Annotated in this window: 54 protein-coding genes, 1 tRNA gene and 1 pseudogene (2 of these 56 running past the window's edge); 13 read left to right on the forward strand and 43 right to left on the reverse strand. The window is 52.8% G+C overall.

Annotation, left to right across the window (positions count from 1 at the left end; all coding sequences use genetic code 11):
• The 3 genes in view from WCS52_07340 to WCS52_07350 are tightly spaced (at most 38 nt apart) and all read right to left on the reverse strand, a layout consistent with a single transcriptional unit that may run on beyond the window.
• Positions 1-1880, reverse strand: partial view of an AAA family ATPase gene (locus WCS52_07340; protein MEI6166993.1) — the 5' portion only. The gene continues 289 nt to the left of window position 1, outside the view; only the first 1880 of its 2169 coding nucleotides appear in the window; its start codon is at positions 1878-1880; its stop codon lies beyond the left edge, outside the window.
• The gene (locus WCS52_07345; protein MEI6166994.1) at positions 1877-2440 is read right to left on the reverse strand and encodes a hypothetical protein; all 564 of its coding nucleotides are present in this window, start codon (positions 2438-2440) and stop codon (positions 1877-1879) included. The genes WCS52_07340 and WCS52_07345 overlap by 4 nt, the downstream gene beginning before the upstream one ends.
• 38 nt (positions 2441-2478) lie before the next feature.
• Positions 2479-6480 carry a RecQ family ATP-dependent DNA helicase gene (locus WCS52_07350; GenBank protein ID MEI6166995.1) on the reverse strand — a complete coding sequence of 1334 codons (4002 nt, stop codon included), beginning with the start codon at positions 6478-6480 and terminating at the stop codon, positions 2479-2481.
• A gap of 727 nt (positions 6481-7207) precedes the next feature.
• On the opposite strand from WCS52_07350, the gene WCS52_07355 reads away from it, so the two are divergent.
• A complete protein-coding gene (locus WCS52_07355; protein MEI6166996.1) occupies positions 7208-8092 on the forward strand; it encodes a DNA/RNA non-specific endonuclease in 885 nt (294 codons plus the stop codon).
• Between the two features lie 27 nt (positions 8093-8119).
• Positions 8120-8383 (forward strand): hypothetical protein, encoded by a 264-nt coding sequence (locus WCS52_07360; protein MEI6166997.1) that lies wholly within the window; start codon positions 8120-8122, stop codon positions 8381-8383.
• Positions 8384-8755: 372 nt separating this feature from the next.
• Here WCS52_07360 and WCS52_07365 read toward each other — a convergent pair.
• The 11 genes from WCS52_07365 to WCS52_07415 form a co-directional block, all read right to left on the reverse strand.
• A tRNA-Glu gene (locus tag WCS52_07365) sits at positions 8756-8830 on the reverse strand.
• Positions 8831-8939: 109 nt separating this feature from the next.
• Complete coding sequence (locus WCS52_07370; protein ID MEI6166998.1) at positions 8940-9341, reverse strand: YraN family protein; 402 nt, start codon at positions 9339-9341, stop codon at positions 8940-8942.
• Positions 9338-9985, reverse strand: coding sequence for a ribonuclease HII (locus WCS52_07375; GenBank protein ID MEI6166999.1), 648 nt, complete (start codon positions 9983-9985; stop codon positions 9338-9340). The genes WCS52_07370 and WCS52_07375 overlap by 4 nt, the downstream gene beginning before the upstream one ends.
• An 8-nt stretch (positions 9986-9993) precedes the next feature.
• The gene (gene rplS / locus WCS52_07380) at positions 9994-10356 is read right to left on the reverse strand and encodes a 50S ribosomal protein L19 (GenBank protein MEI6167000.1); all 363 of its coding nucleotides are present in this window, start codon (positions 10354-10356) and stop codon (positions 9994-9996) included.
• Positions 10353-11033, reverse strand: a complete 681-nt coding sequence (gene trmD / locus WCS52_07385; GenBank protein MEI6167001.1) for a tRNA (guanosine(37)-N1)-methyltransferase TrmD — start codon at positions 11031-11033, stop codon at positions 10353-10355. The genes rplS and trmD overlap by 4 nt, the downstream gene beginning before the upstream one ends.
• A 14-nt stretch (positions 11034-11047) precedes the next feature.
• Positions 11048-11305: a 30S ribosomal protein S16 gene (gene rpsP, locus WCS52_07390; protein ID MEI6167002.1), complete on the reverse strand. Its 258-nt coding sequence runs from the start codon at positions 11303-11305 to the stop codon at positions 11048-11050.
• Positions 11306-11391: 86 nt separating this feature from the next.
• Positions 11392-12720: a signal recognition particle protein gene (gene ffh, locus WCS52_07395; protein ID MEI6167003.1), complete on the reverse strand. Its 1329-nt coding sequence runs from the start codon at positions 12718-12720 to the stop codon at positions 11392-11394.
• Positions 12721-12752: 32 nt separating this feature from the next.
• Entirely contained in the window at positions 12753-15239 is a 2487-nt protein-coding gene (locus WCS52_07400; GenBank protein MEI6167004.1) for an ATP-dependent Clp protease ATP-binding subunit, read from the reverse strand.
• A gap of 36 nt (positions 15240-15275) precedes the next feature.
• The gene (locus tag WCS52_07405; protein ID MEI6167005.1) at positions 15276-16331 is read right to left on the reverse strand and encodes a protein arginine kinase; all 1056 of its coding nucleotides are present in this window, start codon (positions 16329-16331) and stop codon (positions 15276-15278) included.
• Positions 16318-16815, reverse strand: coding sequence for a UvrB/UvrC motif-containing protein (locus WCS52_07410; GenBank protein ID MEI6167006.1), 498 nt, complete (start codon positions 16813-16815; stop codon positions 16318-16320). Before WCS52_07410 ends, WCS52_07405 begins: the two co-directional genes overlap by 14 nt.
• 9 nt (positions 16816-16824) lie before the next feature.
• On the reverse strand, positions 16825-18081 hold the full coding sequence (locus tag WCS52_07415; protein MEI6167007.1) for an IMP cyclohydrolase: 1257 nt from the start codon (positions 18079-18081) through the stop codon (positions 16825-16827).
• A gap of 151 nt (positions 18082-18232) precedes the next feature.
• Between WCS52_07415 and WCS52_07420 the strand changes: the two genes are divergently transcribed.
• Positions 18233-18976 (forward strand): hypothetical protein, encoded by a 744-nt coding sequence (locus tag WCS52_07420; protein ID MEI6167008.1) that lies wholly within the window; start codon positions 18233-18235, stop codon positions 18974-18976.
• Here the strand turns inward: WCS52_07420 and WCS52_07425 are convergent.
• On the reverse strand, positions 18966-19856 hold the full coding sequence (locus tag WCS52_07425) for a hypothetical protein (protein MEI6167009.1): 891 nt from the start codon (positions 19854-19856) through the stop codon (positions 18966-18968). The two genes, WCS52_07420 and WCS52_07425, sit on opposite strands and share 11 nt — an antisense overlap.
• A gap of 114 nt (positions 19857-19970) precedes the next feature.
• Between WCS52_07425 and WCS52_07430 the strand changes: the two genes are divergently transcribed.
• The 3 genes from WCS52_07430 to WCS52_07440 all read left to right on the forward strand — a co-directional run bounded on the left by WCS52_07430 (position 19971) and on the right by WCS52_07440 (position 22510).
• A complete protein-coding gene (locus tag WCS52_07430) occupies positions 19971-21203 on the forward strand; it encodes a DUF1015 family protein (GenBank protein ID MEI6167010.1) in 1233 nt (410 codons plus the stop codon).
• A 90-nt stretch (positions 21204-21293) separates the two neighbouring features.
• Positions 21294-21680, forward strand: coding sequence for a response regulator (locus WCS52_07435; protein MEI6167011.1), 387 nt, complete (start codon positions 21294-21296; stop codon positions 21678-21680).
• A gap of 26 nt (positions 21681-21706) precedes the next feature.
• Positions 21707-22510, forward strand: coding sequence for an RluA family pseudouridine synthase (locus tag WCS52_07440; GenBank protein ID MEI6167012.1), 804 nt, complete (start codon positions 21707-21709; stop codon positions 22508-22510).
• A 4-nt stretch (positions 22511-22514) separates the two neighbouring features.
• On the opposite strand, the gene WCS52_07445 is transcribed toward WCS52_07440, so the two are convergent.
• Entirely contained in the window at positions 22515-24050 is a 1536-nt protein-coding gene (locus tag WCS52_07445) for a sigma 54-interacting transcriptional regulator (GenBank protein MEI6167013.1), read from the reverse strand.
• A 113-nt stretch (positions 24051-24163) separates the two neighbouring features.
• On the opposite strand from WCS52_07445, the gene WCS52_07450 reads away from it, so the two are divergent.
• Together WCS52_07450 and lipB are read left to right on the forward strand one after the other, a co-directional pair.
• Positions 24164-25048, forward strand: a complete 885-nt coding sequence (locus WCS52_07450; protein ID MEI6167014.1) for a polyprenyl synthetase family protein — start codon at positions 24164-24166, stop codon at positions 25046-25048.
• 6 nt (positions 25049-25054) lie between these two features.
• Positions 25055-25726 (forward strand): lipoyl(octanoyl) transferase LipB, encoded by a 672-nt coding sequence (gene lipB / locus WCS52_07455; protein ID MEI6167015.1) that lies wholly within the window; start codon positions 25055-25057, stop codon positions 25724-25726.
• On the opposite strand, the gene WCS52_07460 is transcribed toward lipB, so the two are convergent.
• The 3 genes from WCS52_07460 to WCS52_07470 all read right to left on the reverse strand — a co-directional run bounded on the left by WCS52_07460 (position 25698) and on the right by WCS52_07470 (position 28518).
• On the reverse strand, positions 25698-26957 hold the full coding sequence (locus WCS52_07460) for a glutamate-5-semialdehyde dehydrogenase (GenBank protein ID MEI6167016.1): 1260 nt from the start codon (positions 26955-26957) through the stop codon (positions 25698-25700). The genes lipB and WCS52_07460 overlap by 29 nt on opposite strands.
• 20 nt (positions 26958-26977) lie before the next feature.
• The gene (gene proB / locus WCS52_07465; GenBank protein ID MEI6167017.1) at positions 26978-27793 is read right to left on the reverse strand and encodes a glutamate 5-kinase; all 816 of its coding nucleotides are present in this window, start codon (positions 27791-27793) and stop codon (positions 26978-26980) included.
• A 62-nt stretch (positions 27794-27855) separates the two neighbouring features.
• Entirely contained in the window at positions 27856-28518 is a 663-nt protein-coding gene (locus WCS52_07470; protein ID MEI6167018.1) for a gamma-glutamyl-gamma-aminobutyrate hydrolase family protein, read from the reverse strand.
• A 44-nt stretch (positions 28519-28562) separates the two neighbouring features.
• Between WCS52_07470 and WCS52_07475 the strand changes: the two genes are divergently transcribed.
• The gene (locus WCS52_07475; protein MEI6167019.1) at positions 28563-29729 is read left to right on the forward strand and encodes a hypothetical protein; all 1167 of its coding nucleotides are present in this window, start codon (positions 28563-28565) and stop codon (positions 29727-29729) included.
• A gap of 2 nt (positions 29730-29731) precedes the next feature.
• On the opposite strand, the gene zwf is transcribed toward WCS52_07475, so the two are convergent.
• The 11 genes and pseudogenes from zwf to WCS52_07530 form a co-directional block, all read right to left on the reverse strand.
• On the reverse strand, positions 29732-31192 hold the full coding sequence (zwf, locus tag WCS52_07480; GenBank protein ID MEI6167020.1) for a glucose-6-phosphate dehydrogenase: 1461 nt from the start codon (positions 31190-31192) through the stop codon (positions 29732-29734).
• A gap of 151 nt (positions 31193-31343) precedes the next feature.
• Positions 31344-32990: a cytochrome c biogenesis protein CcdA gene (locus WCS52_07485; protein MEI6167021.1), complete on the reverse strand. Its 1647-nt coding sequence runs from the start codon at positions 32988-32990 to the stop codon at positions 31344-31346.
• Positions 32991-33003: 13 nt separating this feature from the next.
• Entirely contained in the window at positions 33004-33363 is a 360-nt protein-coding gene (locus WCS52_07490; protein MEI6167022.1) for a hypothetical protein, read from the reverse strand.
• Positions 33364-33449: 86 nt separating this feature from the next.
• Positions 33450-33950 (reverse strand): ferritin, encoded by a 501-nt coding sequence (locus WCS52_07495; protein ID MEI6167023.1) that lies wholly within the window; start codon positions 33948-33950, stop codon positions 33450-33452.
• A 2-nt stretch (positions 33951-33952) separates the two neighbouring features.
• Positions 33953-34330 carry a desulfoferrodoxin gene (locus WCS52_07500; protein MEI6167024.1) on the reverse strand — a complete coding sequence of 126 codons (378 nt, stop codon included), beginning with the start codon at positions 34328-34330 and terminating at the stop codon, positions 33953-33955.
• 27 nt (positions 34331-34357) lie between these two features.
• Complete coding sequence (locus WCS52_07505) at positions 34358-34516, reverse strand: rubredoxin (GenBank protein ID MEI6167025.1); 159 nt, start codon at positions 34514-34516, stop codon at positions 34358-34360.
• Between the two features lie 19 nt (positions 34517-34535).
• Positions 34536-35030, reverse strand: a complete 495-nt coding sequence (locus WCS52_07510; GenBank protein MEI6167026.1) for a thioredoxin family protein — start codon at positions 35028-35030, stop codon at positions 34536-34538.
• A gap of 398 nt (positions 35031-35428) precedes the next feature.
• Positions 35429-37195 (reverse strand): sigma 54-interacting transcriptional regulator, encoded by a 1767-nt coding sequence (locus WCS52_07515; protein ID MEI6167027.1) that lies wholly within the window; start codon positions 37193-37195, stop codon positions 35429-35431.
• A gap of 25 nt (positions 37196-37220) precedes the next feature.
• Entirely contained in the window at positions 37221-37814 is a 594-nt protein-coding gene (locus tag WCS52_07520; protein MEI6167028.1) for an HD domain-containing protein, read from the reverse strand.
• A gap of 150 nt (positions 37815-37964) precedes the next feature.
• Positions 37965-38492, reverse strand: a pseudogene (locus WCS52_07525) (phosphopantothenoylcysteine decarboxylase).
• Between the two features lie 21 nt (positions 38493-38513).
• The gene (locus WCS52_07530) at positions 38514-39398 is read right to left on the reverse strand and encodes a thymidylate synthase (GenBank protein MEI6167029.1); all 885 of its coding nucleotides are present in this window, start codon (positions 39396-39398) and stop codon (positions 38514-38516) included.
• 108 nt (positions 39399-39506) lie between these two features.
• On the opposite strand from WCS52_07530, the gene WCS52_07535 reads away from it, so the two are divergent.
• A complete protein-coding gene (locus WCS52_07535) occupies positions 39507-40166 on the forward strand; it encodes a Crp/Fnr family transcriptional regulator (protein ID MEI6167030.1) in 660 nt (219 codons plus the stop codon).
• Positions 40167-40181: 15 nt separating this feature from the next.
• Here WCS52_07535 and WCS52_07540 read toward each other — a convergent pair whose 3' ends face one another.
• Both WCS52_07540 and WCS52_07545 read right to left on the reverse strand, forming a co-directional pair.
• A complete protein-coding gene (locus WCS52_07540) occupies positions 40182-42644 on the reverse strand; it encodes an FAD-dependent oxidoreductase (protein MEI6167031.1) in 2463 nt (820 codons plus the stop codon).
• Positions 42645-42680: 36 nt separating this feature from the next.
• Complete coding sequence (locus tag WCS52_07545) at positions 42681-43019, reverse strand: metalloregulator ArsR/SmtB family transcription factor (protein ID MEI6167032.1); 339 nt, start codon at positions 43017-43019, stop codon at positions 42681-42683.
• A 101-nt stretch (positions 43020-43120) separates the two neighbouring features.
• On the opposite strand from WCS52_07545, the gene WCS52_07550 reads away from it, so the two are divergent.
• Together WCS52_07550 and WCS52_07555 are read left to right on the forward strand one after the other, a co-directional pair.
• Entirely contained in the window at positions 43121-44515 is a 1395-nt protein-coding gene (locus WCS52_07550) for an O-antigen ligase family protein (GenBank protein ID MEI6167033.1), read from the forward strand.
• Entirely contained in the window at positions 44512-45993 is a 1482-nt protein-coding gene (locus tag WCS52_07555; GenBank protein MEI6167034.1) for an exopolysaccharide biosynthesis polyprenyl glycosylphosphotransferase, read from the forward strand. The genes WCS52_07550 and WCS52_07555 overlap by 4 nt, the downstream gene beginning before the upstream one ends.
• Here the strand turns inward: WCS52_07555 and WCS52_07560 are convergent.
• Positions 45987-46781: an exosortase C-terminal domain/associated protein EpsI gene (locus WCS52_07560; GenBank protein ID MEI6167035.1), complete on the reverse strand. Its 795-nt coding sequence runs from the start codon at positions 46779-46781 to the stop codon at positions 45987-45989. The genes WCS52_07555 and WCS52_07560 overlap by 7 nt on opposite strands.
• Positions 46771-47691: an exosortase/archaeosortase family protein gene (locus WCS52_07565; protein MEI6167036.1), complete on the reverse strand. Its 921-nt coding sequence runs from the start codon at positions 47689-47691 to the stop codon at positions 46771-46773. Before WCS52_07565 ends, WCS52_07560 begins: the two co-directional genes overlap by 11 nt.
• A gap of 103 nt (positions 47692-47794) precedes the next feature.
• Here WCS52_07565 and WCS52_07570 point away from each other — a divergent pair, with 103 nt between their 5' ends.
• The gene (locus WCS52_07570; GenBank protein ID MEI6167037.1) at positions 47795-48988 is read left to right on the forward strand and encodes a hypothetical protein; all 1194 of its coding nucleotides are present in this window, start codon (positions 47795-47797) and stop codon (positions 48986-48988) included.
• Here the strand turns inward: WCS52_07570 and WCS52_07575 are convergent.
• From WCS52_07575 to WCS52_07615, 9 genes are all read right to left on the reverse strand, one after another.
• The gene (locus WCS52_07575) at positions 48985-50148 is read right to left on the reverse strand and encodes a DUF1972 domain-containing protein (protein MEI6167038.1); all 1164 of its coding nucleotides are present in this window, start codon (positions 50146-50148) and stop codon (positions 48985-48987) included. The two genes, WCS52_07570 and WCS52_07575, sit on opposite strands and share 4 nt — an antisense overlap.
• A 1-nt stretch (position 50149) precedes the next feature.
• Complete coding sequence (locus WCS52_07580) at positions 50150-51286, reverse strand: glycosyltransferase family 9 protein (protein ID MEI6167039.1); 1137 nt, start codon at positions 51284-51286, stop codon at positions 50150-50152.
• A gap of 13 nt (positions 51287-51299) precedes the next feature.
• The gene (locus WCS52_07585) at positions 51300-52766 is read right to left on the reverse strand and encodes a hypothetical protein (protein ID MEI6167040.1); all 1467 of its coding nucleotides are present in this window, start codon (positions 52764-52766) and stop codon (positions 51300-51302) included.
• 3 nt (positions 52767-52769) lie between these two features.
• On the reverse strand, positions 52770-53879 hold the full coding sequence (locus WCS52_07590) for a glycosyltransferase family 1 protein (protein MEI6167041.1): 1110 nt from the start codon (positions 53877-53879) through the stop codon (positions 52770-52772).
• A gap of 98 nt (positions 53880-53977) precedes the next feature.
• Positions 53978-55105 (reverse strand): glycosyltransferase family 4 protein, encoded by a 1128-nt coding sequence (locus tag WCS52_07595; protein ID MEI6167042.1) that lies wholly within the window; start codon positions 55103-55105, stop codon positions 53978-53980.
• 39 nt (positions 55106-55144) lie between these two features.
• Positions 55145-56080, reverse strand: coding sequence for a glycosyltransferase family 2 protein (locus tag WCS52_07600; protein MEI6167043.1), 936 nt, complete (start codon positions 56078-56080; stop codon positions 55145-55147).
• The gene (locus WCS52_07605) at positions 56077-56727 is read right to left on the reverse strand and encodes a class I SAM-dependent methyltransferase (GenBank protein MEI6167044.1); all 651 of its coding nucleotides are present in this window, start codon (positions 56725-56727) and stop codon (positions 56077-56079) included. The genes WCS52_07600 and WCS52_07605 overlap by 4 nt, the downstream gene beginning before the upstream one ends.
• Before the next feature lie 321 nt (positions 56728-57048).
• A complete protein-coding gene (locus tag WCS52_07610; protein ID MEI6167045.1) occupies positions 57049-57204 on the reverse strand; it encodes a hypothetical protein in 156 nt (51 codons plus the stop codon).
• On the reverse strand, positions 57201-57671 hold the 3' end of the coding sequence (locus WCS52_07615) for a methyltransferase domain-containing protein (GenBank protein MEI6167046.1). The gene runs 594 nt beyond the window's last position; 471 of the gene's 1065 nt are visible here — the last part of the coding sequence; its start codon lies beyond the right edge, outside the window; its stop codon occupies positions 57201-57203. Before WCS52_07615 ends, WCS52_07610 begins: the two co-directional genes overlap by 4 nt.

The following is a 57671-nucleotide window of genomic DNA, read 5'->3' on the forward strand; positions in this document are numbered from 1 at the left end:
TTTTCATAAATCGGATGAATATTTTGGAGTTTGTTCTCGATCTCAGTTAGCAGATCACCCGGCTTCTGAACGCGGCACAGTCGGTGGTTCCCTGTGAATACGCCATTCCCTTTGTAATAGAAATCCAATGTTACTGATTCAGCTTCCTTGGTCAGCGTGTACCGTTCAAAGAATTGACCGTGTTCAATAGATGTGATCTTGATTCCCGTAGGTGCCAGAACTTGGGTCATGCCTTTGAAATAGGCAATCAGAAATGGACTTTCCTCTGGAAATTGATGTTGAGTGAGTTCTTCTTGGGTCAGTACGTACTGTGAGTTAGCAAGAGCTGGCTCGATAATATCCGGTACGCATAGTGGCATCGGGAACGGTTTGAAAACCGGAGGATCAACGGCCAGAAGTTGGTGCTTTGCTCGAGTGATGGCCGTATACATCCAACGAAATGCGGGCTCGGTGGTCCATCCATGACACCCCTCGAATATCGTCACAACTCTCGGCCACTCTCCACCCTGGGCTTTATGACAGGTAATCGCGTAACCATATTTCACGCGTAGCGCGTTGTAATACGGATCACTTCCTAAAGCCAACCTGAATGCTTCTGTGTTAGGTTTGAGGTTATCATTCCGAATCTTGAAATCGACATAGAGCGCTTTGTATTGGTCTTTTGTCAATCCCGGCTCTGGGGCCAGAAGAAGTGAATCAATAATCTTGCATTGTTTCATTACGCGGTGCCCATCAGGATCCGTATAGGTAATCTGGACATCGCGGAATGTGAGTTCGGCGTCACGCCACCGATGGGTTTCGACATCGCTTGCCGCAGTTACTACTTCAACAAAATCTCCGTTAAGAAGTCCAAATGCTGCGTTGTTCTGAGTGACTACAAAACGATCTCCTGTTCGCGGTGCTTGGTCACCTCCCCCCCCATAAGAGTGTCCGCGCAAGAGTTTGTTATAATCCAAGGCCGTGCGGTTGCGAAAAGTTACTACAATGGTATCCTCACGTGGTCGCAAGCTTCCTGATTCAAAACAGTAAGGCACGACGTCGCGAGATGAACCGAGTTGAGTATCTTCACCAAAGGTGAGCTCAAACCGGTTGAAGAGTTGGTCAGCAATCGAGGTCCGAATTTCCGTTGCATTGGACAGCAGGAGACTACCCTCCTCCTGGCGAACCACATCGGTGAGAACGGCCCCCACCGACTTAAGTCCGAAGGCATTTTCCAAGTAAGTGGCATCCAGTGCGTGGGATACCCGACTATTTACGGGTGGCAACTGGGCAGGGTCACCCACAAATATTATTTTGGATCGGATATGTTCGGACTGAACTTTTGAGAACTCTATTAAATCCTTCAGCAGCCTTCCCGACCCGAATCTAAGGTACTCTCCTTCGGAATAGACATCTGACAACATCGAGGATTCATCCACAATATAGACGAGATCGGCCTCACGGTCAGCAATGTCCCTGACAGCAAAATAATATTTGAAGTCGTGATCCGAGTCTTCAAATTCACGGAGTCGGTCAAGTGTGTAGATACTCTTATGAATTGTAAACGCAGGATGTTGAACCCGCTGCCGAAGAACCATCGCCGCACGGCCAGTTGGGGCCATGAGAGCAAAGCCTCGGTGAGATGCAACAAGCCATTCTACTACCTTCTTGATCAGAAATGTCTTCCCCGTACCGGCGTATCCCTTGAGAATAAAGCACCTTTCGTCTGGTGATTTAAGGAATGCCAATAGACGATCAAAGGTAGACGCCTGTGAAGGTTTCAGTTCAATCTCGGGTCTTTCCTGCCGAGAGTTCTCATTCTTATGGTACATCATGTCAATCGTTCCCAAAAAAGAAGGGGCGCGGACTTCAAGCTCAGCTTTCTTCAGCCGTTGATTCACATGCCTGCTGCCTTGACTCTATGGATAAAGTAAAAAACACCCAAGCCTGTCAATATCAAGGTGTTGATGACCAGTAACGCCGTCATCATGACATCCCGCTTACGAGCGGCTACCTGTGACTCACTTACTGCGGTGAATCCATCCGCCATGGTCTTCCCGTTCTTATCCACCTCAGCACAGACACTGCTGAACCCACGATCAATGGCACCCTGAAACGTCGCCATCGTTGACGCCTGGGTTGAAATACCCAAATCTATCTTGTCGAGACGCATCGGGAAATTAACCTGTTCAATAGCCTTGGCCAATGGGATCAAGGCACCCGCAAGCGCCTCCGTCTGCGAAGTGACTGCATGTGTAGCGGCGATAGCATCTTTTGTTGAGCTCACCAATTCTACCGCCGTTTGTTGCTGTTCTTTAGTGAGCTGTGCCCACTCCTCTTCAGCTTTGATCAATTCATCATGTGCGCCTTTTAAAGCCTTCTGAACACTGCCGAACGCGGCGAGTTCTTGTTCGAGATTTATAAGCGCCTGTGAAAATACATCCTTATGCTCATCTGCCATGGTAGCTCTCCGTTCTCACGATCATTGGTCATTCTTGTTCAAAGATTCGATATATTCTGCATTACCTCCCCTGTATCCATATTGAAACCATGTATCCACTTTGCGTGATCCTCAATAATGGCGGTATCAAATGCTCGAGTACTGGCGGGATTTACAGCTAGAACATAGTCTCGGAGACGGGCAAGAAACGTCAATTTATCTCGGCGGCTCCAATTATGGTATTTCTCAAAACACGACACGGCTAAATCAATTTCGCTTTTAACGTCTTGGGTCGGATATCCCATCAGGGCAATGGCGTATGCGCGCATTGCGTGGAAAGCTGCGTTATCCGGATTTTCGGGAAGTAGGCGGTTACAGGCACCCAGTAAGTCATCAAGTTTAACTCTGTATCCTGATGTGTATTCGCATCTTTCAAACACGAGATCAGTCGTATAGTTGTGTAAATAAGGACGCAAAAAGGGGAGATACTTTGAATCATAAAACTTAGCGACGGTGACAGCAAAGTCAGCGGGATTCATTATCCCTTGGACAGTGGTCTGCTCCATAATAGTCAACGCCGTTTCGCGCTGTTTGGCAAAATGCGTATAGACAAATTCGATGAGTGCGTGTAGGCAGCAACGCAACTCGGTATTGTAATTACATTGCGCTGCAATATCCGAATAGTGCTCCACTTTTGCTGAGTCATAGCGTTGAATATACTCACGAAGTTTTTCTTTGTAGCCGCCGCGCGGAAGAGGTGTCAACCAAGCTGTGATCGTCTTGTTTTTATAATCAACTTCAAAGTCGTCCACAGCGCCCAGAATGGTCAGTCGGTAGATAGCGCGGAAAGTATGTTCCTGGAGCCTAATCTTTGGAAACACCTCTTTGATTCTGCTTTGCAGTGGGGCTGCAATTGCATGGAAGTGGTTCCCAAATCCAATCAAATTTCGAACGAAGGTGTCATCGTCTGCTGCGTAACTAAAGTCGTCCCGTACCAAATCGATATGCTTGCCAATAGCATTCGCAATTTTCTCGAGGTATTCATTTTCGAAGGAAAGGCATACAACATAGCCAACGCCGGTTTCTAATCCTTCAAGAATTTTCTCAATACCGGCGCCAATAGGCTCGGCGTGGAATAGGCGGTCTTCCCAGGTAGTGTTGAGTGGTTTGTTTTCTACCAACCAGTCGACTACTAGCTGGGTAACTGTTTCATGATTAGGAAATGGATTTAGCGTGCCACAGGTAAAAGCCCCGGTCGAGTTAAGTGTGACATAAACCTTGGACGTTGGGTGGCCGTCTTGATTGATGTAGATGCGATGCAGATTGTCCGTATGGTGGAGTCCAATCGAATAATCCGTGCCGGTTTTATCAAACAATATGTTGGCGATAGTTTTGAGCGCTGAATGTCCCGGTACCAGATTTTCATCAAGCATCGCAAATATCTTGGTTTCTTCAATCTGCGCGCCAGGGAAGGTATTTGTGTAAAATGAATGGTTTAGGGAATAGTCCAAACTATGGTCACTATTCGGCATTCTAGTTCCAGCATAAAGGATCCAGCATTGTGAATCTTTACCGTCACGCCCTGCGCGCCCAGCTTCCTGATAAAAGGATTCTATTGATGGCGGTATGTTGTAATGTAAGGTAAATCGTATATCAGGCTTATCAATGCCCATGCCGAATGCCTTAGTGCAAGACAAGACTTTGAGTTTACCTTTTCTAAAGTAATCATGGATTTGAGTGGGATCAAATGCAGCTGCGCCGTGGTGTTCCCCGGGCGACCCATGGTAAACACCAAGCTTAGCTTGAACTGGAGAATAGGCTGTTTGCAATGCTCTGCAAACATCTTGGGCACCATGCACATTCTTCGTATGGGGGCAGAAAACTAATCCGGATCCGTTGTCAGCATTCAAGAAGGACGAGACCTCAACGTCGTTCAAAGTATGAGTGATGGCGTCAACGACCTTTGGGACTTGTGCCAATTTCGCCAGACCAATCTGCCTTCTGACACTCCCTTCTGTTGCGCCGATGGGAATGACTGGCGTCGGAGATAGAGCTACTACACGGTACTTTAGATTATCCCGCCCCATCTTTTCTGGACGGACTGAGATATTAGCATCTTTTCTGTATCCCAGTTCAGTGTGGACATCATCAAGCACCTCATAGGATGCGGTTCCAGTGAGCGCAAGAAATGGCAGTGTCTTCATGCGGGTAACACAGAATGTTCGAGCATTTGCCCCAAGTCGTAGATAGGCCGTTCGAAAATCGTGGCCCCACTCAGAAACACAGTGCGCTTCGTCCACCACAACGTATGCGAAATGGACATTCCCCTGGTCGCGTATTTCCTTTAACGCATTTCGAAATTCGTGAATGATGAACCTTTCGGGTGTGACAAATACAAACTTGAAACACCCTTTCTGCATAAGTTTTGTATTAAGGGCTTTTTCTTTTGCGGAGATGGCTGAACTTATGAAGGCTGAGCAGGACACACCAATTGCTTTTAGGCTGTCATCTTGATCCTTCATTAACGCTTTGAGAGGATCAATTACAACCGCCATGCCGTTTTGCAGCATGACTGGTAACTGGTAGGTAAGGGATTTTCCGGCACCCGTAGGAAGAAGTGCAATGACGGATTCTCCCTTGAGAGCCCGCATAATTATTTCAGTCTGATTTTGACGAAAATCAACTTTCCGGAATATGTTTTGAAGAAAGAAAGTTAATTGGTTTTCCAGCGTACTACCTTCTATCTGGGGAGTCAGTGGGTCGCTGAAGGTAAGCCGGTGGCATGGGTCGGTGTTATAGTAATCTGACCGAACAACTACTCGTGGCACCCCGTCCAATGCATGTCCCGCCGGGAGAGAGGAAAGTGTGACCCCGTAGCGTAGTTGCACCGAAATATCCAAAACAGCGTCGAAGTAAAGTGGGAACTCGTTAGGAGATGACCATTGAGAGATTTCGCAAATGGTTATGTGCGGTACAGAACATCCAGGCCGGTAGATTGCCCAGAGTTTACGTAGCCATCTTCGCAGATCTTTCGCTGCCGTTTTCCCACATCCAGGCAAACCATCGCGGTCAATAATTGCCAGATGCCACACCGGTGCGTCAAAGGACAGCACACCGCCGCGCACAAGTTCAAGTATTACTCTCTGGATACGGGCAACAGCGAATGGAAACAACGCCAAGAGCAAAGCACGGGAACCAAGTGGATCGTGCACAAGTGGTGCATCAACGTTTTGCTTGAGGCGGGTCAGATAGGGATGTGTCAATATTCTGGCGACACCAGGATGATTCGTGGTTATTGGATCGGCGGCCTGAGTTCCCTGCCATAGCCGTTGTCGATAGGTGAGAGCCCACTTTGCATGCGTACAGGCATTGTCACGGTTATTATCCCCAATTACGTTCGGTTCCAGTTCGTGCGACGGGCCGTCGACCTCAAACACAATACCACAGGGCACCTGACCTTGTACGCTGCCAGGGAGCTCCATCGAGAAATCTGTTCTTTGGTCAACAAAGCCATTACCGGCTATCGTGCTCAATTCCCGTTGTTTCATCACTAGCTGCATACCAGCGGGACCAAGCAGTTGCGTCAATGGGCCGTTCCAAAAAGTTCGTTCGGCACCACTATCAAATTCCCCTCGATCCTCCCCACTGCCAAATTCTGGCAATGCAAATCCAGGTGATGCTTCAATTCTGCCTTCGGGAGCCACTACGCAAAAAGCACGTTCCAACAGTGGCTTGAGTTCCGTGGCGTGATCGGCATTGAACTCACAGGCATATTCTGCGTAGCCTTTGTCACCACGAATCTCGCACGTTGTAAGCCCGGCCAAGCGTTCGAGTTTCTTCTCAACATATAATGAAGGCAAGGTGGGTAGGCCACGGCAGAGGATGTTCTCCAGCACGGCCAGTTCGGGCGGCAGGACACCGACACCACCCACATCGTGATCAATCACAAAGTGGCTGAGCCTGGTGAGCACGTCCTGCCAGTCCAAGTCCGGTGCCAGTTGCTTGTTCTGAACGGCCTTCCAAACCGCTTCAGATACGTAGCCGGCGTGCAATGCTTTCATGATCGAGGCTGTCTCCTGTCTGCCCGAGAAGATTCTCATCTCAGAAGTCAGCCCCAAAAAAGAGGGGTACGGACTCCAAGCTTGAATCTCAGCCGAAGGGCTAGCACACCCCATTGCAGAAAAACAAGACAAGGAGCCGCACCCCATAGCGGGTGCGTCTCCACATGTCTCGTCTCTGCAAATGCTGAAAAGTGCTAGTTCTCGGCCGAAACGATAATGCGTACGACGCATTAAATTGTTGTCAAATCAGTTATTCCGTCGTCGTCCAATCCTCCAGTAAACAGTAAGCGTCTTCATGGCCACTTACCACACCCGGAACCGTACCGCTGGGGCCGGAGGGTGTCAACGGTTTCCCGTGGTGAATGTGGACAATCTGGGTATGCATGGCGGGAGTTACCCGCAGCCCCTCCTACGGGCTGCTTGATGCCCTTCGGCGTGTCTATTGATAACTTCCTGGGCAAGTCGGCGGCCGGGACGCAGTGGATCTCTGCCAGGACGGGCGATCTATGCCATTCCGGGGGTGGCGTGGGTGTTGATATGGATCCCGAAAATGATGCCCGTGGGAGCCCGTGGTGGCCGGACATAGGGGGTGGTTACCAGGTTCTGGGGGTCAGATAGGCGGAGGGCTGCGGCTTATCAGACCGAGAGTGCCATACCGGCCGTCCGCCAACAGCATACTGACTCATGCCAATTGAATGTCATCATCATTTATGGGATGCTCCGATCCATGAAACAACGAGGCACCATGGGACGAATGTCCCTCATCCTCCTGTGGATTCTGTTCATTGGCCTGGTCATTGTTATTGTCTGTGCCGCCGTCTTCCTGATTCCTCCGCTGTTCTCGTCTGGGGGTACGACATCTGGGCCACGGTCTGCTCCGGCTTCCCCGAACACTTCCCCGCTGTCATGGGGTGGCCCCTACAGCTATGCAGGCGCCCCTGAACCCCAGCCTGTCTTTCATGATCCGATCCTTGTCCTGACCAATACCGGCTACCTGGTAGGGTACTGCGAAGCCAAGAAGGATCCTGTGTGGGCCTGTTATCGGTTGTTCAAGGTCACCAGCCTACAGGCCCCGCCACGGCCCCAGGGTTTCCAAGTTGATACGCGGACCAGTGCGAGGATATGCCAGCATGATTATTCAGGCAGCGGCTATGACCGGGGACACATGGCCCCGAATTATGCCATTGCCCTGTGCTACGGTGAACAGGCTCAACTGGAGACCTTCCTCATGAGCAACATCATCCCCCAGAGCCCCAGCCTCAACCGTCGGGTCTGGGAACATCTGGAGCAGACGGAAATCAAAGGGTATGCCCAGAGGTACGGGCAGGTGTGGGTTATTGACGGCCCCGTCTTCGGCGCCCATCCCCGTCACCTGCAATGCGGCGTAGAGATTCCAGAGGCTTGCTACAAGATCCTGGTCGAGGAGGAGCATGGGCGTCCTCGGGTGCTGGCCTTTATCATGCCACAGTCAGTCACCGGCATAGAGGCACCCTCCCAATATTTGGTCAGTGTTGCCGAGATCGAACGGCAGACCGGTCTCAAGTTCTTTGGTGGCCTCCCGGCGGATATGCGGGATCAGGTGGAGACCAATAAGGCCATGGGGATGTGGTGAGGAAACCTATAAAAGGAGGATGAAGTCATGAAGAGTCTGAAAATGGTTCTGTTTGCGGTAGTGGTGGCGGCGTTCTTGGGGATATCCTATGGTCAGGATACAACGCCCCCGGTGGATTCAGGCAAAGCAGGGAAGGAGGTCGCTGGTTCCAAAGCCGAAGTTGAGACAGGCTACTGGATGACCACATCCAGCCACAAGCGGCACAACAAGAGCTGCCGGTATTACAAGAACTCCAAAGGCCGGTTCTGTCAGCCTGACGAAGGTATCCCCTGTAAAATATGTGGAGGTTGATTTTCAGGACACGTCGGTTGGTTTATTTACAGGCAGACGACCCTGCACATGACACCACGTTCCCGGCGAACTGATGACTTGGGTGGGAACGATCCCCAGGCATGGCAGGTTACGGGCTGGATCTCCGGCGCCGTGTCTGGCCGATACCCCCCAAATAAACATGTGCGTGGTTCGATACAGGGCATCTGGAGGCGCGATCAGGCGTCGGAGCATATCACGGCACCCCTCACGCCACCCCTCTATTCGTGACATCGGTAGATGTAGAAAACAAAGGGGATTTCGGGCTTCACGTTATGCATTACCGTTATGCTTTTTGACAGCACTTCAGTGCCACTGTTACGGAACCATTGATTTTATTGGTTGATATTGAAGTGGCGCGCCCACGGGGAGTCGAACCCCGCTTACCAGGATGAAAACCTGGTGTCCTAACCGATAGACGATGGGCGCTTCATCAATACGAAGGGGCGGAATATATCAAACTTGAACAGGAGCGCAATCACAAAGGCATAAAAAATCAGATTTATCCTCCAGCTTTTGTGTGACGTCACACCCCCCATCACCACGGCAGGACATAGCAGCGATCCAAAGTGAACGCCGATTCGATGTGACGGATGACCGGCTCCGGGCCGTCGTTCTCGCCCACCACTTCCACCACATCAAATCTGAAATTCACCGGTTGCTTCACGCGCTGAAGGTAGCGCACCGCCGCACGGGAAAGATGATGGCGCTTCGCACGGTCCACGGCCGTCGCAGGCCGGCCAAACAACTCTGTTTTCCTCGTCTTCACCTCGACGAATACAAGGGTTTCACCGAAACGAGTGATCAAGTCGAATTCATCCCTGGCCGTCACGCGAAACCGGCGGCTCAGCACTTTGTACCCTTTCTTTTCGAGAAATACGGCCGCCTGATCCTCTCCCCACAGGCCGGTATTAAGATGAAACGGCATCGAAAATTTCACATGCCCCCCTCCGCCCCATGTAACCGCAATGCCTCCTGAACCGGTCGAAACGATCGGCGGTGAGCCGGACAGGGACCATTATCCAGTAGCGCCTTCATATGCGCCCGGGTTCCATATCCTTTGTGCCGGGAAAATCCATACTGAGGATAGTGTTGATCAAGAACCAACATCATGCGGTCACGCGTAACCTTGGCAATGATACTGGCGGCGGCAATACTCAAGGATCGCCCATCTCCCTGAATAATCGACAGGGAAGGACAAGGAAGCCCCGGAACGGGCAAGCCGTCTACCAGCGCGAAATCCGGGATGGGACTAATGGCTTCAAGGGCCCGCGCCATGGCCAGATGCGTGGCCCGAAGGATATTCAAGGAATCGATCTCGGCCACATCGGCCACCCCGACGCCATACACGCAGGGGCAGGCCTCCGTTAAAACAGCAAAAAGGGAATCGCGTTCACGGGGCGTGAGACGCTTAGAATCATTGACTGACTTGAGGCGCGCATATTGCTCTGCCTCGAGAAATGCCCTGTCGAAGACCAGTGCGGCGGCGACGACGGGGCCCGCTAACGGACCCCGGCCGGCCTCATCCACGCCCGCCAGCCGGCATACTCCACGGCTCCAAGCCTGACGTTCAAACTGAAGCAAGGGGACCCTTAGCTGTCCGCTTTGTTCTTCTCACGCAGCTTCGCGCTCTTACCGCTGCGGTCACGCAGGTAGTACAACTTGGCGCGACGGCTCTGTCCGGAACTTTCAACCGTAAGACTGGCCAAATTCGGCGAATGAACCGGGAAAATCCGTTCCACGCCCACGCCGTGCGAAATCCGGCGCACCGTAAACGTTTCGGTCGCGGCATGTCCATCCCGTGCAATCACGATGCCCGTATAGGCCTGGATGCGTTCTTTAGCGCCTTCGCGAATTTTAACCTGCACCTTAACGGTGTCACCGATTGCGAAGGAAGGCATAACATCCTTCCGCAGGTTTTCCTTATGAATCATGGCCAATGCTTTTGCGATCATAGTTCCCTCACCTTCAACAAGTCTGGTCTTTTATCCCTCGTCCGACGCTCTGCCTGATCCCTGCGCCACCGGCCAATTTCTTCATGGTCTCCGGAGACAAGGACTTCGGGGACATCCAGTCCCCTGAACTTACGCGGTCTCGTATATTGCGGATATTCCAACAGCCCATCCGTGAAAGATTCCTCACACGTCGTCTGGCTGTTTCCGAGCACCCCTGGCACCAATCTCACCACAGCGTCTATTACCACCGCTGCCGGCAGGACCCCGTTCGTCAGAACGTAATCCCCGATCGAAATCTCATCGGTTGCCAAATGGGTTCTCACCCGCTCATCAACACCCTCGTAATGCCCGCATATAAAAATCAAATGCTGTTCTCGCGCCAGTTCGACGGCTTTGGCCTGCTCATAGCGCACCCCTTGCGGCGTCATCAAAATCACGCGCGCTTCCGGGCTCCGAACTGACTCCACGGCCTTAAACAGCGGTTCAGGCGTCATCACCATTCCCGGGCCCCCACCGAACGGACGATCATCCGTACTCTGGTGCCTATCCGTGGTAAATTTTCTCAAATCCACCGTATTAAACACTACAGCCCCTTTTTGGGCTGCCCGCTTGAGGATACTCTCTTCCAGAAAGCCATTCAGCATTCCCGGAAAGATGGTAATCACATCGATCCTCAGCGGCACAGAATCACTCATGCCTTCGGGGCAGAGGCTGCTTTGTGCTTCTTGATCAAGCTTTTTACCGTGTCGCTGACGAGGGCCCCTTTGCTGACCCAATGATCAATACGATCCATCTTCAAATTGAAATTAATCCCTTTTCTCTTGGGATCATACCAACCGATAACTTCAAGGTTTTTTCCGTCACGAGGGGATCTGCTGTCGGCGGCTACCACTCGATAACAAATATCCTTGTTCGCACCCGTACGGGTCATTCTAATTTTTACTGACATTCAATGCCTCCCTAACAAACACACGACCCGAACCCCAAAAGGGGTTCGTCGCCAAGACTCAAAAAGCGGCGCACTATTACACATTCTCAACGGCGGCGCAACCTCTTTTGCATCGACCCCATCCGTTTTGTCATTTCACGGGCCTGATCGAAGCGTTTCAGCAACTCATTCACATCCTGAACCTGGGTCCCGCTCCCGGCGGCAACCCGCCTTTTCCGGCTGGCATTCAGGAGCTCCGGACGCCGTCGTTCCTGAACCGTCATACTGCGGATAATGGCCTCTGCACGAGTGGTGAAGCGGGTAAAATCCTCGCCCCCACCCGCTTCCTTGAGTTTCGCTTTTACGGCCCCGCCCATGGGAATCATCTCCAATAAACTCTCCACGGATCCCATCTTGCGTAGCTGGGCAATCTGCCCCAGGAAATCTTCCAGATCCAGGCGGTTTTTCCGGATCTTCTTTTCCATTTCCACCATCTGGGAGAAGTCAACGGATTCCTGTGCTTTTTCCACCAGACTCAGAATATCGCCCATTCCCAGAATCCGTGACGCCATGCGCTCGGGATAAAACGGCTCCAGTTCCCCGATGCGTTCCCCCACGCCCGTATAGAGGATGGGACAGCCCGTCACGCTTTGAATCGACAGGGCCGCACCACCCCGGGCATCTCCGTCAAGCTTGGTAAGAATCAGGCCCTTGAGATCAAGGGCTTTGTGGAAGACTTCAGCGACATGTACCGACTCCTGCCCGATAGCCGCATCCACTACCAGAACGGTATTGTGGCACCTGACGGTTTCGCGCAAGTCCGTCAGTTCCCGGACCAGTTCATCATCAATCTGGAAGCGCCCGCCGGTATCAAACAACACCACATCGCGCCCGGTGGCTTCAGCCTTGTCTAACGCACGACGGCCCAGCGCGGGCACGGTTTCACCCGGCTCGGGGGCCAACATATCCACCCCCACTTGCTGGGCCAGGACCCGCAGTTGATCGACCGCGGCAGGCCTACGGATATCAGCGCCGACCAGCAGGACATTCTTGCCGTCTTTCTTCCAGAGCGCCGCCAGCTTGGCGGAAGTGGTGGTTTTCCCGGAGCCGTGCAACCCGACCAGCATGACCGGCGCCGGCTTCGGATTCAATTCCAGGCGTCGATTTTTCGCCCCGCCCAGCAGTGTCACCAGCTCATCATGCACGCGCTTGATGACCTGTTGACCGGGTGTGATGCTGTGCAGCACTTCCTCCCCGACGCATTTCTCACTCACCCGTGTGATGAAGTCGCGTGCCACTTCGAAGTTCACGTCGGCCTCCAGCAAGGCCATCCGCACTTCCCTCATGGCATCACGGATATTCGGCTCTGTCAGCCGGCCATATCCCCGCAGTTTTTTAAAAACCGACTCTAATGAATGCGTGAGTGTCTCGAACACGGTATGCTCCCCAATCCAGACTCCACAAAGGGTCAGGTGGCTTTCACCTTTTTGCCGGGAACGGCTTTGAACACCAATCCGCCATCCGTCTTGACCACGGAGACCTTGTCTGCGCCAGCAAAGTCGCCCCGCAAAATATCTTCAGCCAGAGGATCCTCGAGATAACGCTGAACGGCCCGCCGTAAGGGACGGGCCCCCATGGCCTGATCAAATCCCTTTTCGAGCAAAAATTCCTGAGCCTCGGGCGTCATCACCAGATGAATGCCCTTGCGGTCAAGACGTGCCGTCACCTTCGAGATCTCCAATTCCAGGATCCGGAACATTTCCGGCCTGTCAAACTGGCGGAACACGACAATTTCATCAATGCGATTCAGGAATTCGGGTTTAAATGTCCGCTTCACTTCATCCAGCATCCGCGCCTTCAGGGTCTCGTAATTCATCACGGAACTTGATTCCGTAAAGCCGAGCCCTCCCTTTCGGATAAAATCCGAACCGAGATTGGTCGTCAGAATGATGACCGTATTTCTGAAGTCAACATGTCGCCCGGCGCTATCCGTCAGACGCCCCTCCTCCATGATCTGCAACAACATATGCATGACATCAGGATGGGCCTTCTCGATCTCATCAAACAGGATCACGGAATAGGGACGCCGCCTGACTTTTTCCGTAAGTTGGCCCCCCTCTTCATACCCCACGTACCCCGGCGGAGAGCCCACCAGGCGGGAGACCGTGAACTTCTCCATATATTCCGACATGTCCAACTGAATCAGCGCATCCGCCTCATCAAACATGAATTCAGCCAGTGTTTTGGCAAGGAGTGTCTTCCCGACACCGGTGGGGCCGAGGAACACAAAGGAGCCGATAGGTCGCCGGGGATCCTTGAGATCCGCCCGGGACCGTCGCAACGCCTTGGAAATGGTGACAATGCCTTCCTTTTGCCCAATGACCGTCTTTTCCAATTCCGCTTCCATCTGAAGCAGGCGCGCCAACTCCTTCCCCTCCATTTTCTTGAGAGGAACCCCCGTCCACTTGGAAATGACCGCCATCACCTCTTCATCAGTGACTTTGACTTTTTTCTTCTTAGCGGCCTCCTGCCACTTCTTCACGCTACCCTCAAGCTCTTCGCGTTCGCGCCGTTCCAGGTCCCGCAACCGGGCGGCCTCTTCAAATTTCTGTCCCTTGATCGCCGCTTCTTTCTCAATCCTGATTTTCTCAATGGCCGCTTCTTTCCGCCGGAGTTCAGGGGATCGGGTGGTGGCGGCAATCCGGGCCCGGGCCCCCGCCTCATCAATGGTATCGATGGCCTTATCGGGCAGGTGTCGCCCCGACAAATACCGGTCAGTCAGACGGGCGGCAGCCTCAATGGCCTCATCCGTAATTTTGACATTATGATGCTCCTCATATTTGTGCCGGATTCCCTTGAGGATCCGGATGGCATCATCCACGCTCGGCTCATTTACCTGCACCGTTTGAAACCGCCGCTCCAGCGCACTGTCTTTCTCGATATATTTCCGATACTCATTCAACGTGGTGGCCCCTACGCACTGAAGCTCGCCGCGTGCCAGAGCCGGCTTGAGAATATTCGAAGCGTCCAGAGTCCCTTCGGCAGATCCCGCACCCACAATGGTGTGAATTTCATCCAGGAACAGGATCACATTGCCCGTGCGCCGGATCTCTTCCATGACCGCCTTGATCCGCTCTTCAAACTGACCACGGTATTTCGTCCCGGCAATCATCAGGGCCAGATCCAGGGCGATCACGCGTTTGCTGCGCAGGATATCGGGTACGAGCCCGCTCACAATCACCTGGGCCAATCCCTCCACAATCGCCGTCTTACCGACCCCGGCCTCCCCCAGCAGGACGGCATTATTCTTGGTCCGGCGACAGAGAATCTGTATGCATCGCTCCAATTCGGACTCCCGCCCGATCATCGGGTCCAAGCCTCCCTTCCGGGCGAGTTCTGTCAGGTCACGGCCAAACGCATTCAACGCGGGAGTCTTCGGCTTGTCCGTCTGCTCCTGCTTGGGCTGCTTGGCACCGGGCTCAGGCGGCTCCTCCCCTTCACCGGGCTCATAATTCGGATCCAGTTCCCGCATCACTTCGATACGCGTGGTATCAAGATCCACGTTCAGCGTCCGGAGCACCTGGGCGGCGACCCCTTCCCCCTCCCTTAAGAGGCCTAATAATATATGCTCGGTTCCCACATAGGTGTGCTGGAGGGCGCGAGCCTCGGCCGTCGCCAATTGCAACACCTTCTTAGCACGCGGAGTAAACGGGACATTCCCCGCCGTTTTTGTTTCCGGTCCCTGCCCCACGGCTTTTTCAACTTCAAGGCGCAGTGACTCCAGCGAGATCCCCATCCGCTCAAGCACGGTAACCGCCACCCCCTGCCCAAGCGCCACCAGACCAAGCAATAGGTGCTCAGTGCCGACATAGGCGTGATTAAACCGATCCGCCTCGGTCCGGGCAATTTGGATCACTTGCTTGGCCCGCGGTGTATAATTTCCTGAATTATCCATAAGTCATGATTCCTGCTGATATCGGCAGGGCATCGTTTACATCGACGCCTGTCGAACGGTCTCTCTCACTAATCGGGCACGCACATAATCCCGCTCATCCGGCGGAATGAGGCGCCCCTCTGATTTTTGCAAATGTCCCGGCATCGAATAAAGAACCAGCCTATTCAAGTCCGGAAGTTTCAAATTTGAAATTATACCGAGTTCACAGCCGAAACGCAACGCAGACAACATATCCAGGGCTTCGCGCGAATTCAAAACCCGGGCATGACTCAGAACCCCGTAGGCCCGTCCTACAAAATCCTCAATCGCGGCCCCGCGCTGCTCTTGAAGCCGGATCCGGGCATTGGCCTCATGCTGGGCCACCTCCGTGACAATCCTGGCCAACCGGTCAATAATCACGGGTTCCGATTCACCCAGCGTCATCTGGTTTGAAATCTGGAACATGTTTCCGGACGCTTCAGTCCCTTCCCCCTGCAAGCCCCGCACCGCCAGCCCGATTTTCGTAAGTCCCTTGATAATGGGGTCAATTTCGTTGATCAGCCGCAAACCGGGCACATGCAGCATGGCACTGGCGCGCAGGCCCGTACCGACATTCGTGGGACAGGCCGTCAGGTATCCCAGGGCGGGTGAAAACGCAAACCGGACATGCTGCTCTATCTGAGTATCAAGTTCATTGACGTCAGCCCATAACTCATTCAACTGCAAACCATTACGCAATGCCTGAAGACGCAGATGATCTTCCTCGTTCACCATGACGCTCAGGCATTCATCCGCACGGATCACCACCCCACTGCCTTTGGATTTCTGCGCCAGATCATTGCTGATCAAGTGGCGCTCACGCAAAAAGTCACGATCCACCGCACTCAGCGACGCCATATCAACCGCCAGACAAGGGGAGAGTCCGCTCACCCCTTGAAGCATCTCCCACACCTGCGCCTGGATTCGCACACACTCTTCATCCCCGGCCCAACCCGGGAAAGCCAATCCCTCAATATTACGTGCCAATCGGATCCGGCTGCTCACCACAATCCCCGGAGGGCCTTCCGAGGTCAACCAGGCCGCAGGACGATGAATCAAATCATCCAGACGCATGGGTGGCCTCCCGGATACGATCCCTCAACAACGCCGCTTCCTCGTATTTTTCGTCACGGATGGCGCGCTCCAATTGTTTATTCAATTCCTCGCAGAGGGCGGCCTTGGCGATCGTTTCCTTTAAACAGCCGGGAATTTTCCCCGCATGCTTCGTTCCTTTGTGCATGGCAGCGAGCATGGGTCCGAGTTCTTCTGCAAACGCCTCATAGCATCGCGGACATCCCAGACGGGCCGTTTTTTTAAAATCACAATCCCGCATGTGGCAATGCGGGCAGCTCCGGGTCGAGGTCTGACCATTTTCCTTGGCAGAAGCGCCGGGTGACCCCAACCCGAAAAGGATTTCAGGAATCGACATCACATTCTGCACATTCATACCGCTTTCCTCTGCACAGCCCTCGCAGAGATGCAGTTCCCGTGATTGGTTATCCACCATCTGAGTCAGGTGAATCGTGGCCTCATTTTGCTGACAGCATTCGCAAAGCATACAGACTCCTCAGTGCTTGAAACACCGCTGGCCCGTGAACACCATTGCGGCCCCCGCCTCGTTACAGGCGTCGATCACTTCAAAATCACGATCCGACCCTCCCGGCTGAATCACGGCCGCGATCCCCTCCCTCAGTCCCACCTCGACCCCATCCCGGAAAGGGAAAAAGGCATCCGACACCATACAGGACCCGGCCAGGCCGCCCTTTGCGGCAAGCGTCTCTTCATCGATCGCCTTGCGCTGGTGGTCATCACTCAAATTACTATAGGGTACGCCGTAGCGCTCCCAGCAAATCCTGTCAGAATAATTGCGATACGCCTTGTCCCTTGCATATTGCGCCATCCCCACCCGATCCTGACCGCCGGCCCCGATACTAACGGTGACGCCATCCTTCACATAGAGCACCGAATTACTGGTGACACCGCATTCAATCAGCCAGCCGAACAGCAGATCTGAATACTCCTGCTCTGTTGGCAGGCGGTTGATCTTGTATTCCTTACCTTTGTAAAGGGCTTGGGCCGGTGCCAGATCCGCCTGCGCCTTCGTCCTGGGCACAAAAGAGGTCTGAACAACAAGCCCCCCGTCCATGAGCGACTTCATGTCCACGACCACCCCTCCATCGAATTCCTGCAGGCGTGCCATATTCCCGATCCTCATGACGCGCAGATTCTTTTTCTTCGCAAAAATAGCCATTGCCCCTGATTCAAACTCAGGAGCGATCACCACCTCGGCATAATTCCGGGCGATTAACTCCGCCGTTTCCTGATCGACGGCGCGATTCAAGGCAATCGCCCCCCCAAAAGCCGCCACTCTGTCTGCACTATTGGCCTTTCGGTAGGCGTCAGCCAACGAAGACGACCTGGCCGCACCACAGGGATTGTTATGCTTGACGATCACCACACAGGGGTCATCCATGAGATAACGCAGAACATTCAAGGCATTGTCGGCATCGGTGATGTTTGTCTTTCCGGGGTGTTTTCCGGACTGCAAGAGCTCCACATCCGAGGCCAGATAACGGCCGGGCTGAATACACGTTACATCCCCCAACCTCAAATTTCCCCCTACCAACTTATAAAGAGCGGCTTCCTGACCGGGATTTTCGCCATATCGCAGCCCCTTACGCACTCCATCAATCTGCCAGGCCGTTTTCTCGTAGCTCAGCGTTTGGCGTCCACCCTGGTCATCTACAAAACTAATTTCCAAACGCGGGGTGAAATGATCATCCATAATGGTTTTATAGGCCGACTTAAAATCTGGGGTAGCCATGTACACCTCACCTTTCAATAATGCGACAGTCGATAATTATGAACCACACAAGAGGAGCAACCTACAGAACTTGCAAGCGGAACTCAAAGCTTTTTGACGAAAGCCCGCATCTGTGATAAGAACTTAGAATGTCAAACAACTGGAGGCTACCGTGAGTCTGATTGAAGAAGCCCTGCGCAAACAAAGGGAAGAGAGTGAAAAATCAGCCCCCCCTTCCCCCCCTCCCCCCCCGATACCCAGCCCATCCCCTGATGAAGCCCCGCCGGATGCCCCGCCGGCAGAAGCGTCACCCCGTCGCCCCTGGGCCCTACTGGCCGGTATCGCAGGAGCAGGAGTGCTCGCCATTCTGTTTGTTATCTGGCTTCTGGTGTTCGGTATGAAACTCTGGCAAACGAAACCCGACATAGTGAATACAAAAGGGGTCATCGCCACCCATGCGCCGAGTCTTCCGCCCACGGCTCCTCGCACAAATGACACGTCAAAATCAGTCACCCCCCCCCCCTCACCGGTTATGGTCCCGTCTATCCCGAAGCCACCCCCGCAAGAAGGGTTACCCGCGACACCGGTAACTCCACCACCGGCTCTTGAGGCGCCAGCCAGCCCGGCCCCTCCGATCATTCCTGTGGTGGAAAAAGCCTTGCCAGCGCTCAAACCCTCCGCCCCCTCCCCCGCACCGGCAAAACTGGAGCTCCCTGTGATATGGCCGAAACTGGTGGTCTCAGGAATCATCGGGAGTTCAAAAAATGGACGCAGTGCCGCCATTATGAATGGTCAGATGCTGAGCCCCGGCGAAACAATCGAGGGCGTAACCATTGAATCCATAGACAAGCAGAAAGTGAAGCTGCGATACAGTGGAGAGGTCAAGCTTCTTTCCGTAGGCGCTTCTACGGAGTAATGTTTCCGGCAGGGGTCTTGGTGTCTTTCTTCACGAACCGGTCCATCATGGAATCAAAATCCACCGGGGGGGTCATGAAGAAATGGCATCTCCGCCCGATCATCGACTGCACTTTTTGCCGGAGCGTCTTATTGTACGGATTCAATACGACAACCAGAATGTCACTCCCCATCAGCTCGAACGGCAGGACCCCATAGCGGAGCATGAATTCACGGGGCAGGGAATTCACCGCCGTCTCTGTAATTTCAAACAATGACAAAGGCACAACCGGAACGGCAGAATCCCGGGCGGCAAAGGCCATAATCCGGTCCAGATTCCGATTCCCCCGATCGTGAAGCGCATGGAGCACGGAAACCGTTACCAAGGCGGAGCTAGTGGATATCACGCTTAAATCCTGAGCCACCACGGCATAATCCTCCTGGGTCAGCTCGCCCGCCTGGAACAGTGTCCACGCAAAAGAGAGCTCCGAGGCCACATGGGCATTACGACTTTCAGAATCATCTTCTGTTTTGGGTTCCGGCACAAGCGGCTCAGTCGACAAATCAAACTGCTTCGCCTGGGGCTGACCCTCATTCAGAAACTGTTCTATTCTTGCGCCGGCATCTTTGGCAATAGGATCGGTCGCGGCAAAACGCAAAAAACGCTCGCGCAAAAAATCAGCGGCATCCCGGTCATTTTCCTCAATGACCACGTTAGCCAGCCGCGTCAGATATTCACGAGCCCGCGACAAGTCTCCCACTTGCTCGTAGGCATGCGACAACGCTTCAAGCGAGACCCGATCATTCGGGATAGTTTCAACAATCTGCTCAAATGCGGCGATGGCGCTCCATACCTGGCTTTCCAAGTCTGCCTGCTGATGACTGTCGTCTTTACCTGCCATAAATCTCAGTCCCTCTTTTCTTAAACATAGAGTATTGTTTTTCGGAAGTCGAGATTCTATGATCACTACGGACATCAACGGAACCCGATGGCCATAACACGCAGGAGATCGATCATGCAAATTAGACCGTTCAAATCATGGTGCGCCCGTCCGGATCTGGCCGCCAAAGTTGCCGCCGTTCCTTATGATGTCGTCAACACCGCGGAAGCGGCTGGATTGGCTGAGGGAAATCCCTATAGCTTTCTGCACATTTCCCGGGCTGAGATTGACATGACCCCCGGCATAGACCCTTATAGCGACCAGGTGTATAAACAAGGCTGTGACACCTTGAATCGCTTCCAAAAGGATGGGATTCTCATTCAGGAATCCACCCCCCAGCTTTTCCTTTACCGCCAAACGATGGGGAATCATGTTCAGCGGGGAATCGTTGCCTGCTGTTCAACCGCCGAGTACGAACAAAAAATCATCAAAATCCATGAAAAAACACGGCAGGACAAAGAAGATGACCGCACTCGCCACATCAAGGCCCTGAATGCACAAACCGGTCCTGTATTTCTGCTGTATCGCGATGACCCGACGCTTAACAGCCTTGCCGCAGAAACGGAAAAAACCGCCCCCTTGTTCGATTTCGTTGCCCCTGATGGAGTCGCCCACGCAGGATGGAAATTTGCCAACCCCGAAAAAGTATCCGCCGCATTCAGTCGTGTTCCTGTAGCATACATTGCCGATGGACATCACCGCGCCGCTTCCGCGGTGCGTGTGGCCAAGGAACGCCGGACGGTCCACCCCGAACAAACCGGGAATGAATCCTACAACTGGTTCCTGGGTGTCTTATTTCCTGCAAGCCAAATGCAGATTCTGGCCTATAATCGGCTTGTGAAAGACCTTAACGGGCTCACCCCTGAGGCGTTCCTCGAAGCGGTCCGGAGCCGTTTCAGCGTTAGCCTGGCAGCAACCCCAACGCCAGCCGCACCCGGATCCATATGCATGCTGCTGGCAAACACCTGGTACGAACTCCGCTGGACCCTGCCCGCCAACACGCCGCTTGAGTCACGACTGGATGTCTCCGTTCTCCAGGAACGCCTTCTGGCTCCTGTCCTGGGCATTGATGATCCGCGAACAAGCAAGCGCATCGAATTTGTCGGAGGCATCAGAGGGACCGCTGAACTGGAGAAACGCATCGCCGGGGGAGACCATGCCGTGGCATTCTCGATGCATCCGACCACAGTCGAACAGCTGATGGATATTGCCGATGTAGGCGGGATCATGCCTCCAAAAAGCACTTGGTTTGAGCCAAAGTTGCGGGATGGACTCTTTGTCCACGTCCTGGCGCATTGCACCAAATAGTCCGCATCTGGTAATTAAGGGCGGCATAATCAAAATCTGCCGTAAGCAAAGCTTCGACAAACGAGCTGAACATTGATAGCATTTCAAAACATGAAGCCAAAAGTTCTAGTCATGGATGACGATCCGTCCATATGCAAAATCTGCACCCTGCTCTTAAATCGTATTGGCTATGATGTGGATACGGCACCCAGTGGTGAAGAAGCCATTATTATGTTTTCTCAAGCGCTTAAAGCCCAAACCCCCTACCTTGCCGTGATATTGGATCTCACCGTTCAAACGGGTATGGGGGGAATAGATGCGATTAAAAAACTACGGGCCCTGGATCCCTCCGTTTACGCCATAATGGCCAGCGGGTCGTCAGTCGACACCATGATCGCCTCGTACCAAGCCCACGGCTTTAAGGCGGTCTTGCCCAAGCCTTTCCGACTCCTTGACATTACTGAATGCATGCAAAAAATCCCCTCATCAGGCAACTGATCAGGCCCACCGAAAAGAACGTTATTATGGGTAAATCCGCTTCCCCCAATCTGATTCGTCTTAACTCATCATGGCCCGAGGTGGAAATCCTGATGGAGGATGACAGCCTCATGGCGATTAACAAGCCGGCCGGTCTCCTCATTGCTCCCGATCGGCTCGACAAATCCCGGGAAAATCTTCTCAGCCTCATCCATGCAGGTATTCACCTTCAGCGCCCCTGGGCCAAATCCCGCAAATTAAGCTATCTCGCCCATGTGCATCGGCTCGATCAAGGAACCAGCGGCATCGCCATTTTTGCCCGGAACAAGACAGCGCTTACCCATCTTGCCCGTCAGTTCCACCAGCAGAAACCCCGCCATTCTTATGTGGCCCTTGTGCAGGGAACACTCGCCGAACCTGAAATGGAAATATCGCTTCCTCTCGCCCACAGTCTGGTTCACCCGGGAATCACCGTTGTGGATCACCATCGCGGCAAACCCTGCGTCACCCATGTCACGCAGCTTGAATCATTTCGCGGCTATTCCCTGATTAAGGCCGAAACCGTAACGGAAGCCCCCCATCAAATCCGGGTTCATCTTCGTGAAGTGGGTTGCCCGCTGGTAGCCGATCATGACTACGGGACCGGCTTTCCCTTATTGTTGTCAGAATTGAAAAAACATTACCGGATGAAGCGGGAAGGCGAACATCCTTTAATGGCGCGCACCGCCCTGCATGCCGAACGGCTTGAGCTGATCCATCCCCTGACTGGGAATCCCCTTATCATTGATGCCGCCTGGTCCAAAGACCTTACGATATCCATGAAATACCTGCGGAAATTCGCAACTCATTAAGAGATTACTGCCGGTAATCCTGGGAATTAATCCCCAGATGCTTGATCCGGTAATTGATGACCCGCTGAGTAGTCTGAAGATGACGTGCCACGGCCGCGGCAATTCCCCGATGTCGCTTCAAGGCATCCACAATGATTTCACGCTCAAACGATTCGACCATCGTCTGAAGACTGGCCCCTGATTCCGGCAACAAGGCCGTATTGGTGGCCTCACTCGTCTGTAAAGTGGGGGGAAGAGAATAGCCGTGAATCACCTCGTCGGTCGCCGTCAGCACGGCCCGCTCCATGCAATTTTCCAATTCCCTGACATTTCCCGGCCAGTGATAGGCCATAATCATATTGATCGCAGGAGTGGAGATCCGCTTGACCTTCTTGCCATAGGCGTCATTGTATTTCTGCAGGAAATGATCGACCAACTGCAGGATATCCGACCGACGTTCGCGGAGCGGTGGCAGATGGATGGGAAATACATTGAGTCGATAATAAAGATCTTCCCGGAAACGGCCCGACCGGATGGCATCCTCCAGGTTCCGGCTGGTCGCCGCAATGACACGGACACTGACGTTAATCGGCACATTCCCGCCCACCCGCTCAAAAGAGCGCTCCTGCAAAACCCGCAACAGGCGCACTTGTACAGCAGGGGTAATATCACCGATTTCATCCAAGAACAGTGTCCCGCCATTGGCCAATTCGAACCGGCCTTTTCGCAACTGGGCCGCCCCGGTAAAGGAGCCTTTCTCATGCCCGAACAGCTCGCTCTCAATCAGATTTTCCGGCAACGCGGCGCAATTGACACTGATAAACGGATTGCCGCGCCGTGAACTTCCGAAATGGATGGCGCGGGCAACCAATTCCTTTCCGGTGCCTGTCTCGCCCCGAATCAATACCGTGGCCTGACTGTCGGCCACTTGGGCCACCTGATCATACACCACCCTCATTTCCTTTGAATTCCCGACCAGATTATGAGGTTGATATTTATCACCCAACTGCCGCCGCAACCGTTCATTTTCGGCCTTCAGGCTCTCCTGCTCAACAATCTGCTCCCGGATACTCGCCACGGCTTCAGCCAGCAGATTCGCAACCAGCCTCAGGAATTCGAGATCTTTCTCCAATTTGCTTTTTTCAGCGGCGGGGCGATCTATACTTATAGTCCCAATCACCTGCCGATGGTGAATGATCGGCACACAAATAAAGGCGACCGGTCCCCCTTTGCGGGCACGCGTGCGATTCAAAAAACGCGGATCCTGACTAATATCGGGCACAATCTCGGGCTTCCCGCTCTTCGCGACTGTACCGGTAATGCCCTCGCCCAAACGGTATTGCCCCCGCTTATGTTCCTCAGGAGTCATCCCGCGCGCGGCCTCTATCACAAAGGCATCGGTATCGGGTCGCCGCAACGTCAGGGTCCCAAAAGACAACCCCATGTCTTTTTCAAGAATATCGAACACTTCCTGCAAAAGGGCTGAAATATCACGCCGGTGAGCCACCGCCTGGGAGATTCGATATAGGACGCTTAACTCTATTATTTCACGTTTTTCCATGTTGATAGGCCCCAATCTGAACTCACCCTATCAAACTCCATCAGGGTATTCAAGGATGTCACCGCCCGTTTTCTGGGCTTGAGCCAGCGGCATGAGAATCGTAAGGTGAAGCTATGTTTGATTTGAACGCCTTTCTTGATGGCCGGAGACAATCCGTTGAGACGGAATTGGACCGGATGCTCCCTGCAGAAACCACCCGCCCGGCCGTCTTGCATCGGGCGATGCGGTATTCCGTCATGGCGGGCGGCAAACGCCTGCGCCCGATCCTTTGCCTGGCCGCTTGTGAAGCGGTGGGGGGGGATTCAAAACACGCTCTTTTGCCGGGCATTGCCATTGAAATCCTCCACACCTACACCCTTATTCACGATGATCTTCCCTGCATGGATGATGACGCGCTCCGACGCGGTCGCCCGACCTCCCATGTGGTTTTTGGCGAAGCCAATGCACTTCTCGCCGGGGATGCCCTTCTCACTCTGGCCTTCGAATGGCTTTCGCGCTCCACCCCGCCGGCCCCCTACCAGGCCAGCCAACTCATCCTTGAACTCGCTACCGCTTCGGGCAGTCAGGGCGTGATTGGCGGGCAGGTGGAGGATCTGGCCGCAGAAGGTAAGGCGGCCGACGCGGATCTCGTCGATTATATTCACCGCCATAAAACGGCCGCTTTGTTGCGGGCCTCGGTTCGCATGGGCGGCCTTTGCGGGGGGGCCTCCCCGGCCGCCCTGGACGCCCTCACCCAGTACGGTGAATGCGCAGGGCTCGCCTTTCAAATCGCTGATGACATCCTCAACGTAACCGCCACAGCGGAGCAACTGGGGAAACCGGTTGGCAACGACGAAGAACTGAAGAAACTGACCTATGTGGCCGTTCACGGATTGGATGCCAGCCGAAAAAAAGCTGATGAATTGGTTACCCGGGCTACCAACGCCATCCGGTCCCTTCCCGGGGACCCAACCCCTTTGATTGCGCTAGCGGAATACACCGTTAAACGCGCCTGGTAGCCTTCCATGGAGACGCAGGTCACCATCTTTACGCAACCGGTTCCCTATGCTGAAGGGCTTCACCTCCAGGAACAGTGGGTGATGGATCGCCAGACCGACAAAATCCCGGATCAGTTGATTCTTCTCGAGCATACCCCGGTGATCACACTTGGCGTCCGGGCAAAAACCGACCATCTGCTGATTTCAAAGGAAACCCTGGCAACGCGAGGCATTGAGATGTTTGAAACGCCAAGGGGCGGGGACGTTACCTATCATGCACCGGGACAACTCATTCTCTACCCTATCATGAAGCTGACGGGAGCCGACGCCGATGTTCATGCCTTTGTCGGAAAACTGGAGGAAATCGCCATTCTGACCGCCAGCGCCTTTTGCGTGAATGCCTTCCGTCGAAAAGGAAAAACAGGCGTCTGGACCGATCAGGGGAAAATTGCCGCCATCGGCATCCGTTTTAAAAAATGGGTGTCATCCCACGGAATGAGTTTTAATGTGAACCCGAACATGAGTGGGTTTGAGGCCATCGTTCCCTGCGGACTCTACGGAGAAAAGGTCACGTCATTGCAGAAAATCCTGGGCGAAAAATGCCCCACCCTTCAGGAAGTCCGGGCCGTGATGATGCGAAACTTTGAACGCGTCATGAACTGCACGCTGATCACTCCCGGACCTGGCCATCACCGGTAATCACATATTTATAGGTGGTCAATTCCTCAAGGCCCATCGGACCGCGGCAGTGAAGCTTATCGGTACTGATGCCAATCTCCGCACCCATGCCGAATTCAGCGCCATCCGTAAAACGCGTAGAGGCATTGACATAAACCACCGCAGACCCCACATCATGGGTGAATTCCTTCTGGGCTTCCTCGCACTCTGAAATGATGGCATCCGAGTGATTGGAGCCATATTTGTTGATGTGTTCGATTGCGGCCGTCACCGAGGGAACCACTTTCACGGCAAGCACCAGATCCAGATATTCCGCATACCAATCCGCCTCTGTGGCCAACTTCATGGCGGGCACAATGGCACGTGACGCCTCGTCCCCGCGAAGTTCAACCTTCAGCTCAACCCCGAGTCGCTGGGCGATCATGGGCAAAAACAGGGCCGCAACCGCCTCATGAACCAGCAGTGTTTCCATGGCATTGCATACGCCCGGACGCTGACACTTTGCATTTTCGCAAATTTTCAGGGCCTTATCCAAATCAGCCGTTTGATCTACATAGGTATGACATACCCCTTTGTAGTGCTTGATCACCGGAATGCGCGCCTGCTCAACCACTGCACGGATGAGCGTCTCGCCCCCGCGCGGGATAGCCAGATCAACCAGACCCTCCAGCTGAACCAATTCCTTGACGGCCTCGCGATCAGTGGTCGGTACCCATTGGATGGCATTTTCAGGGAGGCCGACTTTTGCCCCACCTGCTTGCAAGGCCTGCACAATCGCCCCATTGGATTGGAGGGATTCCTTTCCCCCCCTCAATATAACGGCATTCGAAGTTTTAAAGCACAACCCGGCCGCATCCGAAGTCACGTTCGGGCGAGCTTCATAAATGATCGCGATGACACCAATGGGAACCCGGGCTTTGACAATCTCCAGTCCATTGGGACGGATCCACCGGCTGATCACCGTGCCCACCGGATCCTTGAGGCCAGCCACTTCACGCAACCCCTTGGCCATATTATTAATACGTGAATCGGTCAAAGAGAGGCGGTCTATCAACGCGGCCGTCATCCCCGTCGTTTTGGCGGCCTCCACATCCAGCGCGTTCGCTTTTTTGATATTATCCCGTTGGGCCTCCACCTCATCAGCCATCGCCAGCAGAATGGCCGTTTTCTTCCTGGCAGATAATCGTGCCAACCCCCGTGAAGCGATCACCGCTTTCTGGCCCATTGCCACCATATCTTCATGAAGCCCCATAGATACCGCCTTCTCAATGCTTACAGTGATGCCACCACAAAAGTCCCAACATCCGCCCCTTGAACTACACGGGTGATATTCCCCGATTTCCGCCCATCCGCAATCACGACATGGCAACCGGCCTGGGCCGCCAGTTTGGCGGCGCGAAGTTTGGAGCCCATACCGCCCTTTGAAAGCGCGTTTTTCTGCCCTGTTACCAGCGCCAGTGTCTTCTTGTCAACCCGCTCCAGGTAAGGCACCCGCCGGGTTCCGCCCTTTGCCGTGGGAGCCCGAAGCCCGTCCACCGTACTCAAAATTATCAGAAGATCAGCACGGATCATCCGGACCACCAGGGAGGCCAGGAAATCATTGTCACCCAGCTTGATATCGGCCCGGATTTCCTCATCAGCGACCACATCATTTTCGTTCACGATCGGGATGACCTTGTGCCGCAGCATGTTCTCGATGGTACGCCGGGCATTCGTCTGACGAATCTTATGGTTGAAATCATCATGAGTCAGCAACACCTGCCCGACTTTACAGCGCTTTTCTAAAAACAACTTGTCGTAAGTGGCCATCAACCGGCTTTGCCCCACGGCCGCTGCCATTTGGAGATCCGGCAATTCCGTCGGCCGTGACGCCATCCCCAAAGCCTCCATCCCCGCCCCAATGGCTCCGGACGTCACGAGAAGGACTTCAACACCCGCTTGGCGAAGTTTCGCCATTTCGGCGACCAACCCCCTGATTCGCCGGTGCTCAGGACGCCCCGTTTTTTGAACCAACACGCGACTGCCAATCTTGACCACCACGCGTCTCACGTCGGTGATGCTCTGTCTTAATTTCAATGATTCATTCATGGCCCAACACGACTCCTTCAGTAATCATCTGTAACGAAGGCCTACTATATACAACAAATTCATTATTTCTGTCGAGCCGCCGCCCATACAAAGAAATTGCGAAGAATTTTAAATCCGTCCGGATAGCCTTCAGATGCCTCTTCCGGATGGAACTGAACGCCATAGAAAGGCCGGATCCGGTGCCGGAAGGCCTGAACCTGACAGGATGGACTGCTAGCCAACACCTCGAGATCACGCCCAATCCCTTTGATCTCGCTCCGATGGAACTGCTGGACCCTGACTACCTTTCCCAGCCCAACAAACAAGGGATCTTTTTGCAATACGGTGACAGGGTAAATCCCCCACTCCTTGTATTCCCCCGGGTGATATTTGGGATTATGATCAGCCTCATCCTCTCGGATCCGGTGCATGGTTCCCAAGGTACACCCAAAGAACTCTGAAGCCAGTTGATGTCCCCCGCAAATCCCTAACTGCGGAATCATCGAGGTCATCACCACTTTCCTGTAATTCCTGGTTTGCCGGACATCATACTCTTCAAAGGGGGTAGAGGTTCCGCTATAAACAATGGCCCGAGGCTGAAGCCGCGATAACATTTTCAGGTTCAACTGCTTGTAATGAATCATCAAACAGAAGTCGCCGGACATTTCCTCCAGAGTCAATCGTGGACGCTGCCAGTTCCCTGAGAGATACTTTTCCGCTGTTTCCATTATTACGTACAAAATCATACCCATCATTCTCCTCATTGACACCGTTAAATGAAGTATAGATTATGCAGCACATGTACACCTTTGGCCAGATATTAGGAAGAACCCTTGCAGGAGGATTACTCTTTCTCTCCCTGTGTCTGCCCGCCATTTCCGCACCCCCGCTCTTCGCCCGTTTTTCCACGGACCGGTCGACCATCTATGAGGGGGAAGCATTCCAACTCACATTGGCGATCCATGTTACGGGCGAAACGCTTGCCCCACAGATCTCGATTGATGCCCTTCCCGCTCCCGACCAGATGCAACTCTACCCATTTCAGGAACTTCCCCGTGAAACCACCACCCTCGACGGCCTCCCCTATGAAGTGCGGAAGTTCCGGGCTTGGGCGCGGGCCGCGAAAGCAGGTCCGGTCTCCCTGTCACCACGCCTGAGCGGAACGTTCATCCAAACGACCCGCTCTTTTTTCATGATGCAGGAATCACGCCGCCCCGCCAGCATTCCTGTCGAAACCAGGGTGATCAGCATCCGGCCGCTTCCTGAAACGGGTCGCCCGCCGGATTTCTCAGGACTCGTGGGGCGCTTTACGTTTTCGGCCATTCCAGCCCCCCTCAACATTGCCTTGGGTGATTTAATCACCATCACCTACACCATTGAGGGGGATTTGCTGCCGGACACGTACCTGAGACCGAACATTAAACCGGGGCCTGACCTGAAAGTGTACGAACTGAAACCTGCCGGGAACGAAAGCACGCTGGTGCGCCAAGTATTCAATCAGACCCTGGTCCCATGCAACAGCAACCTCACCGCCCTGCCCGCCTGTTCGCTGAGTTACTTTGACACCCGGAACATGCGATACGAAACTCTAACCGCAGGACCGTTTCCTATCCACTATCATTCCGAACACGCTCCAGCCCAATCCATCTATACGCCGGCCCCCACGCATTCCAATACAGTAACTCCGAACCTTTCCGAAAAATCCACAGAAAATGCCGGGGACTCCATTTGGCACCGTTTAGACCAACAGCTTAGGCAGGGAAAAGGCGGGACTATTTCCGGCAATGACGACGTTCAGGTGTGGTTGGCCCCCTCAGAAGCCTCGCTCAAGCTTTTCAGACTGAAGCCTGGTGCCACGGTTTCCCTTGGTGCGACCAACGAAAACTGGATTTACGTATCCAGCCCGTCAGGGTCGGGATGGATTCCCGTCGCGGTGATTGAGAAACCGACGAAATAGTTTTACGACTCCGGGAAGCCATAGGAGCGAGCAAGCGCTTTTCCTGTGAGCGGTCCGGAAGATCCATACGGATAAATTTCGGGAGCCATGCGTTCAGACTCCATCTGATGCAACACGGGTGTAAACACATCCCAAGCGGCCTCCAATTCGTCCGCCCGGATAAATAAACTACGATCCCCTTTGATCACATCCAGAAGCAGACACTCATAAGCATCCGGAATCAATGCCGAAAATGCCGCCTGGTAACGCAGGTTTAATTCAGTCGAAGCCAATTCCAGCCCCAGGCCAGGAAGTTTATTCATGATTTTCAGCACAATCGCCTCATCGGGTTGAATTCGGATGATGAGTTCATTCGGATGAATAACTGAGCTATTTTTTCCAAAAAGGCCCGCAGGGATGTCACGAAATCTAATCCGAACTTCATTGATTTTCCGGTCCAACGCCTTGCCTGCTTCAACCAGAAAAGGGACACCCTCCCAACGAGGGTTGTGGATCTGAAGCAAGGCAGCCGCATAGGTCGGAGTCAATGAATCAGCCGGAACATTGAGCGCCGCAATATAGGCCGTCTGCGGCCCTTTCACGGCGGCCCCATATTGACCAATGGCCAGCCGCTCACGCGTGATCGGCGAGATGGAACGAAGCAAGGCCACCTTGGCATTGCGTACGGCTGCAGCCGAATATTCAACAGGCTGCTCCATGGCCAAAAGCGAGAGGATCTGCAACAGATGGTTCTGCATCACGTCGCGAATGATTCCAAACCCGTCAAAATAGCCCGCTCGTTGGCCCACCCCAATAGGTTCGGCCCATCGGATGCTCACACTTTCAATGAACGTTTTGTTCCACAATGGCTCGAAAATCAAATTGGCAAAGCGGAGCACCATCAGGTTTTGAACGATTTCCTTCCCGAGATAGTGATCGATCCGATAGGTCATTTCCTCCGTAAACACCGTCTGCATCTCTTCAACCAGCAGATCCGACGAAGCCCGGTCGCGGCCAAACGGTTTCTCCACGACCATTCTGGACCAGCCGTTTAAATCATCACAGGCAACCAAGCCTGAATTACCAAGAGCCTGGGCCACATCCTTGAAAACAGAAGGAGGAATAGCCATGTAAAAGATCCGGTTAATCGGTCCGGCCCCTTCCACCTCACGCATCAACTCGAATAAGTCCAGAAAAGAGTCACAAGAGGAATACTGTCCCTGGGAATAAAAACATCGTTGGAGAAATGCTTCCGTAAGATCGTCACATGACTCGCCAGGGGCATAGCGACAGGTCAGATTCTCCGCCACTTTTCTCCGGAACGCCAGATGGTCCATAGCCGTTCGAGCCAACCCGTAGAGGTGAAAGTCCTCCGGAAGAAAATGCTGACAATACAAGGCGAACAAAGCAGGGATCACTTTGGTTTGAGCCAGGTCACCTGATGCCCCCACGACCACTATTCCAAGTCTGTTGATATGGCTCATTTACCTCCACCTGTCCGCGTTTTCTTCACGAGCCAGCCCTGGCACTTTGCACACCGAGCGTCGGAACACCAGTTACACATTTTACAATCAGGGCAAGGATGCTTTTTCGAGTTGCCTGAGGAATTTTTCCGTTTGGCGCCACTGCTGCAGCTCATGGTAAGGAGCTCCCTGCCTTGAGCACCACATACGTAGGCAATCCTTTTACCTCAAACGCCTCCGTTACCGCACGTGTCCCCTTGTCGGTCAGGTCTTCTGCCTGGAATTTCACCACAACATATCCGGACAACCTTTGTTTCACTTCCTGCGCACGAAAGGTTGTCAACTCCATCGCTTCGCAATTTTTGCACCAGGTAGCCCAGAAATCGATGAATATCGGTTTTCCCGTTTTCGCAGAGTCGGACACAACGGCATTCCATGCCGTCAGATCTGAACCCGTGATCTGATAGACACCTGATTCAACCTGCCTGACCTCCTTCTTGCCCCACCACCCCTGATACGCGAGGGAGAAGTAATACAACGCGAACAGAAGGATCAGTATGCCAAAACCCGTTTTCACCCACATCATCCAAGCGCCCGGCTTGGGCAGGAATGACAGCCCGGATCCGGCAAAAGGCCAGGGTAAAGCCATTCCTGCCCCCAGGATAAAGGGCAGCATCAGGCCTATATGGGCACCCTGCGCGTAGAGATTACTCGACAACAACAACACCGCAATTACCACCGGCGCCACACAGGCACCCGCCAGCAAAGCGGAAATTCCTCCCATGAACATGGCGGTCACCACTTTCCCCTGGGTCCCGTCACCTCCGCCACCCACCCGCTGGAAGCGCGTCATATCGATAGAGAACACATCGAACATCGCCAGCGCCAGTAATACAAACACCAGCCCGATCATCACATTGAACCAGGGAAGGGAGTTCAGGACCCCGAACTGCGAGCCCGTCAGAACTACCACCACCCCTAACACGCCGTATACCAGGGCAATTCCCAGTCCATAGGCCCCGCCAAGGAAAAACCCTTTCGCCTTGGTTCCATTCTGGGCCCCCACCCCGATAATCGCCAGATTGATTGGGATCATGGGGAGTACACAAGGGGTCAAATTCAGCAGAAGCCCACCGGCAAGAATGATCAGGACCGTCCACCACACCCCGTGTAATTTAAAGAATTCCAAAGGATTGGAACTAAAAAGCAAAGAAGCCGTTTTCACCCGAGCGACCATGCTTTCGGGATTAACCACCACTTCGGCATGCCCCTCTGCCTGATTAAGAAAGGACAGGAAGGCTTTGGTATTTAAATATCCGGAAGCCCTCCCAACGGTCCTCATCCCGGCCAATCCCGAACGCCATCCCTCCGTCCCCAGTCCCGTTTCAGGAAGGAGGGAATCGGTTATCCGCTCAGAGGCGGAGGTAACGGTAAACTTGCGTGTTTTCGGAAAAAAACATTGGTCTTCATTGCACCCCTGATACGACACGGCCAGGGTTTCAGTCTCGGGTACCGCCGTTCCAGAAATGAACCGGAGCGCAACCTTGTTCGTAAAAGAGAGCCGCACTCCCTCCGAAAAGGCGTCATGGATCGCAACCGGTTGATCCCCCCCGGCCAGCTTGAACAAAACACCGGATTCGGATTCCACACGCAACTGATCGGCATAAATGTGGTGCTTTTCCGGGATCGAAATCCGGACCGTTACCACTAAATTGGACCCACTCCCCTCCCGCAAGAGATCAACTCCGAAGGGGTCGGTGGCAACGCTCCATTGAGAAAACGCTGCCAGAAATAAGCACCATACAATCCGTTTTTTCAAAAGAGGCTCCTCTTCAAGCGGCCTCATTTTTAGGCCATCTCAGAACGACCTGCATCACTTCACGCACGAAACTACACTCGCATTTTGCAGGACAGGCCGTCATGTTTTTGTCGTGCAGACAATGACCGGGACATTTCACTGAACCCGTCATACGGATATCATAGACCTCGCCCTGGTACATATTTCTGAATTGCGCGACAGGCAAGGCCAAGGTCGTCAGACAGGCCGGATCCAGGTGATTGAATAAAAAATATCCCGTCTCGAGCTCAACGAAGTTGACTTGATAGCCGATGAGCTTGATCGCGGGATCCGACAGAAAGGCTTCCCGGCTACCCCAATGATGTCCACATCCTGTACACTTTTTAAACATCATCTCCCCTTCAATAAATACAATTGAAGCGGCCGCCTTGCTCAGCGGCAGCTTCAATCTCCGTTTCAGGGTATACTCAGCAGTCGCACTCAGCCCGGCTTTACCCCACGCTTTCCGAGCTGCTTGTCCACCATGTATAAGGTCCCGGTGGAAGTCCCGGCCATCTTGATCATGGCAATAATATCCGTGTCGTTAGCCTCTTCCTCGATCTGTTCAGTGATATACCACTGCAACATGGCCTGAGTGGCATAATCCTTCTCGGCGACAGCAAGATCCATCAACGTATTCAAGGACTTGGTTACTATTTTTTCATGCGCGAGCGTGTCGACAAACAGGTCCAACATCGTCTTATACCCGACCGCGGGCTTTTCGATCGCACCGAACTCAATAACCTCCCCCTGACTCAGGAGATAGTTGTAAAATTTCAAGGCATGCTCCAACTCTTCCTGGAACTGCACCCGGAACCATGCACCTGCCCCCTTGTAGCCAAGCGTGATCGCATTAGCTGACATGGCAAGATACAGGTACGAGGAGAAAATCTCCTTGTTAATCTGCTCATTAATCGCCTTCGTCATTTTTTTCGAGATCATGTTTACGCCTTCCACAAACCGTGAAGATTACAGAACTCCCGAGCAACCACCTGTTTCGCCGTCACCCCCTCAAAAAAGGCGACCGGCGGAGCGCCGGGCTTAAGATACTGGCGCAACACGGTATCGCCCACGAGCAGTTCAATCCACTCAATGTAATGCTTTTCCTCCATGGGATGCGCGACACTCCCGATCGTCACCTTGACCCCATTGGCCATTTGCTCGATCACGGGAATATGCTTTTCCTTAGAGGCATCCACCGTGTTTTCGGACATCCCTTTCATGGCCTGACCACAACACACCAACTGTCCAGCGGATGCGTGAACCATCTCAACCATATTCCCGCACAACTCACATTTATAAACTTCTGAACGCTTCGTCATTAAAATCTCCTTTGAATAGATAACTGATCAACCTTGAGGCGAAAACTCATCCTTGCCTACACCACAATCGGGACAAAGCCAATCGGCCGGAATATCTGCGAAACTTGTTCCCGGCGCAACCCCATGATCGGGATCCCCTTTAGCCGGATCATATACATAGCCACAAACATTACATATATATGTCATTCCAACTCCTTTATTATTTTCACTTATTCTTCAGCAATTTGCGCAAGTGCGTGACATAATTATCTCCTCCACCCGGAAGGTAACTTGTCCGGCCTAATAACGCTCCCCCGGCATCCAGCAACAGAATAGTAGGAAATCCCTCAATGCCGAATTTTTCCGCCAATTCGTTGTTCTGCTTTTTAATTTCATCCGATTGCGGCTTATTCCTAGGATAATCCACCAGCAACAATACCAGATTTTCTGAAGCATACTTCCGGAATACCTCTGTAGAGAACACCTCTTTATCAAGCTTGATGCACCAACCACACCAATCCGAACCGGAAAAGTCAGCCAAAATAGGAACCTTACGTTTGGCCGCCTCGGCCTTCGCCTCGGCAAGAGAGGTCAGCCAGACGGGATTTCCCGCCACCACAGCTTTTTTGGATGGCGTCTCCTCATTCTTGGCCGCCTCCGCCAAACACAGCGTTGCCGCTGAAACACAAAGAACTAGTGATAAGATAAATTTGAATTTCATTAGTTACCTCTTTTGCCCGCTAAACCCTACCTACATTGACTTATTATGTTTGACCTCATGCGCCCTGAACTCACGCTCCGCTGAGCCCCGTATCCGGTAGCCACAATCCTTGGCTAAACCGTACAGCGACATACAATTATCATCGGTACACTCGGCCTGCCCTTTATCCGCAACCGCGATCAAGCGAGCCGAAGCTTCAATTAGCAACCTGATGTTGTCATTGTAATCATCCATGCATGCTTCTCCAATAAAAATATGTTTGTTACTGATGCAAGATACATGCCGAAAATATTTAATTCGTGAATATTGTCACAAGACATTCCCCATGAATGCTTTATGTCGCATATTCAGAAAAATTACAGCTCAAGAATATGTCTCAGAGGGTGCTGCAAATTGTCTCATGACGCATTCGGTCCGGTCTTGTCCATAAACCGGTACAGTGTAGCCCGCGATACGCCCAGCGCTTTCGCCGCCTCCACTTTGTTTCCGCCAGCCCGCTCAATGGCGTCATTCACAATCTGCTGGGTCAGGCGCTGCTTCCCTTTAGGGGGGACGACAGGCGAAACAGACCCAACTGAAGGCATTGGCATCGTTTTGAGCGCAATGGGCGGTAAATGTTGCAGAAGAATCGGTCCCGTTTTACATTTGATGAGCGCAAATTGTATCCAATTTTGGAGTTCACGCACATTTCCCGGCCAGTTATAGCTCATCATGAAATCCAGGGCATCCGCAGAAATCGTCATTTCCCGTGAACCCGCCAGCAGTTTAAGGAAATGACTGGCCAGCAGGGGAATATCGGTGAGCCGTTCCCGCAGGGGGGGCAACACTAGCGGGACCACGCTCAGCCGATAGAATAAATCTTCACGGAACCGCCCGGCCGCCATTTCCTTTATCAGATCCCGATGCGTGGCACTAACGACGCGGACATTCACTTTGATGGTCTTTTCGCTTCCGACCTGTTCAAAGCGGCCCTCTTGAAGCACCCGCAACAGTTTAACCTGCATCGCGGGCGAAATATCGCCGATTTCATCGAGGAATATGGTTCCCCCATCCGCCAGTTCAAAGCGCCCCTTCTTATCCCGAATGGCGCCCGTAAACGCCCCTTTGACATGCCCGAAGAGTTCGCTTTCAAGCAACCCCTCCGGCAGAGCGCCACAATTCACCGGCACAAACAGTTTGTTCACACGGGGCCCTTCATTGTGTAACGCGGCCGCAACAAGCTCCTTGCCGGTCCCGCTTTCCCCCTGAACAAGAACCGGGGCCCCGGATTCCGCCAACTCGGGAATAATATCATACAGGGCCAGCATCTTGGGATCGCGTCCCACAATTCCACTGAAATGTTCATTTTCACCAAGACGCTGTGCCAACTGAACGTCAGTGGTTAAATCCCGGAAACAGCCAAGCACCCCCATGGGGATTCCCCGGTCATTATTGATCGCCACGAGATTCATGTGTATTCGCCGTCGATCCCCGCTCCGGGTGACAATCTCCAGATCTTTGCTACATGCAGATTCAGGCAGATGATCCCCATGACAGAACGAACATTTCGCCCCACATAACCCGCCGGGCAACACTTCATGACAATCACGGTTCAGCAACTCTTCCCGCTTGTATCCGGTAATCCGTTCTGCCGCCGCATTGAAGTAAAAGATCCGTCGATTCAAGTCATGCGCAATGACTCCTTCTGAAAGATGGTCCAAAACCAGGTCATGCTCATGTTTTGACGCCAGAAAGGCGGACAGCCCCCCCTGTGAATAAAGATCATCCACCAGGCGCCTGATCACATCACGCGCCTCACGAAAGGCCTGAAGGCGCCATTCCGTATCACCCGTGAGCGCGGAAGGCTCCGTGATATTCCAGTGCAGTTTCTGTGGATTACCAGGCAACATCCGGCACGCGTCGGCCGCCTCCCCTGACAGGGCGACCATCAGATCCGGCGCACAACTCCCCAGATCGGCCACACGCTTGCCACCCCGCGATTCTTCAAAAAGATGCACTTCGGATAATACCCGCCATACCAATGGGTCCACTGCGCCGGAAAGCACCCCGGCATAGATGGCAGAAACATTCTTCCGCCCGGTCGCATTGGCAAAGGCCGCGGCCATGGCGCTGCAACTGGCATCATGCCCGCCCACGAATAAAAGTTGATCAACCTGCTCAGCCATACGTTATGCTTTCTGCCATTGAACCTTACGCTTCAAGATATCCGCGCTCAACCGCATCCTGAATGAGTGTTTCTGCAAATTTCCACAATGGGCGGGACCCTTCAGCCACATGCTGATTGCGGTCATGCACTTTGCCGCTCGTCACTCCGTGATTCCGCCACACCACCCCGTTGGTGAAGTAGTTATGCATCAGGGGCTGGATCCGGTCAAGCGCGGCGGCAAATTGAGCCTCCGGCGTCACCCGTGCCTCGAATTCCTCCCATAACGCCCTGAACTCCACCTGTTGATCCGCGGGAAGCAGCCCGAAAATCCGGCCGGCGGCCACCGTTTCCCTCACCCGCTTATCCCGATTGCCTTTGTCGTCGTAGCAATAGGTATCACCGGCATCAATTTCGACAATATCATGAACCAGCACCATTTTAATGACCCGCGCCAAATCCAAGGTGGGCCCGTTCCCATGCTCCTTCAACAGCATCGCCATGACGGCCAGATGCCAGGAATGCTCGGCGTCATTTTCATAGCGGGAGCCATCCATCAGCAATGTGCGCCGGGAGATCTTCTTGAGCTTGTCAATTTCCCGGATGAAATCTAATTGCTGAGCCAAGCGGTCGCTAACCACGCCCCGCCATCCGGGGTGCGAGTCCCCCTGTCGTCCCTTGCCGGACACGCCCGCTTTCGATTCCACCCATTCGATAATGCGCTCACCCACCTCGCGTTTAGACATCACCGGCAAGGCCAGGGGCTCGGCTTGTCGCGTGATAAATATCACCCGGTTGGTATCGACATCAAAGCCCGCATCAGGCTGGGTCACATCATTGGCCACCACCATATCGAGCCCCTTGGCCTCCAATTTTCGCCGCGCCTCCACCTCAACGTCAGTCGTTTCCGCAGCAAACCCCACCACCACCCGCGCTCCTTTTTGCGGCTTGAGGGTCAGCAGGATATCCGCCGTTGCTTCCAGGACCAGTTCCGATCCGCTATCGCGCTTTTTCAGCTTTTGGCGGCTGATCGCCGCCGGGCGCCAATCCGACACGGCCGCCGCCATCACCAGGGCATCCGCGGCCCACCAGTGGGTTTCCACAGCCGCAAGCATTTCTGCCGCGGAAACCACCGGAACCAACTTGGCCTTTACAGGCGCCGGAATGGCTACTGGCCCGGAGATCAGGATGACGTCATGTCCCCGCTCAAGGGCCGCCTCGGCAATGGCATAGCCCATTTTACCCGAAGAGCGATTACTGATAAACCGCACGGGGTCCATGAACTCGCGGGTCGGCCCGGCTGTGACTAGTATTCTCATAGGGTGGAGGCGGATCGTCCGTCAGCGCGCATCAAACTCCCGGATTTTCTCCCGCACCGTGGCCTCCGCCTCATTATAGATTTCCTGAATCATCGGATCATTGAAACTATAAACACGGTCTTCAAACCGGGTCGTCCGGATACGATCAAACAAGCGCTGGCGGGCCACATCAATATCCTTGCCATAAATGTGGAATGAATCCGCCTGCCAATTGAGACGGCCTAACTTGACGGTCTTCCCGGCGCGACGCGAAATTTCGGCCGCCATGACATCCCGGTTAAACAGGGTCAATCCGAACATGTTCATGAAGTTGGCCCCCCAGGCGTCATTACTCCGGAACCGGATATTACAATTCAGCCACCACACCCCTTCCTTGTCCTCAAGGATCCGGTACCAGAGTGACTGCAGGCAAGGCGGGTCGTAGCAATCCAAATCCACGTGCGGCATCCAGGTAATCATCTGCGCCTGGCGGGTAAAGGGCTGCTTCACCAATTTGCTGACAACGGCCTCAATCTGGTTGATTTTGAACCAGCCCGTTTCGACAGATTCATAATTCTTCAACTCCTTGAGCGCCCCGTAATTGGCCAACCGTCCGTGATAGGTGTACTCCCAGCGGGTATCCGCCGGATCATTCATGTTTTTGACCCAGTGATCCTTGGCCCCTTGAAGCTCCATCACATACTCACGCAGGTCTTCAATGCCTCCCGGAAAGGCCTTGTGGATCATGGGGTCGGACAACGGATCCAGCACCGTGATATTCATGGTGGAATCAAGGCTGACCGGATCCCCGGGCTTGTCATACTGGGTCCTGAACCCGATCCCATTTTCGTTCAGCGCACACAACGCCATCTCATAGGCTTCAGCCAGGGATTTCCCCGACACATGCAGAACCGGAATATTTTCCATTCCAATGACTCCTTTGCTGGATTACTCTCATTCGAAGATTCGCCCTGAATTATGGCGGCTCTTTTATAAATAGAAAGCTCTTTTAGACGCTTTGGCGATTGACGCGACGTGGATACGAGATACAGTGGCGACATGATCAAGGGATATCAATTTTTAGCCGACAGCAGCTTCTTCAAAGACTTATCCCGCGAGAGCGTCAAAGCGCTTGCAGCGATCTGTTCGGTAAGAGAGTTGAAGAAGCGCCAGTTCCTGTTCCGCGAAAGCGATCCTGGCCGCGCCATCTTTTTATTGCGGCGGGGGGCCATCCAGCTTCACAAGACAGCTCCGGACGGCAGTGAAGTCGTCATTAAAATCGTTCAACCCAGTGAGGTTTTCGCCGAGGTGGTTCTCGTTGAGCGCGAGAATTATCCTGTGACCGCGGTCGCACTGGCCGATAGCGAGGTCATCGTATTCCCTCGTGCTGACGTCCATCACCTGCTCAATACCGAGGGGTTTCGTAACGATTTCATTGCCATGCTGATGCGCAAACAGCGCTATCTGGCAGAACGCATCGTCCAACAGCAGGCGCATGACGTGGAAAGCCGCCTGCTCTGGTTCCTGAAGGAGCAGTTTGGCACCCAGAAAACCGTCACCCTCTCGATCTCGAAAAAAGATATTGCCGGCGCCATCGGGACCACGCCGGAAACCTTGTCGCGGCTCATCCTGAAACTAAAAAAACGCAAAATCCTGACCTGGACCGGCAAAACCCTGACCCGGCTGAACCTGTAAGCCGCAGGCAAAGCTTCAGATAAACAGGGTCATATTGGATTGGTCCGCCTCACCCAGGAAGGCGCCCACGCCCCCGTACTCCAGGCCATCTACCAGTTCTCCCGGCTTGATTCCCATCACATCCATCGACATGGTGCACACCACGAGCTTGGCGCCCCCGGCCCGAGCCGAGGCGATCAAGGCCGGCAGGGAGTCGACATTTTTCTGTTTCATGACCATTTTCATCATGGCCGTACCCATACCCATCATGTGCATCTTGGAAAGGGTCAATGCCCCCGGGCCTTTCGGCATCATCCACCCAAACATCTTATCCAATAAACCTTTCCCGGCCGCCTGCGGGCCAGGCTTACGCAAGGCATTAATGCCCCAGAAGGTGAAGAACATGCTGACTTCGCTCCCCATCGCCAGCGCCCCATTGGCAATCACAAACCCCGCTAGCACCTTATCGAGGTCATTGGAGAAAACAACAAACGTCTTCCGGTCTTTCTGCGCACCGACCGTACCGGGGCGAGAGCCCAGCGCTTCGCATTTACGAACCAATGCCTCGATACGCCCCCCCTCACGCCGAATATTCAGGAGTTCCTGGCCATTACGTAAGCACCAGGCAGGCGCATCATGGAGGAATCCGGGATCCGTCACACATATCTTGAGTTGGTCACCGGGGGCCAACTTGTCCATTTCCTCCTTCATCCGCCGGATCGGTCCCGGACATTGCAATCCACAGCAATCCAGTTCAACCGTTTTACCGGGAGCAGTCACGGCCGGCGCCTTAGGTTCCTCGGCATAAGAGAGCAACGGCTGCGGTTTCGTTTGGCTGGCCGGATCCTTGCAAACGGACTCCTCGTGGACACTGCAAAACGTCAATGAACCGCCCGCCAGGGTGGCCAGCTTCGTGATGCCCCGTTGCCGCAACAGGCGATAGGCCAGATAGCTTCGGAAGCCCACCCGGCAATAGAGATAGACCTTCCGGTCTTTTGGGATTTTGTTGATTTGAGAGCGCAACGTTCCAAGCGGAATGTTCACCGCACCGGGGATGTGCCACAGCTCATATTCCTGGGCACTCCTGACATCGATCACCAGACCGTCTGTTGTTTTTTCAGGGAACTCTTCAGCATACCAAAATTCCACATCGCCCATGAGCAGGTTATGGCCGATAAACCCGGCCATGTTAACGGGATCCTTGGCTGAGCTGTAGGGAGGCGCATAGGCCAACTCCAGATGCTCCAACTGTTCAACCGTCATGCCCGCCCGGATGGCGGTGGCAAACACGTCCAGCCGTTTGTCGACCCCATCATAGCCCACCACCTGCGCTCCCAGCAATTTCCCTGTCTCCGGTTCGAACAGCACCTTGATATGCATCGGCGCTGAACCCGGATAATAACCGGCATGTCCAGAGGGATGCAGATAAAGCTTGAGGTAGGTCCGTCCGGATTTCTTAAGGGTTTTTTCCGATGCCCCGGTGCCCCCCCCCGTCATATCAAATATTTTCACAATAGCGGTACCCTGCGTGGTTGAGTAACGGGTATTCCGACCGCAAATATTTTCACCCGCAATACGCCCTTGCCGGTTCGCCGGACCCGCCAGCGGGATCAGGGACGGTTGGCCTGTCACGGTATCCACCACTTCAACCGCATCACCCGCCGCAAAGATGTCCGGATCCGAGGTCCGCATATGCGGATCAACCTGAATCCCGCCCCGCGCCCCCAGCGTCAGACCGGCCGCCCGGGCCAAAGCCGTGTCCGGACGCACCCCTGCCGCCAGGATGGCCAGATCAGCCGAAAGGACTGCGGCATTTGTCAATTCAACCTCAACCTTGCCCGCTGCCTCACGAAAGGCTGCCGCCGCCAGCCCAAGGTGCAGCTTTACCCCATGCTCAGCCATATGGACCTCAAGATCCCTGGCCATTTCGCGATCTAATGGGGGGATGATTTGATCCGCCATCTCCACCAGGTCCACCTCAAGCCCACGCTCACGCAGATTTTCGGCCATCTCTACGCCAATATAGCCCCCGCCAATCACGACCGCCTTGCGGGCCCCCCCATCCACCTTCCCCTTGATCAGATCCATGTCCTCAATATTTCTCAGGACATAAACTTGAGGATGATTGATTCCGGCCAGATTAGGACGGATCGGCACCGCACCCGGCGCAAGCACAAGCTTGTCATAGGATTCGTCATATTCGCGGCCGGACTCCAGTTCCATCACCTGGACGGTCCGTCTCTGACGATCAATCCCACGCGCTTCGTGTCCCACCCGGACATCCAGATTCAGGGATGCCTTCAAACTTTGGGGGGTTTGTAACAATAGATGATCGCGCTCCTTGATAACCCCGCCCACATGATAGGGTAACCCGCAATTAGCAAACGACACGTGTTTACTTCGCTCTAAAACAACAATCTCGGCAGATTCGTCCAATCGCCTGGCCCGCGCCGCCGCCGACATCCCCGCCGCCACACCGCCAATTACAAGAATTTTCATTTCATTTGCCTTTTCTGCTCATAATTTTTCAAGAATTCAGGATCCAGAATTCTGTATTCTGTTCCCCTGCTGTTTTCTTCTTATACAATCCAGAATGGTCAGTGCACTGGGGTCATCAATCCCATACCATACTTCCTTCCCTTTGCGGACCGCCTTCACCAGTCCGGCCCGCCGCATCTGATTCAAATGCTGAGAGATCGTCGCCTGGGGAAGCTGAAGACGCGCCATCACGACATGAACAGGTAAATCCCCCTCTCTCTGGAGAATCTCGATCAATTTAAGCCGACAGGGATGCGCTAGGATTTTAAGGGCCCCCGCCATCCGTTCCAACAGCTCCATCGACAATTCCGACATACAGGCTTCATTCGTTTTCATGGCTACAACATATCGCTATATCGATATATGTCAATACTGAATTATTATTTCTAGGCTTGCCTGAACCTGCGCTCCGGCATATCGTTCTGGCCCACCATCTTATGCAACGTATCGACGCCATTATCGGGGAAGGTTTATTCGGATTGCTGGCTCTGATCGCCATCGGTTCAACCTGGTTGTTTGGAGCATGGGAGAACTGGTGGTTTTGGCCTTTTATCACCCTCATCTTTACGGCCTGCGCCGGCTTTGCGATCAGACTGACCTTATCCGCCCGACTCGGAACCGCCCGCCTGAATATCTCAAGCCTCATCTACACGCTACTCACGATCTGGCTCCCCTTCCTGCTTTATGCCCTGATCCGTGCCATTCAAACGGACGTTCCCATGGATGCGGAACGGAGTTTTCTCCTTCAATTGACCCCTTTTCTACTGGGATTGATCGCTGCTGTGGGACTTCCTGAATCACGGAAACGATGGCTGGCAGTGATCCTGATCATCAATCTCGCATTGATCGGGATCTACGGCATTGCCAACCACCTTCTAACCGGCAACGCCCACGTGCTCTGGGTCAAGGGGTTTCCCCAGTATCAGGAAGGGTACCATCGCGCCACCGGCACCTATTTCTGTCCCGATCATTTTTCAGGATTGATGGAGATCGCACTCGCTATGGGGCTGGCGCTGGTGATGATCAAGGGAAATTCCGTCATTCAGAGGATCACAGGGATCGCGCTGTCAGGCCTCGCACTCTGTGGCATTATTTTAAGCCGTTCCCGCGGAGGGGGCATCGTGGCCGGGCTCGTCATCATCACCGCCTTATGGCTTTGCACCCTGTCATGGAACAGGCGGTCCCGCTGGTGGGGCCGAGGGGGCGGGCTTTGCTTCCTGACCGCTGGGATCATTTTCTTTGCGTTATTCGGGGGGCATTATGTTCAACGCTTTAAGGAATACCCCTGGGGTCAGCTTGAATATTCCGACCGCTTTCAAATGTCTGCAGCCGCGCTTCGGGCCTGGCATTCCGCCCCTTGGTTCGGAATCGGACCCGGCATGCATCAAAATCTCTGGCCTCACTTTGCCGCCTCACAGGATGGTGACCGGGAAAAGGGCATCTGGCCATCCCATATCAATAACACATTCCATTCATTCGAGGCCCATGATGACTGGGCGCAATTCCTTGAGGAATATGGCGTGATAGGGTTGATCCTGTTTCTGACCGCCATCGGGTCAACGTTCTGGTTTATCTTCCGGCGCTGGCGCCAGTGGGCTCACGTCCTGTCGCAGGCTGCGTCCGCTACGGCTCAGGCCGGGTATGCCTGGATCTTACCAGGGATGTTGCTGGCAGGCGTTGCCATGGGCCTTCATTCTTTCGGTGACTTCAACTTGCAGATCCCGGGGACCACCTGGCTTCTGGGAATTCTCTCAGGACTCACGCTCGCCATATCACGCGACGTTCCGCCCTCAGGCAACCAAGCCCATTCGGGCAAGAGGGCCGCCTTATGACAGCCCTCTCGCCACGCACCTTCTCTTGGCGGGAGCGGTTTTTCAGGTCGGCGGCCCCTCTGCTGATCAGCGATTTGACCGCCGTCGTCGCCGCCTATTTCGTAACGTTATTCATCAGATTCTACAGTGAATCCGGTCATGAGTTTTTCACCTGGTTCAATATCACCCTTGGCTTCAGGGAAACAGCAGATCTGGGCCGCGATCTGGAACAGTTCTACCTCTCCAACGCCCCGCGGATTCTCGGTCTTCTGAGCCTCACGCTGCTTTTCCTCTATGGCTACATGAGTCTCTACGCCAGGAGACGATTTATCCGCCGCCGGAATGGCGCCTGGACCATCATCATCGCCAACCTGTTAGCTCTGGGTTTATTTTACGGGTATTTTTATTTGACCCGGAACGAATTCCATCCACGAAGTGTATTTGCGAGCCTGCTGGCCATAAACGTGGTCTTCACTATCCTCTGTCGTCTGGCGACTTTAACGATTCTGGATTATTTCCGGCTCGGAACGTCAAAGGTCCTTTTCATAGGTGAGGGGCCGGAGGCGGACTTTATCGATCGCTACATTTCCATAACGAAACCGGCCGGCTTACGCATCGTCGCCCATCTTGCTATCGATCCATCATGGTCGACCGACCGGGCGCTCGCCCAGATCAAAGCCCACGTGCAACAGCACCAATCTGACATGATCCTCTGCGCCTACAAGTATTTTACGGTGTCGCAGATCATGCAGCTTCTAGAGTTAGGCGAAAGTTTAGGCCAGGAATTGAAGGTGCTCTCCGATAAATTGAATGTTCTCATCAATGAAGCGGGCATGGCTTCGGACTTCTTTATGGAATTACCGCTGGTTCATTTTGCCGTTTCACCCCACGGGAAGTGGGCCCAGCACTTCCGGCAGTTAAGTTCACAATTGCTGGCCGCCTTCATGCTGGTAGGAGCAATTCCCTTTTTGATCCTGATTGCCGCCTTGATCAAGGCCACCAGCCGTGGCCCGGTATTTTTCATGCAGGAGCGGATGGGCATCAACCGGCGGCCATTCCTGATGTACAAGTTCCGGACCATGAGTGATCGCGCTGATGAATTACAGGCGCAGATCGAGGAATTCAATGAATCCGGAGAAGGCCTGTTCAAGATCAAACAGGATCCCCGGATTACACCGGTTGGCCGTTTTCTGCGGCGCTTCAGTCTGGATGAACTACCACAACTGATCAACGTGGTGAGGGGGGAGATGACCCTGGTGGGGCCCCGTCCGTTACCTAAGCGGGACTTTGAGAACTACTACGAGGAGTGGCACTACAGCCGGCACAGCGGGTTGCCGGGGTTAACCTGCCTGTGGCAGGTCTCGGGAAGAAGTGATGTCAGCTTTCACAACATGTGCATTCTGGATGACTACTATCTTCGCAACCAGAACTTCATGCTGGACCTGAAAATCCTGCTCCGCACGATCCGGGTGGTGCTGTTCGCCAAGGGCGCCTACTGAGGAACAGGCGCCCCGGGCTTTAAGAGCGGATAGAGCTGGCTCACAAACTCGATCAACCGGCGCTCCGCTAACTTTCCGCCGGAAGTTGAGGACGTTTGCAACGACACATACGCCCATCGTGGTCTGACCCCATGGATCAGATTATCCCACGCCATGAACGCCATCCGCTGGAAATGGTCATGCGTTTCATGCCCACCGCCGGCAAACCAATACGCCATGATCATCTCCGCCTGATTTGCCGCCGCAACACCCGATCGCCGCGCCCGAATCAACGTCAACTTCAACGGCATACGATTATTCAATGGAACGTTTATCTGTGAACTCTGCTCTATCGCAAACCCTTGCGCAGGCAGGCACTGCTGGGGCCGATGGATGCTTCGCTGCTCATTCCCGGACAACACGATCGTCACAGTGATACTCTCTGCTTGGTCATTTTTATAGAGCCGCCGTGAAATAATCGTATCGGGTGGCAGAATCGTGCGTTCACCCAGGGACACCAGATCGAGTCGCCCCTCACATACCGGGCAGACATTTGAAACATTCAATTCGTTTGAAAGGAAGGATTTGGCACATTGCTCACTTTGACAGTAATAAATATGCTCCCCTTTCCAACCCGAAACCTTCTCCGGCAGCTCCGCCCGGATATCAGCTCCCGAGGAAGAAGAGGTGTCCACTTTACGAATAAAAAGAGCAATGACAGCCGTCAGACCAAACAATACCAGCAACAGGCCAACTCCCAACACCAGAGACCGGCTTCGTTTTTGAGTAACTCGCACGTCAGTGTTCATCGTCCTGATCCTCGTTCTTTCTCAATCGCCAGATTGGCCAGGGCCGCTGCAACAACGAGCCAAGTCCCAACATCAATAATGTGGCCACGGCAAAGACAACATAACCCGAATAATCGTGATAAAAGCCTACCGCGAATTTTTCTCCAAACACGACCCCCACCACGGCAATCAATGAGATTCGCGCAATATTGCCGATCATCGCGATGGGAATCGAGGCCACAGACAGGATGCCTCTTTTCAGCAGTGACTTCTGGCTAAAATAAGCATAAGCCGTTGTCAGCGCAATCATCGCCAAAAGGTATCGCAAGCCACTACAGGGATGCGCCACATCCAATGAGAACCCCTCTCCCGCATTAACATGGATGGCCGTTCCGAGGCGCGTCACTGAAATCCCGAACCCATTCAGCAGGGCCACAGACACCGAGGAGCTTATGAGCCGGAGCGGAAATGTCAGGGAATCAAGAAACGTCATGGGAATGCAAAAAATCAGATAGGCACAGGGAAATAACAATATTTTAGCGACCTGTTTGCCATAAAGGAAAAACGGAATGCCCCACAAAAGTCCGATAAGGGCAAACAAAACAAAGCGGGTTTGTTGAACTCTTAAACCACCCAGGTAGAGCAAAAGGGCAAATAACACAACGCTAAATCCCGCCCAGCTCAACAACTTAGGGACGTCTCGAAGTTCGTGGCGCTTACACCAAACCATGTAGAGACTGACGAGTGGAATAAGCCATCCGTGCGACATATCCGCCCCGGCCCACTCCCAACGCCCAATCATCCAGCCGACCGCTGAACGACCCTGGCTCAACACCTCTTCGTTGTTACCATCCGCACTAAACAAGAGAAACATGCCTGCCACAATAGCAACCCAAAGCCCCATTTCTACATTTCGAAACTGCTTACTCATAATATCTAAACGGTTTTTTCACCCTATTGACAACGATCGACATATCCATAAAAATCACAAGATGCTAAATGGAACTCTACTCCCGTCCGCAAAAAGGCCAGTCATGCTTTTCAAGATGCTGGTCGCCTTCTACATTTTTGGAATTGTAGCGTATGCAATCAAAACAGGCGACACTATCCGCTATCCGGACGAAACAGAATATCTCCAACTCGCCAGAAATCTGGCCAATACATGTACATACACTATTAATGAGGCGCAGCCAACAGCCTACCGCCCCCCCGCGTACCCCCTCCTGCTAGCCGCAGGAATAAAAATGGGGTTAGCGGTCACTGCGCTAAGAGTCGTCAACGCCAGCACCCTTTTGGCCTGTATGGGTTTACTGTATGTACTGTTGCGCAAAACCAGTGTCGCTCAAGCCAGAATTGCAGTGCTGTTGGTAATGGCTTACCCGGTTCTTCTTTACACTGCAAACACGTTTTATCCCCAGATACCTGCCGCTGCATTTTTCCTTTCGGCATTAGTTCTTCTTTTCTCCGGCAATACCCCTGGCCTGAGACGCTATTTTGTTGCAGGCCTCTTTCTAGGCCTCACCATCCTTATGGTGCCAACATTTGGCTTCGTCCTGATCTTTACCGCCAGCTTTTTTTTCCTTCGCCCGCTTCATCACAAGATGTTACCAAAGACGGTTCTCCTGATGTGTGGCGCCGGGATGGTACTCGCGCCTTGGGTCGTTCGCAATGCGTTGGCGTTTGATCGTTTTATTCCGATTTCTACCAATAATGGCATCAATCTCCTTCTTGGGAACAATGAACATGCAACACCCAATTCGGGAACAACAGCAGATATATCCCAATATGAAAAAGTGGCTGGTGTCCTCTCCGAAATTGACGCCAACGATTATTACACTCAGGTTGCCCTAACGTATATCAAGGAACATCCCAGTAAATCGCTAAAACTGTATGCATGGAAAATGCTTAACTATTTCAATTACGAGAATCAACTTTTCATGAAGTCAGAGCAATCCCGTTCACGCACGCTATTAATGCTATTCTCTTATGGCTTGCTTCTGGGACTGGCTATTCTGCGCCTGATACTGGCCTATCGCCACCCCTTAACCCTGCTTGAAAAATACATTGCGTGGCTCTACCTGCTCAATGCACCGGTGGCCGCTATCTTTTTTACACGAATCCGGTTCCGGCTTCCGATGGACATTCTGCTGACCGTTCTGGCGGCCTCCGCCATAGTCATTATTACCGGATATATTCGCTCATCTGCCCACCCTAAAGGTGACCATTAATCTCTTCTGTTATCGAGAAACTCATCATATGAGATCGCGGGTTTGCCGCTGATGAGGCATGTGAACAGATTTTCATAGAAATCGGTAACCCATTCCCAGTTATAGTAGTCAGTGATCCTGGAGGCCGCCTTTCGCCGAAACCCTTCAACCGCTTCTGGGTCATCGATCAATTCCTGAAGTCGATCCCGCAAGTCAATTTCGGGCTGATCGCCGGCAAACCGGGCACCACACTCACCGATCACTTCGACATTAACCGGAGCATCCCTCACCAGCACACAATTGCCGAAGCCCAGTTGATCCAAAAGCGCTGGCCGGGTTCCATTGATCGCTGAAGGCTGCACGTAGAGATAGGCATGACTGCTTAACTGGGCATAAACTTGCTCAAAGGCATAACCAGTAAAAACAATCCGCTCATCCCCCACCGCCGCCTCCCTTAGTTTCTCTTTATACCCTTCACTATGAGAGGCATCACCAATCAGGACCAGCTTCATATCCGTACGCACGCCGCGAAAGGCCCGGATCAAAAGATCAATGGAGTTTTCCGGCACAAAACGCCCGACATAAAGGATATATTTCCGGGGCGTCAGGCCCCAGCGGTCAAGGACTGCACTCGCTTCCTGCCTGCACAAATTTGCGCCATACGGTACGAATACTGTGTCGGTATTATATAGTTCACGGTATCGCCGCTGAATGACCCGTGCATCCGCAATAATCATCGAGGCGGTTCGCGTAGCTACTTTTTCGCACCAACGCTGATACCACCGCGCAAACCCTGACCATTTTTCACGGGCCCAATCCTCTCCATCCACATTGAGAAGAGCCTTTGTCCCGACCACGCGAGGCATCCACACCAGGGGGCTATTCCCGACAATGCAGTAATAGGCGACATCATACCGTTGCGTAAGCGCATGTAATGAAGAAAGGAAGCAATGCGAGATCGTGTCTAAATGTTTGGTCGGAATGGAAGGGAGTGAAACAATTTTAACCCCTTGATATTCCCCGTGAATATCAGGGAGGAAATGACGCCGATTATACACCGTCACCTCATGACCGCGCTGAACAAGCCGGATTGCCAGTTGCTCGTAGAATGTTTCAAATCCACTATAGCGCGCTGGAATACCGCGGGAACCAAGAAAGGCAATTCGCAAAGACTTCATCATATCATTTCACCGGCACCATCTGCTGTAATTCCCCATGAACTCGCCTGACGTTCTCCAGCACATCTTCCACCTGTATCATTTCCATACAAGCCGGGGACGGCATCAAACAGCGATCCATGCAGGGGCGCCACACACATTCCCCTTTAATAACGACATTGCGTTCATTCCCAAATGGAGAAAACAGACGGGGATCAGAAGGGCCAAAAACAGCCACAACCCGTTTCCCCATTGCCGCCGAAAGGTGCGACATCGCCGAATCATTACACAGAACCGCATCCGCCACATTGGTTACAGCGATCAAGCCCTCTATCGTTGGTGGCATGTAAGGTATGACATGCGGACCAGATACCTCAAGAGGCAAATCCCCGGGCGATTGGATCACCACAACCGGGATCCCCTTTGGAATGAAAAAAGAGTTAACCAGATTTTCGAAACGCTCTTTCGCCCATTTCTTTACCGGGGATCCCGCGCCAGGATGAACCACCCATAGCGGAATCCCTTCGACAAAACACTTTGCCAGCACTGCCTCAAGCAGTGGATCATGAAATTCCTTATCCACTGTTAGCCAGGGAAGAGTCGTGTTGGGGACCACTCCTACAGCCTCGCCTACTTGATCCCAATCCAACATATGCAACTGGGTGACATCATGCCGGGAAAGCGGATCGGTTAACAATGGGCGTCCTGTTAGAATCCGCCCGAGCCGACATAACCATTGCCCATGCCGGAGATGCCGGCGACGCCATGGGACTTGGCATGCATAGTAGTTGCGAGGCGTCATCGGGAACCCAACTCGGCGGGGCGCTCTGCTTAACCCCATTAACCATTCGACCCTCGCATCCGCCCACCCGCAAACGACCACATCGGGATGAAGGGCACGGACTTGGCGTAAAGCCCGACCAAGCGCCATAACGGACCCGCCGTTAAGTTCCACCCAGGGAGGCACCATTATAATAATGTGATCAGCTGGCAGCTGTGTCTTGAAAATGGAAACTGAGGCAGGAAGGCAGAGGACATAGACATCATAATGTAATTTAGCCCCCCGGACAAACGGGAGACTCAAAATGGCATCACCAAGTCTCCTTAATTCCAGTACAACCAACACGTCACGCCGCATGCTTTCATCCTCAATCCTAATCATATGAGTTATACCGTTATGAAGAGTGTGGGGCCTCTTGTTTCGACACACTCATTAACGCCTCATCGGAACATGCCACATTGGCAAAAACCGCCATCATCAACTCATAGCTCGGAAAACCGCCAGCGATCCAGCAGAAGATCACCCACAGCGAAAACTGAATGATGGCAATAAAACCCAATGCCTGAACAGGCCCTATTATACCATCCTTTTTCAACACGAGAAAGGGTTGGCCAAGTAAAAACCTGAAAACACCCACATAGAGGGAAGCCCCCACTACCCCCATGAGCGCCAAAACAGTCCATAATCCAGACTCAAAAGCGCCAAGCTTTGCAGCAATCTCCGCCTTGATTTCCAATGTCACGGAATATGCATTGAAAGTTTCGTCGAACGATTCAACCCTGTTACCTGTGAGAACGGTCAGAGGGGACTGAGTCCATCTCTGCAATCCTAACTCGCCCAAATAACGGTGCCAATAATCGCTCGCCTGATTATAGGTATGCCAGTCCACCCACTTCGTCGATGTTTCATTCACCAAAATAGAAAGAGCCCGCTGTGCCGTTGACGGCAGTTCATATAACAGACTGGAGTACTGATTGAGAATGAATATGAGAGCCAGCACTAAAGCACTGATCATTGCAAGCCGCCCCATTTTTCTTTGAACCAAGCTCCAAATCAATGGAATAGTGCAAACCATTCCAATGCTAACACGCCCCCCTCCCAAGGCGACAAGAAACACGGCCATCACTATGACTCCATAATGAATGGCTTTCCAAAATTTATTTTTCGCCATTTTTGCAAAAACAAATCCCAATAAAACAATCGGAATGCCAGACACTCGAAAGTCATAAATACCTGATGTTGCACTCATGAAGGCAAAACCGACTTTCGGAATTACAAAAAAGTTCTCAAACAGGGACGCAACTCCAGCTAAAAAAGCCCTCGCCAGATAGGCTCCATACATCGCTCTCAACAGGAAACGAGGCTTAAGAAGGCCATACCAATAGAACAATATTCCGAACAATATGCCCCAAAAACCATGAAGAAAGGCCCGCGTAATGCTACCCAAATTCCCAGCGTCCTGTGAATCAGCCATGTAGCAACTCGTCACCCAGTTGACCACAAATAGAGAAAACAACCCAAAGAATGACCATGACAGAGGCACTCTTTGAGGCATGTCCTTTCGACGCAAAGCGATGACCGGCAAAAGCGCAATTACGCAAATGATCAAACTGATTTCATGGGTATAGAATTTATATTCAAATAAAAAAGTCCCGCCGAAGGCCACCGAAACTGGCAACAGGATCCACCATGAATTTCCAGAAAAAACAATCCATGCCAGTGTCGCAAGTCCGGATACGATTGATGCCGCACCGATCATCCCTCCTTCCGCGCTCGTTTTCACGAGGTAAATCGCTAGGAAGATGACGGCCAAGAAAAGCGTGAATTGCAAAGTTTTATGTTTAAGTACAGGTGCTATCATATGTCAAATATCCTGCTTCCGGGTATGCTCAAGTAATTTGGTAATTTGCACACACACACGATCACCGTTAGCCGTCCAGGTCAATTCTGCAACCCGTTGAAATCCCTCTTCCCTCAATCGAAATCGCAGAGCTTCATCATCTAGCAAACGGACTAATGCCCCGGCAATATCCTCAACCGAAGCTGGATTAAACAATAAAGCTGCCGTTCCCACCCCCTCTGGATGGCTCGTTGTATTTGAACACGCTACCGGGATCCCGGATTGCATGGCCTGGAAAACAGATAGACTGCTGAATCCTTCCGCAAAAGACGGCTGAATAAGAACTTTTGCATTTATCAGCGCCCATCCCAGCACGCCTTCGCTCACATACCCCGGCACAATGACTTGAGCCGGCTGCGGCAGGCTTTCCCATACGGGCCGGATCACACTCTTGAAGTAGGCAGTGGGACAGGGGCCGATCAAAACCAAAGGCGGCAATTCCCGTCTTGATGCTTGCAATACCCCATAAGCTTCAATCAAACGCCGTTGATTTTTATTATCAGAAAACGCGGAACTACATAGGATAATGCCCTGTCTATCCATTCTTTCGTCAGCCCAGTCAGGTCGTTCAGGCGTCGAGATTACCGTCTTCAGGATGCCATGATTAACAATGAATTTTTTACTGAAGCCGGGAAATCGCTTTTTCAGATATTCGGCACAATACGCTGAATTCACAAATACTGCCTTGGCACGGCGGAAGGCATCCATCGCCATCCATTTCAGGAGGTGCGAACGCGCCCATTCGCCAGAAGTTGCCCACGTTTTCCCGTATTCGAAAATATTGCTGTCGAAATAATTGCAGAGAAGGGGCGAAAACAACGCCGCTATCCCGGCAGGGCTGAACCCTGCCATGCATTGCCGCTGCCGCCACAAACGCGCCACACGAAACATGGCAAACACCGAATACTTTTTTCCCGGCAACTCCACAATCTCACACCCTTCATGACATGGGAACTCATGTGCAAACCCCTCAGGGACGGCAACAACCCAGTCCCAAGGTACGGGACGCGAAATCAATTCCGCGATTTGCTCCCGCACATACCGAGCTGTCCCTGGTGCGCGTTCCTGCATCATGAGTGCACCGGCATCAATCCCGACAACGGGGCGACGGTGTTGCTTCGAAATTCTCGTCATCCTTCATTCTCCAACCGAACCTTCGTCGTTCACAGGTTTCAGGCCTGTTCCGCAGGACAAAGCGTTTTATTAATCAGATCCAAATAGCGAATGATAATTTGATGGGAATCAATTTTGGCCATAGCGGCAATGCCCGCTACTCCCATCTGATGCCTCAAAAGAGGATCATTGACGACCTCCATAATTCTCAGGGCCAGCGTGGCGCTGTCATTAGGTGCAACCAAATATCCATCCACACCGTCACGGACATTATCCCTCACACCATCGACAGCATTGGCAATCAATGGCTTCCCACAAGCTTTCGCCTCGAGCGGGACGAACGCACAGGACTCATACAGAGAGGTCATCACGACCACATCTGATGCGGCCATAAACTCAATGCCATGCGGACGTTCCCCTAGAAATGTGCAAGTTCTGGTAATCCCTAACTGACGGGCCAACCCCTCCAACATGGCGCGTTCGGGTCCATCTCCGACAATCCATAACCGGGCTGCGGCACAGTGTTGCTGAACCTCCTGCCACGCCTTAAGCAGCCAGTCCACTCGTTTCTGATCCGCCAGGCGCCCCACACTGACAACATGGACGTCATCATGACTCCATCCGTACTCCCTCCGGATACGAGCGGAGTCCTCGAGTGAGGGAATCCCGGATTGTTGGAATACATTTGGAATAAGCACCAACTTTCCATCCCCTGCCCAACGCCTGTGAAGATATTGGTAATACACCGATTGAGTCAGGGCAACAACACGACACGCCAGACGACAAGGGATCCACTCGGCCCAGGCATTACGGAATGCCCGCCAAGGCGTCCAATCGGTATAGAAAGCCGGCCATTGGGTAATATAGACGCTCTTGACCCCGGCCATCTTTGCCGCAACAGCGCCCACAGGCCCTCCCCATTGCCCCTGTATCAATAACACATCAGGCCGGATGCGACTCAAGGATCGGATTAACCTAATCATGCCCCAGAGCAATAAGATTTTCCTATGAATTGGCACACGGACACACTCTATTGCCATTCGATCACAAGCCGCCACAATACGACCATTCCCTCCCAGGAATACAACCTGTTCATGCCCGGCTAGTTGAAATCCACGCATCAAATTGATGACCGCTTCAGGCCCCCCGCCAGAGCCATCCAAATGAATTAAATGTCCGATCTTCATGTTATCTCCGCCTGTTCATCTGAGGATAAAGCCCCCTCTTCACCTGCCAGGATTCTGCGTAAGGCCTTCCCACATTCCCTTCACCAGCGCCTTTAATTTCTGAATTCGTCCCAACACGATTAAAATGCATCCCGTTCGCGTGCAATCCATCATGATTTTGCCAAAAGCTATCAAGAATTGCCACGGCCTATGTGCATGTTGTCGTATCAAAAAGAAACGATTGCGGACGCTAATCTCCACCACGAAACTCGAATATCGCCCTTTCTCTCCAGCCATGGTATTCTTGCGAACACTCGCAGATTCTTTATGTAAGATTCGAGCTTGAGGCAGGTAACGCATATGCATTCCCGCCGACATCGCGCGCAAACACCACTCAGCATCCTCTGAGTAAGCAAAGTATTTTTCGTTCAGCAAGCCAACCCTTTCAAACACGCTCACTCTGGCCATAAGACAGCATCCTGAGACAAAGGTAACCTCCAAAGGCTGATCATACTGCCCAAAATCCTTTTCCCCGTATCCAATCTGTCGTGCCTCCAAACACCACCGCTTCCACCCCCCCCCAGCGTACCAGAGTCTATCTGCATCATCAAAAAACAATATCTTACTCGTAACAACATCCACATTCGGCTTGCTCAATTCTTCCAGCAACTTAGCCAGGCAGTCATGGTCGACTACCGTATCGTTATTTAACAACCAGACAACATTTATATCGCTTTCCATCGCCTTGCGTATGCACACATTGCAAGCGGCAGCAAAGCCGATATTACGATCATGCATGATCAGTTCAGCCTCGGGGAACTCCCGTGCAATCATCGCGGGAGAACCGTCGGTAGATCCATTGTCGAAAACCATAATCCTATCAGGGACAATAGTTCCCGAATTCAATGATCGCAAACAATCAGAGGTGTAAACGCCACTGCTCCAATTCACCAAGACAACCGCCACGGTCATACGTTCTGACGATACAGTCATCATAATTTCGAAGTGTTTATGCAAATAGTTCGTTTATTCACATTATGACTTTTCAAGGGATCGCTATCAGTTTTTCGACAAACGAAAACACTCACTGCGGGGTTATTTTCAGATGTAAACAAAGACACCTCAAAACGACAACTCGCCACCACGTTGACAATATCTGAGCCGAATTCATAAAACACCAGCGATCTATCACCGCCCAAAGCGCCACCATGGTAACTATCCAAATGGCGAGATACAATCACCTCACCCTCCATGTGGCACCGTTGGAGCGTGACTTCCCTATCCCAAACAACAGGCACAGTAAAAACATGAAAGCCGCCATACTTCAAAACGCGCCAAATTTCAGCACTAGCTCTCCTCACATCCGGCACGTGTTCCAGCGTGTCGGACGTAAGCACCAAGTCAAAACTCTCTGAGGCATACGAAAGGCTCATTAAATCTTCTGAACGAATTGAACTATCATTTGACCCATATTCCGAATAGCACAATTTTGAAAGTCGCTGCAAAAATGGATGTAATTGCCCACACGAGTTAATTTCTGCCACTCGAAGGTCATGAGCTTCCGCGGACGCAATAAAGCTCGAAAATGACCCTGCCTTTTCCCTCGTAATATCAGCACTCATCATTGTCAATACATGCGCCATAAAGCGACTTCTCTCATTGCAACCACACCAACCGCAAAAGGCTCCTTCACGCCGGGAAAATCTTTCTTCCCATATTGAGTTTAAGCCCCAGTCCTTGACAAGTTGAACTGGCATGCCGCCACCCCGTCGCACTAACGCCCTAACACCGCAAACAGTACAGGGGCAGTCTCCCCGCAAAACGCCCATCATGACCCACACCCTTCGCGTCAAATATCGCCACAAATCGCGCATCTTCCGACCAGACATCATAAATCGACGCCCAAACAAGGCCCTCACAAGACTGACACTTTCATGTTTTTTAATGATGCCATAGTTGTCATTTTAATTAGACCTGATAATCACGATACTGAAAAAGGTGGTTTCAAAAGCTATCCTTGGCCGGCGGGAAGGGATGCCACCATTACACTCCTTCCCCATCGCAAACTGATCGACGGCATATTTCCGGGCCACATAATCTCCATAAGTGTTAATACTCATCCTTGTTTTACCTCTCCTCGCACATTCGGACTTAAAATGGCGCACATCACTGTCCGGCGCGATCCGGTAATGACATGTTCTCCTTGCAATAAGGCTTTCATCATACGCACATATTTCAATATGCGACACCCGAATACCGCCTCGATAAGGCGCGACATATGGGATCTCTGTATCGCAGAGGAAGGCATTAATAAAGCATAGTGCTGGTCAAATACAGAGGATCGGGAGGGAAGGTTTCTCGGGAACCGATACCTGCATAATGACAGTTTCTTGCGCGAAAATAGAGAGAAATCTGCGAAACTCACAGAACAGCCGAGTTTCGCACCCAAACCTCGTACACCCTCTTCACTAAACCACCAGAGATGAACAGGCGGCGGGTCGGTTTCCCAAAGCACACCGCTATCATAAAAAGAGCGATTCGGGGTTGTTACTATCAGTTGCCCATCTGGCGCAAGCAATTCCAATGA

The sequence above is a fragment of the bacterium genome (assembly GCA_037128595.1).
GTDB lineage: Bacteria > Verrucomicrobiota > Kiritimatiellia > CAIKKV01 > CAITUY01 > JAABPW01.

What these genes read in the sequence shown, in the direction of transcription:
- WCS52_07445 (MEI6167013.1), bottom strand. Translation starts at nt 24,050, where the DNA reads ATGGAAAAACGTGAAATAATAGAGTTAAGCGTCCTATATCGAATCTCC.
- WCS52_07595 (MEI6167042.1), bottom strand. Translation starts at nt 55,105, where the DNA reads ATGAAGATCGGACATTTAATTCATTTGGATGGCTCTGGCGGGGGGCCT.
- WCS52_07490 (MEI6167022.1), bottom strand. Translation starts at nt 33,363, where the DNA reads ATGATGTTTAAAAAGTGTACAGGATGTGGACATCATTGGGGTAGCCGG.
- rplS (MEI6167000.1), bottom strand. Translation starts at nt 10,356, where the DNA reads ATGATCGCAAAAGCATTGGCCATGATTCATAAGGAAAACCTGCGGAAG.
- WCS52_07360 (MEI6166997.1), top strand. Translation starts at nt 8,120, where the DNA reads ATGAAGAGTCTGAAAATGGTTCTGTTTGCGGTAGTGGTGGCGGCGTTC.
- WCS52_07590 (MEI6167041.1), bottom strand. Translation starts at nt 53,879, where the DNA reads ATGATGCAGGAACGCGCACCAGGGACAGCTCGGTATGTGCGGGAGCAA.
- WCS52_07510 (MEI6167026.1), bottom strand. Translation starts at nt 35,030, where the DNA reads ATGAAATTCAAATTTATCTTATCACTAGTTCTTTGTGTTTCAGCGGCA.
- WCS52_07530 (MEI6167029.1), bottom strand. Translation starts at nt 39,398, where the DNA reads ATGGAAAATATTCCGGTTCTGCATGTGTCGGGGAAATCCCTGGCTGAA.
- WCS52_07475 (MEI6167019.1), top strand. Translation starts at nt 28,563, where the DNA reads ATGCAGCACATGTACACCTTTGGCCAGATATTAGGAAGAACCCTTGCA.
- WCS52_07410 (MEI6167006.1), bottom strand. Translation starts at nt 16,815, where the DNA reads ATGCTTTGCGAATGCTGTCAGCAAAATGAGGCCACGATTCACCTGACT.
- WCS52_07495 (MEI6167023.1), bottom strand. Translation starts at nt 33,950, where the DNA reads ATGATCTCGAAAAAAATGACGAAGGCGATTAATGAGCAGATTAACAAG.
- WCS52_07610 (MEI6167045.1), bottom strand. Translation starts at nt 57,204, where the DNA reads ATGAGTATTAACACTTATGGAGATTATGTGGCCCGGAAATATGCCGTC.
- WCS52_07500 (MEI6167024.1), bottom strand. Translation starts at nt 34,330, where the DNA reads ATGACGAAGCGTTCAGAAGTTTATAAATGTGAGTTGTGCGGGAATATG.
- WCS52_07405 (MEI6167005.1), bottom strand. Translation starts at nt 16,331, where the DNA reads ATGCGTCTGGATGATTTGATTCATCGTCCTGCGGCCTGGTTGACCTCG.
- WCS52_07605 (MEI6167044.1), bottom strand. Translation starts at nt 56,727, where the DNA reads ATGGCGCATGTATTGACAATGATGAGTGCTGATATTACGAGGGAAAAG.
- WCS52_07585 (MEI6167040.1), bottom strand. Translation starts at nt 52,766, where the DNA reads ATGATAGCACCTGTACTTAAACATAAAACTTTGCAATTCACGCTTTTC.
- WCS52_07540 (MEI6167031.1), bottom strand. Translation starts at nt 42,644, where the DNA reads ATGAAAATTCTTGTAATTGGCGGTGTGGCGGCGGGGATGTCGGCGGCG.
- zwf (MEI6167020.1), bottom strand. Translation starts at nt 31,192, where the DNA reads ATGAGCCATATCAACAGACTTGGAATAGTGGTCGTGGGGGCATCAGGT.
- rpsP (MEI6167002.1), bottom strand. Translation starts at nt 11,305, where the DNA reads ATGTCAGTAAAAATTAGAATGACCCGTACGGGTGCGAACAAGGATATT.
- WCS52_07565 (MEI6167036.1), bottom strand. Translation starts at nt 47,691, where the DNA reads ATGAGTAAGCAGTTTCGAAATGTAGAAATGGGGCTTTGGGTTGCTATT.
- WCS52_07415 (MEI6167007.1), bottom strand. Translation starts at nt 18,081, where the DNA reads ATGGCTACCCCAGATTTTAAGTCGGCCTATAAAACCATTATGGATGAT.
- WCS52_07350 (MEI6166995.1), bottom strand. Translation starts at nt 6,480, where the DNA reads ATGAAAGCATTGCACGCCGGCTACGTATCTGAAGCGGTTTGGAAGGCC.
- WCS52_07580 (MEI6167039.1), bottom strand. Translation starts at nt 51,286, where the DNA reads ATGATTAGGATTGAGGATGAAAGCATGCGGCGTGACGTGTTGGTTGTA.
- WCS52_07570 (MEI6167037.1), top strand. Translation starts at nt 47,795, where the DNA reads ATGCTTTTCAAGATGCTGGTCGCCTTCTACATTTTTGGAATTGTAGCG.
- WCS52_07430 (MEI6167010.1), top strand. Translation starts at nt 19,971, where the DNA reads ATGCAAATTAGACCGTTCAAATCATGGTGCGCCCGTCCGGATCTGGCC.
- WCS52_07450 (MEI6167014.1), top strand. Translation starts at nt 24,164, where the DNA reads ATGTTTGATTTGAACGCCTTTCTTGATGGCCGGAGACAATCCGTTGAG.
- WCS52_07440 (MEI6167012.1), top strand. Translation starts at nt 21,707, where the DNA reads ATGGGTAAATCCGCTTCCCCCAATCTGATTCGTCTTAACTCATCATGG.
- WCS52_07470 (MEI6167018.1), bottom strand. Translation starts at nt 28,518, where the DNA reads ATGATTTTGTACGTAATAATGGAAACAGCGGAAAAGTATCTCTCAGGG.
- WCS52_07555 (MEI6167034.1), top strand. Translation starts at nt 44,512, where the DNA reads ATGACAGCCCTCTCGCCACGCACCTTCTCTTGGCGGGAGCGGTTTTTC.
- lipB (MEI6167015.1), top strand. Translation starts at nt 25,055, where the DNA reads ATGGAGACGCAGGTCACCATCTTTACGCAACCGGTTCCCTATGCTGAA.
- WCS52_07545 (MEI6167032.1), bottom strand. Translation starts at nt 43,019, where the DNA reads ATGAAAACGAATGAAGCCTGTATGTCGGAATTGTCGATGGAGCTGTTG.
- WCS52_07400 (MEI6167004.1), bottom strand. Translation starts at nt 15,239, where the DNA reads ATGGATAATTCAGGAAATTATACACCGCGGGCCAAGCAAGTGATCCAA.
- proB (MEI6167017.1), bottom strand. Translation starts at nt 27,793, where the DNA reads ATGAATGAATCATTGAAATTAAGACAGAGCATCACCGACGTGAGACGC.
- WCS52_07505 (MEI6167025.1), bottom strand. Translation starts at nt 34,516, where the DNA reads ATGACATATATATGTAATGTTTGTGGCTATGTATATGATCCGGCTAAA.
- WCS52_07355 (MEI6166996.1), top strand. Translation starts at nt 7,208, where the DNA reads ATGAAACAACGAGGCACCATGGGACGAATGTCCCTCATCCTCCTGTGG.
- WCS52_07460 (MEI6167016.1), bottom strand. Translation starts at nt 26,957, where the DNA reads ATGGGGCTTCATGAAGATATGGTGGCAATGGGCCAGAAAGCGGTGATC.
- WCS52_07435 (MEI6167011.1), top strand. Translation starts at nt 21,294, where the DNA reads ATGAAGCCAAAAGTTCTAGTCATGGATGACGATCCGTCCATATGCAAA.
- WCS52_07600 (MEI6167043.1), bottom strand. Translation starts at nt 56,080, where the DNA reads ATGATGACTGTATCGTCAGAACGTATGACCGTGGCGGTTGTCTTGGTG.
- WCS52_07345 (MEI6166994.1), bottom strand. Translation starts at nt 2,440, where the DNA reads ATGGCAGATGAGCATAAGGATGTATTTTCACAGGCGCTTATAAATCTC.
- WCS52_07515 (MEI6167027.1), bottom strand. Translation starts at nt 37,195, where the DNA reads ATGGCTGAGCAGGTTGATCAACTTTTATTCGTGGGCGGGCATGATGCC.
- WCS52_07575 (MEI6167038.1), bottom strand. Translation starts at nt 50,148, where the DNA reads ATGATGAAGTCTTTGCGAATTGCCTTTCTTGGTTCCCGCGGTATTCCA.
- WCS52_07560 (MEI6167035.1), bottom strand. Translation starts at nt 46,781, where the DNA reads ATGAACACTGACGTGCGAGTTACTCAAAAACGAAGCCGGTCTCTGGTG.
- WCS52_07425 (MEI6167009.1), bottom strand. Translation starts at nt 19,856, where the DNA reads ATGGCAGGTAAAGACGACAGTCATCAGCAGGCAGACTTGGAAAGCCAG.
- WCS52_07550 (MEI6167033.1), top strand. Translation starts at nt 43,121, where the DNA reads ATGCAACGTATCGACGCCATTATCGGGGAAGGTTTATTCGGATTGCTG.